Source organism: Paenibacillus sp. Paensp111, assembly GCF_059492195.1.
Window position 1 is genome coordinate 2,677,501 of sequence record NZ_CP168527.1, and the last position, 57,671, is coordinate 2,735,171.

The window sequence follows — 57,671 nt, forward strand, 5'->3', positions numbered from 1 at the left end:
CCAGCCGTGTATCATAGTCAGATATCGGGCAGAGAACAAGAAATTCACGATTCCCCAAAAGTCTCTGCATCTCGGTAAGCTCCTCGTGTATTTTACCCGGACTTCCGACAAGGCAGTTCTTTGATACAGGTAAAGGTGATGAGTTAAGTAATGATCGGGCCTCAGCGTCCGATCCGGCACATATAACAGAGACGGCAACTATGGTCTCAGCATTCTGTGAAAGCTTACCAGGCTTAAATTGTTCCCGGTAAGCTTTCAAGACACTTTCTCCGCTCTGCTCACTCATAAAATGACCAAAGACAAACCCCGTTCCAAAACCCGCGGCATACCTCCCGCTCTTCTCATTCGTTCCCAACATCCAAATCTCTGGAGGCTTCATTGGAATTGGACGTGCCAGGACAGGGTGATCTTCATACTGGTACTCATTGCTCAAGAACTGAATCAAGCTATCCATAGATTCGGGCATGTCCGCCACGTGCTGAAGAAAATTTCCGCTTAATGCCATGGAAGCATGAGCCGGGCCACCAGGGGCACGCCCAATCCCTAGATCAATTCTCCCCGGGTACAAGCATGATAACAAATGAAAGGACTCAGCAACTTTCATCGGACTGTAATGCGGCAGAAGCAATGCCCCCGAGCCAAGGCGGATCCGCTGTGTTCTTGCACCGATATGAGACATCAATATTTCGGGAGCGGGACAGGCCAGCCCTTCCAAATCATGATGTTCGGCAACCCAGTATCGAGAATAACCCCAATTTTCACTATACATCGCTAAACGGACTGCCTCCTGAAGAGCAGCTTCCGCACGGACACCCTTATACTGGGGGACAAGGTCCAGCACGCTAAGTTTGATCGATTCCATGGTTGTCTCCTCCCGCATTTTGATTCTCTACCAAACGGTATGCTACTATGAATTTGTAAATTAATTACCAAATTGACATCAAGAGGTGAGGCAAATGAAACTGACTTTCCTGGGACATTCCACCGTATATGTTGATACGGGAGACTACAAATTCATTGTTGATCCCTTCCTTACAGGGAATCCACTCGCCACTGCCAGCGCCGAGGACATTGAAGTGAATTATGTACTTCTCACACACGGTCATTCAGATCACATTGGTGACGCCGAGCTGATTGCCAGAAGAAACAATGCCACCATAATAGGTATTGTCGAGCTGGCCAGCTATTTTGAAAACTTAGGCCTGAATACGATAGGATTGAACCTTGGCGGCACACTTCGTCTGCCTTTCGGGTCGATCAAGCTCACTCCAGCACTCCACAGCTCATCTATCACTAAGGACGGTGTGAATCTGTACCTGGGTGTCGCTGCCGGCATAATTATACAACTGGATCAGATTACACTGTACCATGCCGGAGATACTGCCTTATTCAGTGACTTGAAGCTGATCGGGGATCTACATCAAGTGGATGTTGCGATGATTCCGATTGGAGATCATTTTACGATGGGTCCGGATGAAGCTCTGCTGGCAGCTCAGTGGGTTAAGGCCAAGGTTACCATTCCAGTCCACTATAATACCTTCCCTCCTATTGAGCAAAATGGAGAAGAGTTCGTAAGCCGGCTCAAACAAGCAGGCCTAGACGGACAAGCCCTAAAGCCAGGGGAAACCATGGATCTAACCCGGCTGCAATAACCCTGTGCAGCATACTTATCTTTTGGCAACAAACAGCCCCCTATTCCTAATGGAAGGGGGCCTTCGTTATTTATTCAGACTCTATATAGCTAAGACAACCATTCCGATTCCTTCAACTTCCAGCTTATTGGAACCGAGGCTTCTAATCTGTTCTTGGCCATGTAAAATGGTCCACTCGCCGAGTTCAGGAAGCTGCAGAGACACCCTATCCCGCCTAGCATTATACAGGACATATAAGTGCTCTGCCGAATCTCCTCCTGCATGATTGCGAAGAGTATAGGCCACCGACTTACTTGGACTTGCTTCAAAACGAAGATGTCTTCGGATTAATTCAGAAGATTCCAGTCTAAAAGCAGGGTGCTCTTTGCGGAGCTTGATCAGCCCTCTCATAAATTCAACATCGTCCTTATATTCCGCGCACCGCTCCCAATCTAGCCTGTTAACTTCATCCGGAAGATTGTAGCTGTTCTCAAAACCGACCTTGGAACGGCAGAACTCTTGCCCTGCATGGATGAAAGAGATCCCTTGGCTGGTTAACACAATTGAGGATCCAAGACGGTGCATGTGACGGCGAACCTCGTTCTCTTCCCCATCCACAGATACCAGAATTTTGTCCCAAAGTGTATGGTTGTCATGACATTCTGCATAGGTCACCGTCTGTGATGGCTCGGTGGCATAGCCTTTAATCCAGTCATCAAAGTCTATGCAGGCTGTCACCCCTTGCTTGATCGCATGCTCAAGCCCTTCACCACCGCTCACAAAGCCCTTCTCTCTCGCTTCAAAGACATGTCCTCTAATAGCATCCCGAATAACGTCGTTAAAGAATGCGATTCCAGGCATTTGAGCGGCTTGGTACTGATTCGCTCTCTTATAAGCAGGAAGCTCGGTCTCCATAATCCAGCCTTCTCCAATCGTGAGTAGGGAAGGATCTATTTCATCCAGCTTCCGGCGAATCTCCTGCATGGTGTCCACATCCAGCAGACCCATTAGATCGAAACGGAAACCATCCACATGGTATTCCTTCACCCAATGGAGAACAGACTCGACAATGAACTTGGTCATCATCTTCCGTTCGGAGGCGACATCATTCCCACAGCCGGATCCATTCGAGAATTCCTGCTGGCTGTTATAACGAAGATAATAACCGGGTACGAGCTTGGTGAAATTGACAACATATCCATCGTAGACATGGTTGTATACCACATCCATAATAACGCGAAGACCTTGATCGTGCAGGGTCTGAATTAACTGTTTCAGCTCGCGAATCCGGACTTCAGGCTGATAGGGATCCGACGAATAAGAGCCTTCAGGCACATTATAATTCTTAGGATCATACCCCCAATTGTATTGGGGAACATCCAGCCGGGTCTCGTCCACACTTTGAGTGGAGTAATCGTAAATAGGCAGCAGCTGAACATGAGTTACGCCGAGGCTAAGGATATGATCCAGCCCTGTCTTGATTCCTTCCGGTCCACGGGTTCCAGTCTCGGTCATGCCAAGATACTTACCTTTGTGGGAAATCCCGCTCTCTGGATGGATGGAAAAATCCCGAATGTGTGCTTCGTAAATAATCGCATCCGTTACCTTGTTGAATTCAGGCTTATCTTCGGTCCATCGCTCCGGATTCGTTCCAGTCAAATCGATAATGGCAGCCCGGTCTCCATTAACAGCAACAGCAGTTGCATAAGGGTCGGCAGCTTCGTTCCATTGATCTCCAATGCGGACAAGATAGGTGTATAAATATCCCTTCAAATCCTCATCCACCTTCAATGTCCAGGTGCCCTGAACATCTTCGGTCATCGGTAATAACCGATCCGAACGCCCGTCCCATGTACGGTAAAGAACTACGAACGCCTCACTTGCCGTAGGCGCCCACAGACGGAAAGCGGAGCTGTCTTGACTGTAGCGGACTCCCAGGTCATCTCCATCATAAAAAAAGTGATCATCAAACTCAGGTGCAAAAATGGAGATTCCACCGGTTCTGGCGGGATCTCCATACTCTATGTGAACATTTCTGTCGATCTGTACGGACAAGCTGACTCACTCCTTGGAATAAAATCATGGTAGGGTTGGCAACCGTTTGCACTGCAAACTTATTTACCATTATAAAGGAGTTTATCGGCTAATTGAAGACGAAAAATAAGCCTTTTACCATTATTTTGTGCAGCTTCAGCAGCATACAATTCAAGCAAAATTATGCTGACAGACTCCAAATTTGATTCTGCCCATTTGAGCGTCTGCCAGTTGCCCAAGCCTGCTTTTGGGGAGCCTGCTGCTGAACGGAATCACTACGCAGCTTATTAATGAGAATATCCGCCTCAGCGAGGTCGTTATTCAACATTTGAACTATAAGGCCTGCGTCTTCGTGGCGTATAGCCAGCAGGTACAATTGAAGCTTCGCCGCAGCTTGTTCCGATTCGCTGAAGAAAGTGTCTAGCCTGGTCAGCTCTTCTTGGGTCAGTTCAACCGAGACAAGAGCCGTCCTCGCCCTGTAAAGTGCGGACTTCACAGCTCCCTCCGTCATATTCAGCTTATCCGCTACCTCTCGTGATGTGTAGGACAGAACGTCCCTTAGTAGAAAAACACACCGCTGCACAGGTGACAAAAGCTCAATCGTAAGTCTCACAGCAGTGGACACCTCATCTATATCTATCTGGGCGGAACTTTCCAGCATTAATTCCAACTGGAGTTCAGCGATTTTACGGTCAAGCACCTTGTTCCGGCGCACCTGATCAATCCATTGGTTTTTTGCCGCTCTGAACAGATATGCTTTCGTATTCTCATGAGGTTTGACCCCTTGAATAACAGGTAAAGCCTTTAGACAGATATCTTGCACCAAATCCTCCGCCGCCCACTTCGATCCAGTCAGCGTCAGGCAGTAGCCGAGCAATGTGGAGCGGAGCTCAGAGAGATCTGCTGCTCGCATAGAGACAGGGGATTTCGCTATTAAGTTATCACTCATGGCAACCTTCCTTTCCACAGTCTTCGATATTAAACGAAGAACGCCCGGCTAAGGATACGCAGATTCCACCTTTTAAGCAAAATTATCTTTCGAACAAATTGCCAAGTCCGCCGAGAATGCTTCCTTCTTCCTTGCTTCCTCCAACTCGTGCTGCGGACATAACCCGGTCTGCCATGCGGCTGAACGGAAGAGATTGAACCCATACCTTGCCCGGACCGCGCAGTGTCGCGAAGAATAGTCCTTCACCGCCGAACAGCGCACTCTTGATTCCTTTTACAAATTCAATATCATAGTCCACGCCCGCCGTCATGGCTACAAGGCAGCCTGTATCCAGACGAAGGACTTCACCGGGATTCAGATTACGCTCAATTACGAGACCACCGGAATGCACAAAGGCCCAGCCATCTCCCTCGATCTTCTGCATAATAAAGCCCTCACCGCCGAAGAAGCCCGCTCCCAGCTTGCGCTGGAATTCGATTCCGATCGAGTTGCCTTTCGCAGAACAGAGGAACGCATCCTTCTGGCAGATGACCTTACCGCCCAGCATCTGAAGATCCAGCGGAATGATCTTACCAGGGTAAGGAGCAGCAAAAGTAACGTTCTGGCGATAACGGCCTTCATTAGTGAAGACGGTCATAAACAAGCTTTCCCCGGTTAGCAGCCGCTTTCCGGCTCCCATTAACTTGCCCATCATCCCATTTCCACGCGCGCCATCACCAAAAATCGTCTCCATCCGAATATCCGTATCCATCATCATAAAGCTGCCAGCTTCAGCCACAACACTCTCTGACGGATCCAGCTGAATTTCAACACACTGCATCTCTTCGCCCAGTATCCGATAATCAATTTCATGTGCACTCATAGACAATCGCCTCCCATTTAACTTTCTGTACTATTTACGCGGAAGAGTTATCATAGTTGCAGACTTAAATGGTCTGAATGGAATATTTTCTCCGGGTAACCCCTTCCAAACGTCCATACCGTATAGTCGTATGTGTAATATGATGTGTATTATCCCAAGAGAGGAGTTGATGATTGTGGCGTTGCAACCGTCAAATTGCTCAGGTCCGCGTCCCATCTATACAGACAAAAAAGTGATTTATGAAGATGTTTACAAACCGGAACTTGTCCCAGTTGTCCACGAAATTGAAGTCGTTGAGCGCATTCACCACGTCCCCGTCCCAGTTCATCATGTTGTCGTAAAGAGAAGAGTCGTGCACTGCGGCTATCATTGTTAAGCCAAATAAGAGCAGCCGTCCTGAATCGATCGGCTGCTCTGACTTCTCTGACTTCTACTTGTGTATTCCTACTAAAGGCTTCTCATAACATACACTAACCTCTGTCTGCGTATATTCACCGTACGTGTGGATACGTTCATATCCATACTTCTCATAAAGAGCAATGGCCTCTGGCTGATTGATTCCCGTCTGCAAACGGACGATCTGGTACCCGTCTTCTCGAGCCTGTTGCTCAAGCTTCTCAAGCATAGCTGAAGCGATCCCGCGTCCTCTATACTCATCCTTCACATAGAATCGCTTAAGCTCTGTTACTCCCGGCTCAAGAGGTCTAGTCGCCCCGCATCCTACAGGCTCACCATTCCATAGTGCAATCACAAAAGTTATGGATTCCACAGCAGGATCGTTGAAATCAATCCCGAAGATGGGCTCGCCCGGATACCTGAGCCGCAGCTCACAATCCAGTTCTTCGACCAAATTATGAAGGCGGAGATCCGAGCCGCTAACCAACTCAAGAGAAAGCGGACTAATGGCAGTCTCGCCTTGGGCAGGCGGTACTGCGGGGTCAACAACCTTTCCAACAATAACCAGGTCTCTGACTATACCATCCAGCACGGCAACTTCAGGAAGGTATCCCCACTGAACAAAACCGAATTTCTTAAGAAGGGACAAGCTTGGTTCGTTATGGGCAAAGACAAAACCGACCAGACGGGTGAGAGACAGCCGGGGGCATTCTTGGATTGCTTTCTCAACCAGAATTTTGCCAAAGCCTTGACCACGGTAGGACTCAGCGATGTAAATACTGATCTCGGCAGTACCGTTATAGGCGGGTCTTCCATAGAACGATTGAAAGCTCAGCCAGGCAGCGATTTCGTCACCAACCCGCAGCACCCACAGGGGTCTGCGTTCCGGAGTGTGTTCATGGAACCAAGGGATTCGGCTCTCAAGAGAGACTGGTTCTAAATCTGCGGTGACCTGTCTTCCTGCAATAGTGCTATTATATATTTCTACAATATGTTCAAGATCATCAAGATTGGCATCGGTTATAGTATACGGGATCATGTTCTCTAGGTACCTCCGGTGATGTATTTAGTAAGTCACTAACTACATTATACCTGGGTACCGGGAATGTTAAAGAGTAGAGTTAATTAGGTTGTCCGGCGAGACCGCATTGCAGGAACAATTGCAGGCTTCCCTTCCCCTGTTGCTGTGAATTCGCTGTACTCGTCTGTTTCCATACCATATAGGGCAATTCGGCCCTCTTCGTTGTAATGAATACCCCACCCAAATTTCTTGGGAAGCTGAGAGGCCCGTAAGCAAGGGTGCGGCTTCTTAAATAGATCTTGCCAGATCTCTTCAGCATGACTTGAAACATAGGAGGTATCCAAATCTTTGTGCCGGATATGAACCTCATAGATTAATTCTTGTTCGTTATAACGATAAGGGTTGCTCGACAGCAGATCAAATTCAATTTCATATGCAGGCTTCTTGGCCCTTGAGGACACAGGTACCTTGCTGGTTGTTACAGGACAGTCGGCTGACACTATGATAAAAGTGTTGGTGTAACTCATTCCCATCTTTCCTTTCCGCAAAATACTTACACCCATTATATACCATCTTGGAGCAATTCCATTCAAATTAAAAAGAGGGCAGCCTCAGGCTGACCCTCTTTTCTTCTTCCCTAATTTAGTTCATGGACATTTGACGAACCGGATTGATTCTCCAAATCTCGTTCGCGTACTGCTCAATCGTGCAATCACTGGCAAATTTGCCTGAATGCGCAATATTAACAATGGATTTCTTCAGCCAATCTTTCTGATTCCGGTACGACGCTTCAATCTCCAACTGGGTATCCAAATAGGATGCAAAATCTTTGAGCACGAAATACTCATCATTGTGATTAAGAATCGAATCATAGATCGTCTCAAATTCTCTTGCCGACGTGCAGAATGGTCCCTCCTGAATGAGCTGATCCAGAACCTGATGGATACGCGGATCACTTGTATAGATTCCTCTTGCATCGTATCCGCCATATTGATAGTAATCAAACACCTGATCGGACCTCAGACCGAAGATGAACATATTCTCATCGCCCAGCATCTCATGCATCTCGACATTGGCGCCATCCAGTGTCCCGATCGTCAAAGCGCCGTTCATCATAAACTTCATATTTCCGGTTCCGGAGGCTTCTTTGCTTGCGGTTGAGATCTGTTCACTGATATTGGCTGCTGGAATAATCTTCTCGGCCAGCGATACGGAATAGTTCTCCAGGAATACAACTTTCAACTTCCCGCTCACATCCGGATCATGATTAACGGTATCAGCCACCACATTAATTAGCTTAATAATCCGTTTGGCCAAATAATAGCTCGGAGCTGCTTTAGCACCAAAAATAAAAGTACGCGGCACCCTGTCAAGCGAAGGGTTGGCTTTAATTTGATTGTATAAGTGCATAATATGAAGAACATTCAGAAGCTGGCGCTTATATCCGTGCAGACGTTTGACCTGAACGTCAAAGATCGAGTTCGGATCTACACTGACTCCATTCTTCTCTTGAATGTATGCAGCAAGCTTCAGCTTGTTGTGCTGTTTAATGTTGTGAATACGCTCTTGGAACCCGGCATCCCCGCTAAAATTAAGTAGATCAATCAGCTTGCGGGGCTCTGTGATCCAGTCGCTTCCGATGGACTCCTTGATCAGTTCAGCAAGTTCTGGATTGGCATGCATCAACCATCGTCTATGCGTAATCCCGTTCGTCTTGTTGTTGAAGCGATCCGGATACAATTCATAGAACGGCCGCATTTCCTTTTTCTTAAGGATATCCGTATGAAGCGCAGCAACCCCGTTCACGCTGTGGCTTCCCGCGATGGCAAGATGAGCCATTCTGACCTGATCCGAGCCGATAATAGCCAGACGATCAATTCTCTCCTGATCATCCGGATTCTGCTCATGCAGCATGCTGCAGAAGCGTCTGTTGATCTCTTCAATGATCATATAGACCCGTGGAATCAGATCTCTAACCATTCCCGTCGGCCATTTTTCAAGAGCCTCACTAAGGATCGTATGGTTCGTGTAAGAGACGGTCCGGACTGTAATATCCCAGGCCTGTTCCCAGCTGTAGCCTTTGACATCCACAAGTATACGCATGAGTTCGGGGATGATCAGGGTCGGGTGCGTATCATTGATATGCAAAGATACCTTGTCAGGCAAGTGGTCATAGGACAGCCCCAGCTTCTCAAAGGTTCTCAGGATGCTTTGCAGACCTGCCGAGCAGAGGAAATACTGCTGCTTCAATCGGAGCAGCTTTCCTTCATACTGGGAGTCATCCGGGTACAAGAACTCCGAGATGGACTCCACCGAGCGATTATAATTCAGGAAATTATAATAGTCATAATGCCTGGATGCCATTCCTTTGCTGCTGCTCAGCATGGCGGATTCCGCACTCCAGAGCCGAAGCGTGTTGACATGGTGGTGTCCATAACCAATCACGGGTACATCATAGGGAACAGCCAAGACAGATTCATAATCCTTCGTCTCAAAAATCCAACGTCCATTCTCTTCACGTGCCTCGACCTTCCCCCAGAAACGAACCTCCACCTTCTTGTCTGCCCGTCTTACTTCCCACTCATTCCCCTTCTGCAGCCAGTAGTCCGGCAGTTCTACCTGATCGCCATCAATGATCTTTTGTTCAAAAAGACCATATTTATAGCGGATTCCGCAGCCATGACCAGCATATTGAAGCGAAGCGAGCGAATCCATAAAGCAGGCGGCCAGGCGGCCAAGGCCTCCATTTCCAAGTCCGGCATCGGATTCCTGTTCTTCGATGTCCTCAAGATTCCATCCCAGGTCCTGAAGTCCAGCGCGTACGATATCCAGAATACCAAGATTCAGCAGATTATTGCCGAGCAGACGACCAATCAGGAATTCCATGGAGAAATAATACACCTGCTTCTCCCCGCGCTGCTTATATTCCCGATTGGTTGCTGCCCAATCCCGGCCTGCATACTCCCGGATCAGTCCACTAAGTACTTTATATACATCCGCGCTCGTGGCTTCCTCGAGCGGCGTCCCAAGTTCCCCTACCAGACTATCACTGAAGACTTTCTTGAAGCTTTCCTTATCGGTAAACAAAATAAATCCTCCTGTCGGGCACTCTAATCGTAGTTTAAAGTGTACTGCTCTTCGCTATGACAAATGGCCTCTTCACATCCCCGACAAGCATACGATCAGGGGGAAGATTCACATCCTTATCCAGTATCACATTCTCAATAACGGCATTCTCACCGATCACACATTTCTGCATAATGATAGAGTTGGTAATTTTGGCGCCCTTCTGAACCTTTACTCCGCGGAACAGAATGCTGTTCTCCACACTCCCGCCAATGATGCAGCCATTAGCAACCAGCGAATTATTAACTGATGCGCTATCGAGATATTTTGTAGGTGCCTCATATTTTATTTTCGTATTTACAGGCCGTTCTTTGAATAGGCTGGTGTAATTTTTTGGACAAAGCAGCTCAAGACTATTCTTATAATAGCTCTCCACCGAGTTAATAACGGCATGATATCCCTTATATTCATAAGCGGCGATCTTCAGGTTGTGATGATTCTTTTGAATGGCATCCCTGAAAAAATAGCTGTCGCCATGCGCGATGCAGTGTCGTACCTGCTCGAGAAAGAACTTTTTCTCCATAATGAACATCTCCATATAGACGTTCGGATGATCCTTCTCATGGTGGATATTGCTTACAAAGCCATCCTCACCTATCTCCAGCCGCAGGCAGGGATCGTGCTCAGGCTCAAGCTGATCTACCTTGGTGTAGATCAGGGTCACATCAGCCCCGGTCTCCTTGTGATAATTGAAGGCTTCACAGAAATCCACCTTGCATAAATGCTGGCTGCCGGAATGCAGGATATATTTGGCTTTGCCACGATTGAAGAAATCCAGATTATTGCGGATATGCTGCAAATCCCCGTGGGAAGTATCGGAGGTATCATTCCAGTCAGGGGGGAGGACGAAGAGCCCCCCGCGCTTTCGATCAAGATCCCAAGGTCTTCCCTCACCAAGATGATCCATAAGAGAACGATATTTGCGCCGGACGAATACCGCTATATCTTTCATTTCGGCGTTGGCCATATTGGATAGGACAAAGTCAATCAACCGGTATCTCCCAGCAAAAGGAACAGCAGCCCCGCAGCGGAAGTAGGTTAGTTCGTTCAGAAGGTCCAGTTCATGATCCAGATTAATAACACCCATTAGTTCTGACATGGGAACACCGCCTTTATCTCAGTTATTGGTCGATACCGAAACTCCCTGTTCTTTCCGTGAAGAGAGCTCCTCATCAGTAATTAGTAGAATTTCGTCCTCATCTGAACGATTAACGCCGAGAACGGTGTTGTCCTCAATGACAAGATTCTCGCTGACAATCGCTTTATGGATTCGGACATTTTTGCCTATCTTTACCTTGGGCATGATTACAGAATCCGTGATCACACTTCCTTCACCGACCTCAATGCCATAGAAGAGCACCGAATGATCGATGGAGCCGTGAACGATACAGCCTTCATTAATCACACTGTTGATTACGGTTGCATCCGGAGCAATATATTGTGCAGGCTGATTCGGACTGCGGGTATATATCCGCCAAGACGGGTCATTCAAATCAAGTGGGGGATTATCAGACAATAGATCCATATTGCTCTGCCACAAGCTTTGTACAGTACCTACATCTCTCCAATACCCTTCAAAAGGATAAGCGTACAATACTTTTTGATTGCTCAGCATCAAAGGGATAATGTCCTTCCCGAAGTCAAAGGATGAATCCGGATTACGTTCATCCTCAATTAAATGCCGCTTGAGCACATCCCATTTGAATAAGTATATTCCCATGGAAGCAAGCGTGCTCTTCGGATGCTCCGGCTTCTCTTCAAACTCATAAATACTGAGATCTTCGTTCGTATTCAGAATACCGAAACGGCTGGCTTCCTCGAGCGTGACGTTAATGACGGAAATTGTGCAATCTGCGTTCTTTTCCTTGTGGTATTCCAGCATGGCATCATAGTCCATTTTATAAATGTGATCCCCGGAAAGAATCAGAATATGTTCTGGATCATACTGTTCAATAAACTTCATGTTTCGGTAAATGGCATCGGCTGTCCCGCGGTACCAGCTGCTGCCATCCTCTCTTTCGTGAGGAGGAAGCACGAAGACGCCTCCATCTTTACGCTCCATATCCCAGTCACTGCCTACGCCAATATATGAATGCAGTACAAGAGGTTCATATTGAGTCAGAACGCCTACAGTGTCGATCCCCGAATTCGAGCAGTTGCTAAGAGGAAAATCAATGATCCGGTATGTACCCCCGAAATATACAGCAGGTTTAGCCAGGTTCTTGGTGAGGCCTTTAAGTCTTTTTCCTTGCCCGCCGGCAAGCAGCATCGCAACCACTTCTTTTTTCTTCATCACGATATTCCTCCTTCACATAAGAACAATCTTTGAGAGGTCATGTACAAGCTCTCTGGTCTAATATAAAAAAAGATTAATCCGCCTTCTAAACTTTAGAACAGATTAACCTTGTTGGAACCTACTTATCTGGATAATCATAAGCTCCTATTCATCATATATTTAAACAGGAATGAGTCCCTATAATCCCGCGGAAAGCGCCCTTCCATATATTATTTGTATTGAATAATTCGTCCATTAATACCTTTTCGATCCGTTTCAGAGTATTTGCCATTTCCCAATTATTCTATTCATTTAACTTGCACTATTGATTTCCACACTCTTGTCTAGAAGCAATTCTTAAGTTCAACTTATACAATTGCAAAAAAAGCCTTGATATGAACTCATATCAAGACCTTAATCCCTTCTCCATGCTATGGAGACATGTAACGTGCGCCTTTAGCCTCCAGCTCGATCACAGCCTTATCCGTCTGGCTCAGAATAAATGCATTTCTGCCTTCCGCACCTGCCCATTCCATACCCACGAGGAATCCGTTGCTTGTGTGAGCTGCAAATAAGAAGGAGAACATCTCCGGTGTGACTTCACCACCGTCGTCAACCCGCCAAGTGGAACCAGGATCATAATCGGCCACGTAATCTTTGGCCGCCAGCTGTGACCCCTGCTGGAATATAATCGAAGCGGTCACCTTCTTGCCCTTCTTCTTGAACTGGGCCAGATAGATCCGGTTATCCGGTCCAATCTGTCCGATCTCCCAGATTTTCTTGATTTGCAGGGACTTTTTATTCTGAATAGCCTTCTTAACCGAATCCTCTACATTAGCACGAATATGACGGGTAACAGGAATGAATGCTTTGACATTCACCCTGCGATCATCGAGAAGATAATACGTTTCGTCAGGAGAAGCCGGGTCCCCAATAACCTCATAGATCATCCCCTCCAAATGATCAAAATTGTTGGCCCACTGTCTGCCATCATCCTGATCACTCCGGGCCTGGTTTCTGATAAATTTCACATCCAGAATGCGGCCGCCTTCCCCAATGGCTTTGCTCAGCTTCGTATCCTTGCTGCCAGAGAAAGCAATGAGATACTTGCCTGAACGATCAGCAAAGCTATAATGGTCGGATAGTGCTGCAGGGTCAAGCAGCTGTTTCTGTTCAGCTGGCTTTCCCTGCCGGGTATCTTGTGGATTAGGGACAGCCGGCGTCACCGGCTGAACTGTAGATCCTTGATTGTCTTCCTGCTTTGCATCACGGTCTGAGCACCCTGCAATGGCAAGCACAGCACTGATTATAAGTATGAGCTTCTTCACCTTCATTCCCCCTTGCTTCAATTACCTGTAAAAGTAACGTATCAGCGCAGGGAAATGTTTCAATTTTTACCAATCCGGTATTCAGTTATTAATGCTTCTATGAATGAATCTCCTGGGTTTTCTTGAGCTTCATGAGCACTTTATTGATTGAAATTGCAGCCATAGCTCCATCCCCCATGGCAACCGTCACCTGCTCAGCATGCACGCCCAAGTCACCGGCAACCCATAAATTCTCCACATTTGTCATTCTGGACCGCGGATCTGCCTCGACGTGCTTGTTATGGTACAGCTTGGCCCCAAGCTCCTCTGCGAGCTCAGAATGCACGTGATTGCCGCCAAAGGCAATAAAACCTCTCTCCGCCGGAATGACAGTTCCGTCTTCGAGGATGATCCCATGGATCATCGCGTCCTGTTCTTCCAATACCCGGCTGATGCTTGCTTCAATATACCGGATCCCTTGATTCTTCATCTTCCCTACAAGCTGCTCGTCAACAGCCCGTTTCTCATGGTTGATATATATCATCTCAGACGCCCGCTCTGCCAGCAGCAGTGCCATATTGGCACCGGGATTGCCGGAGCCCATCACCACCGTCACTCGATCATGAATTTCAAATCCGTCGCAATCCGGGCATACATACACCGACCTTCCCATCGTTGGCAGGAGGCCTGGAATATCCGGGAAGCGGTCCATTAACCCCGTAGCAAGGAGCACAGTCTTGGCTTCATAGCGTTCACCCTGTTCTCCGGTAAGCTGAAATATCTGATCTTGTCTAGCTGCATGAATCACTTTGTCCTGGACAAATTGGACTCCGGTCAAGGTTGCCTGGGCTTTCCCTCTCTTCCGGAGCTCCACACCGGAGATCCCTTCAGGCCAACCAAGGATGTTATGATAACTCCGGCAGAAAGTAGATCTTCCATGACCGGAATCAATAACCAGAATCTGATGGGTCATATATCGCCCCAGCTGAATAGCTGCCTGAAGGCCAGCTATTCCTCCCCCAACGATGATGCAATCATAGGTCACTATAATTTCTCCTCCTGTCTCTAATCTATAGCTTTGTCGCTCCATTAAGATACAAACATATATTTAAACAGCACTGCTATTTTCAAACCCATGCTTAGCCAGTATCCTCACTCTATAACTACACTTTATCCATAAAATAAACCGGTCATCCCGGGATGCTATTATCCCTTCTTCAGAAGATGATGTATAATAAGAACATTATGTCAACATGTGACAAATTTCATCGAAATATGTATGGAGTCACATTCCTTATTCTCATTATCAATTAACAGGCGGGATATTACATTGAAATTTATGAACAAAAAAGGCTTCACTCTCCGATTCAGCATTAGCTTTCTAGTCATCGTGGCTGTTCTTCTAACCATGCTGATTGGGATGATCTCAGCCATACAGACCAACCGGGATGCCTTGATTTCCAGCTATCTGCAGAGCAATAACCAATATGCCAAGAAGCTGGCTTCCAACACCGGTGACCTGTTGACTACCATGAAACAGAACATTATATCGATCTCCGCGATTGTTAGGCGAGGCACCCACATGAACACTGTTCTGCTTGATGATCTTTTTCAGGAGAACAGGCAGTATTTCAATTCCATCTTCATCGCTAACGAGAACCGGGTTATCCAGTTCATGAGCTCCAACACAACGGGCGTTCATCCAGGAGACAAGTTAACCTCGGAAGCCAGCAAGATTGCAATTACATCCAGGACTCCGTTTATCTCTGACCCCTATCGAGGCAAATCGGGAAGATATATTATCCTGATTTCTTCACCTATTTTCGATAAAAAAGGCGAGTACAAAGGATTTGTTGGCGGAACGATCTATCTGGAGGAGAAGAATGTATTAAACTCTCTTCTTGAGGAGCATTTCTTCGGGAACGGATCGTACGTCTTCGTCGTGGAGAAGACCGGTCATCTCATCTTTCATCCGGATAAGAAGCGGATTGGAGAATCCGTCAGCGGGAATGCCGTTGTCCACCAGGTAATTGCCGGAGCCAATGGGTCTCAGAGAGTAACCAACACGCAGCACCATGAGTTTTTCGCAGGGTACGCCTTTGACCCTATTAGCTCCTGGGGAATCATTGCGCAGACGCCCACCTCAGTCATTGAAGGTCCGTCTCAACGTTTGATCAACAAGATGTTTCTTCAATCTCTGCCCTTTCTCATCCTAATTCTTCTGATGGGTTGGTGGGTTGCGAACCAGATTGCCAGACCGCTTCATACTCTGGCCAAGTTCTCAGATGAAGCTACACTGAATCTGGGGAAAGGAAAAATTCTGCCTGATGTCCGGTCCAATTACTACGAAGTCCGCCTGCTCTATCAGAGCGTCAAGATTGCTTTTGAGAATATCGACCAGGATATCAGTCAGCTTCGCGATGAGGTGAAGATGGACGGGTTGACTGGACTTGGGAACCGAAGATCCTTTGACGCTGTCATGGACAAGCTAACCTCAAGACATAAGCCATTCTCGATGATCTTGTTGGACATTGACCATTTCAAGAAAGTGAATGATACCTACGGTCATCTAACCGGGGATGAAGTTCTGAAATTCCTAGCGGGCATGATGGAGGATCTGGCGGGGGATCGCAGCCTGACCTTCAGATATGGCGGAGAAGAATTCGTAATTCTGACGAAGCATGAGGATACGAATTATGCCCTGCAAATCGCTGAGCGAATAAGAAAGATCCTTTCAGTTACGAAGAGTCCCACAGGAGAACCCATCACGATCTCACTCGGAATCGCCTCCTTCCCGGTTCACGGAACAGAGACACAAGAAATTATTATGAAAGCCGATCAAGCCCTGTACCAATCCAAATTGAACGGCAGGAACCGCACCACCGTTACCGATGCGGAATAACACAAAAAGCCTGAGAAATCAGGCTTTTTGTGTTCGCTGCTATTCTTTTGAATCATAAAAAATATGTCTCGCTTCAATTCCATCCTCATTAAGCTCAAGCAGGCCAATCGAATAGCGGGACTCCCTGCGTTTGTCGGTGGCTGAGCCGGGATTGAACAGAAGAACGCCATTCTCCTGCTTCAGCAAAGGCTGATGCGAGTGTCCGAACAAGATCGCGTCCACTTCGTCTTCCCGGAAGGACAGCTGTGCCTTCTCTTCCGTACTTCGCCCGGCAAATGGCGTATGGCCATGCACAAGGCCGATCCGGTAAGTCCCAAGCGTCAGGATCTTCCTGTGCCCGAACCGGTCAATAATCTCACCAGGATCGTTATTCCCGGCTATACCTTCAACAGGAGCAAGCGCTGCAAGCTGCTCATAGACATCCAAGGTGACCCAGTCTCCAAGATGAAGAATGAGATCTACTCCGCCGAACGCTTCGATCACGGCAGCAGGAAGCCGCTTGGCGGATCTTGGCATATGCGTGTCCGAGATTACTCCAATGATCATAGATAATTCCTCCTATCGCAGTGGGGAAGCGGCCATACGAATATAAGTATGCCTGCGGCCACGGATCGCTATGGATAATGCCTGGATATTCTCGGGAACCGCAATTCCTCCAAATCCGGCGTCCCCAATATGGAAGACATCCGCGCCCGCTCTCTTGGCACTCAGGGCAATCTCACGAATAGTGGAGACATCCGCCCCTTCCTGACTGGTGCCGATGGCAGCCATTGCGAGGGCGCCCTTCTCCTTAACCGCTGTAATGATCGCCGCCAGTTCTCTTTCTCTTAGACCCGGAACCGTCCCCGGAGCAGGTAAAAGAATCACATCGGCACCCGCCTCGGCGAACCGGACAGATGCATCGATATCCGTCACTTTGCCTCTGGTGCCGGCTCCGTGCATTTTGCCTGCCAGGATGAGACCGCCAAAGTGTTCCTTGGCAAGATGAATGGTCTGCAGGATCTGTTCATTCGTTACTCCGGTCTTCGGATTGCCCGTTAAGCAGATGAAATCGAAGCCGAGTGCCTTCGCTTCGGCAAGCGAGGCAGCCGTGGCTCTTCTTCCTTCAGGCAGTGTATGCAGCCCTTCCACGGCATCCGCCTCTTCATCAACTGGCTCGAGATTCACCCCAACCGGAAGTCCGGTCAGCGCTTTGAGCCTGCGGATTACTTCTCTATTTGAACCCACCTCGGACCCCGCGTCCGGCTGGAAGCTACTACCCTCAACAACTCCGCAGACGGAGGGCTTAAATACATCCAAAAGATTCAAGAGGATCATATCCGCACCGAATGCTTTGGACAGTTCCGCATTGGAAACCTCAGGCAGAAGGGACTTCGTGACCACATTTTCCGAAATAATTGTTCTTCCTTCGGCAGCAAGAATGGATTGCTTCAATTCCTCACGGTCCATCTGTCTGAAATCAGAAGCTCTGCAGTCGAGTATTCTCTTCATCCTACGCACCTCGATCTCCTATTTCTTATCGTACTCTAATGTTATTATACCTTGATTAACTTAATAAGTAGACTCTCGCTTCATAAGGCCTCAGCTGAAGCTTCTGAATATCCTCTTCCGCAGCAGGCTTGTAATTCGAGATCAACAGCTTAGCCCCGTCCGGATTCAGATCGGCTGGCCATTCAAATAACGGCTGCTGGTCGAAGAAATTAAGGATAACCAGGAGCTTGTCCTCCTCTAAAGTGCGCGTATAGGCATAAATCTCGGTATCCAGCGGGAGCAGGAGCTTATATTCCCCGTACACCAGAACCTTGTGCTGCTTCCTTAAGGAGATTAGAGTCTTGTAGTAATTGTAGATGGAGTCGGGGTCCTTCTGAGCTGCAGCAACATTAATCTCCATATAGTTGGAGTTCACATTGATCCAGGGCTGCCCTTTGGAGGTGAATCCGGCATGCTCGGTATTATCCCACTGCATAGGGGTCCTTGCATTGTCCCGGCTTTTCTTCCGAATAGCCTTCATAACCTCATCATCCGGGACTCCTCTCTCTCTCATCTCATGATAAAAGTTCAGCGTCTCCACATCTCTGTAATCCTCAATGGAATCGAATGAAGGATTCGTCATTCCAATCTCTTCCCCTTGAAAAATGTAAGGCGTCCCCTCCAGAGTGAGGAGGAACGTAGCCAGCATTTTGGCTGAAGGCACGCGAAAATTCAGATCATTTCCGAACCGGGATACCGGGCGCGGCTGATCATGATTCCCAAGGTAGTTCGCATTCCATCCTTGATTATGAAGCACCACCTGCCACTCGCTCATTACTTTTTTGAGCTCAATGAGGTTCCAGGGCTTGATATCCCACTTTCCGCTCCCCGGTGAAGCGGCATCCAGATACATATGCTCAAATTGGAACACCATATTCAGCTCGCGGCGGGTATCCCCTACATAATCAAGCGCTTGATGGGGCCCGAGCCCTGAGGTCTCACCGACAGTCATAATATCGTAGAAGTAAAGGACCTTATCATGAAGATTCTGAAGCAGGGTATGAACTTTATCCAGATTTGAGAACAGCTGATAGGCACGCACGGTCGGAAGATGATTAGGATTCTCTGCGTCAGGCAGTCCCTGGGCTTTGACAATATGGGCAATGGCGTCGAACCGGAATCCGTCTACCCCTTTCTTAAGCCACCACTGAATCATATTATGAAGCTCGTCCACCACCGCGGGGTTGTCCCAGTTCAGATCGGGCTGCTGCTTGGCATAAAGATGGAGGTAATAGCTGTCGGTAGCAGAATCATGCTCCCATACAGAGCCGCTAAAGTAGGACTCCCAGTTATTTGGAGGGCCGCCATTCTTGCCTTTGCGCCAAATATAGTAGTCACGCTTGGGGTTGTCTTCCGAGGCTCTGGACTCAACGAACCACGGATGCTCATCGGAAGTATGATTAAGCACTAAATCCATCATCAGCTTCATGCCGCGGGCATGGACCTCACGAAGAAGCCGGTCGAAATCCTCCAGTGTCCCGAACTGCTGCTGAATGTCACAATAATCACTAATATCGTACCCATTATCATGGTTCGGAGACTTGTAGATGGGGCACAGCCAGATCATATCGACACCCAGATCCTTCAGATAATCAAGCTTGGAGGTGATTCCTCTTAAATCTCCTATTCCGTCTCCGTTCGAGTCTTTAAAGCTGATTGGGTAGATCTGATAAACTACGCTTTCTTTCCACCACTTGGGGTTCATGCCGCAAGACCTCCTTTTTTCTATGTAAAAATCCTATTTGTATTCTTTTAAACAAGGTCAGCCAATTAGAACAACCTTTAAGCAAATTGGAAGCTGGTTCACTTCGGCGGCAGGCTTCTATTTATCCTTTACATTTAACAGCTAATGTATAATAATCAGGTCTGTTCAATGAGCTCACAGGATGCAATTTATTTCGAATAAGAAAGGAAGTGATGGGAAGAAATGAACAGAATCGAACAAGACAACCTACCCACACTGACATTAACCCGCACACGGCGGTTAGGGATGGCCGTTATATTAGGCTCTTTATCCGCTTTCGGACCCTTATCGATCGATATGTACCTGCCCTCGCTGCCTAAGCTCACGGCAGACCTGCATACTACAGCTTCCCTTACACAGCTTACTTTAACCACATTTCTGCTGGGACTTGCTCTCGGCCAGCTGGTGGTCGGACCTCTAAGCGATGTAAAAGGACGACGGTCTCCTCTTATGATCTCTCTGGCGGTATATGCGTTGTGCTCGCTGTTATGCGTATTCTCTCCTTCCATTGGGGTATTAATCGCGCTCAGATTCATCCAGGGGGTATCCGGCGCCGCAGGGATAGTTCTGTCCAGGGCCATTGTCAGAGACTTATACTCCGGAACAGAACTGACCAAGTTCTTCTCCTTATTAATGCTGATTAACGGGGCTGCGCCGATACTGGCACCCATAATCGGCGGACAGCTCCTACGGATATTTCCCTGGAGAGGTGTGTTTGTTGTTCTGGCGCTAATTGCCCTGGTTATGCTGGCGGCCGTCTTCTTCAGCCTGCCCGAGACCCTTCCCAAGCAGAGAAGAGCTGAAGGAGGGATTCGGCAGACCTTCTCCACCTTCGTCAGGCTGCTGAAGGACCGTGTATTCATGGGTTATACCTTCGCCGGGGGTCTTGTGACCGCTGCTATGTTCGGGTATATATCCGGATCGCCGTTCGTCATGCAGGAGATCTTCGGCGTATCTCCGCAGATGTATAGTCTGATCTTCGCAATCAACGGCATCGGTATTATTGCTGCGAGTCAAGTCACCGGACGATTGGCAGGCCGGTATAGTGAAGAGAAGCTGCTTACAGCGGGTCTTGCCATTGCAGCCTGGGGAGCTGTTGCCTTGCTGCTGAGCATCATCTTCATCCCGCGGCTGGTCACGGTCCTTGTGCCGCTCTTCTTCGTCGTGGCTTCTGTAGGCATTGTAGGAACGACCAGCTTCCCGCTGGCCATGAAGGAACAGGCCCATTCGGCAGGAAGTGCCTCTGCTCTTCTTGGACTACTACCTTACATATTGGGAGCCGTATGCGCACCGCTGGTTGGGATGGGTGGAAGCCATACGGCTGCGCCGATGGGTGTGGTGATCACAGCTGCAGATCTCTTGGCAATCAGCTGTTATTACCTGCTGGTCCGCCAAGCAGCGAACCGGGCGCGAAAGTAAGATGGATTATTTACAAGCAGGGTATCCCATTCACAGGTATGTCCACGGTACAGCCTGCTTCGACATCATCGGATTAAAGTGGGATCCGGGGCATATAGGATAACAAAAAAGAAACCGCCAAGGCGGTTTCTTTTTGTATAGGGTCGCTATAGGGTTGTAACTCCCTTATGAACCAATCTGGTTCTGGGAGTCGGCAAATAAAGGCTTGAAATAAAGCGCAAACGCTTTGGACGCTATGGCTTCAGGCGTATAGCCATGATTACGCCGCAGATAAATATAGGAATCCGGAGCGAACAAGAATAAAAACGCATTGATGACGAAACAGGCATCACCGGGCTTAGTCTCATTGTTCTCAGCCGCTTCTTTCAAGAGTTCACTAAGAGTTCCATAGATAAATACATAAGGAGGAGACTGGGAAAATTCAAAACCCATCTTCTGCATCTTGCAGTTATCCTCCAACGCACCAATCCAGTTCATCATATCCTCGACGAACATCGCCCATTTATGGACAACTTCTTCTATCTTATCTCTGACAGGTCGCATGTCCAGACTGATCCCGCTGCGAATATCCTGCATCACGGCAGCCAGTTTCTCCTCGATCAGATTGAGGCAAATGTCTCCTACGCTTGTGTATCTTCTATATAAGGTTCCCTGCCCGATCCCTGCTGCCTTGGCTATCTGGTGCATGCTGACTTTATCGGCACCCTTCTCCTCGATCAGTAATCTGGCATTCTTTAATATCAAATCATTAATCTCCAGATGGCTTCTACTCTCTTCATGAAGCGGCATAGACCAAGTTCTCCTTCTAAGCAAGTAATGGATAAATACATCAATTCATTGTAACCTTTACTCTCTTATAGGATCAATACCCGCTAAACTTGGCTTTGGGCCGGCTGCTCAAGAGGACTGGTACTCCGTCGCATGAACAAGGACAGGATCAGAGCGCCAACCGTCAAAATGGCCGCAGCCCAGAATGCATGATGCACACCGGAAGTCATGGCTTCTGCAAGCTGCTTCGGATTATGCGGATCTTGGACACCACTTAGATAGCGGCTCTGCTCGGAGGACATGATGCTGATGAATAAAGCTGTCCCCACTGCGCCAGCCACCTGCTGAATGGTATTCATGATGGCAGTACCATGGGGATACAGCTGACGCGGCAGCTGATTGAGTCCTGTCGTCTGTGCAGGCATGATGACCATCGACAGTCCGATCATCAGAACGGAATGAAGGATAATAATCACGAACACTTCGGATGTGGTCGTTACCCGGGTGAACATCCACAGGGTGATTGCCATGAGGACAATACCGGGAATCACCAGAGCTCTAGGCCCGAACCGGTCAAATAAACGGCCGGTGACCGGTGACATAAATCCGTTAATAATTCCGCCAGGGAGCAGGATAAGGCCGGCGGTGAATGCTTTTAGCCCAAGTCCACTAATCATGAACATCGGCAGGAGGGTCAGTGTCGAGAACAAAGTCATCATCAGAATGACCATCAGAATGACGGCCAGCGAGAACATCGGGTACTTGAAGGTCCGCATATCCAGTACGGGTTCGCGTAGCTTGATCTGACGAATAACGAACAAGAACAAGCCGATAGAACCGGCAATCAGACAAGCAATGACCAGCGGACTTGACCAACCGACTTGGGGATCACCTGCACTGCTGAATCCATAGACAATCCCGCCAAAGCCTATGGTAGAGAGCAGGATAGATAAGATATCTACCTTGGGACGTGTTACTTCGGACACATTGCGCAAATAAATGGAAGCAAAAATGATGGAGAATAAGGCCAGCGGCAGAACAGAGAAGAACAGCCAGCGCCAGTTCAAGGAATCCAAAATCAATCCGGCCAGTGTAGGGCCAATGGCTGGAGCGAACATAATGACCAGGCCAATTGTACCCATGGCTGCCCCGCGCTTCTCCGGCGGATAGATCGTCAGGATGGTATTCATCATTACAGGCAGCAGCAGACCTGTTCCAAGTGCCTGCACCAGCCGCGCGATCAATAAGACCCCAAAGCTCGGAGACAATCCGGCAATCAGGGTGCCGGCGAAGAACAGTACCATCGCACTGATGAAGATCTGCCGGGTTGTAAACCACTGAATCAGTAAAGCTGTCACCGGAACCAGAATTCCGATCAACAGCATATAACCTGTAGTCAACCACTGAATCGTGGAGTAGGGTACCTTCAAATCCTGCATCAGGTCAGTGAGAGCCACACCAAGCAAAGTCTCATTAAGCAGAGCGAGAAATGCCCCTATCATGAGAGAAATCACTATGGGAAGCCGTTTAATCTCGCCTATGGGGGCATTGGCTCCCGAAGTTGTACTTGCTGTATTCATAATTAATCCTCCTTATATGTATCTACATCTAACGGCAATCTACAGTATGGAATGGATGGAATGTCTCCGCTCTCCTTTCAAACGATCATGCTATCAATGCGGACAATTGTCCGCACGTTGTATACTATCAGACAATTGTCCGCAGAGTCAATGTAAACAACAAGTATATTTATTTGTTCATAATAACTAGCCATAACAAAAAAACCGCATTCCTATGCGGTTTCTCTTGAATATATATCGTTAAGCGGCTCATTCGCATGAAGGCGAAATGCATTCCCGCCTGTTCGTCTCTGTTCTTACTGGGCCGTTAAAATTAGCGGTCCGTCTGCTGTGATCGCGATCGTATGCTCATACTGCGCCGACAGCTTGCCATCGGCCGTTCTCGCCGTCCACTGATCATCATCAATCGTAATATGGTAAGTCCCCTCGTTGATCATGGGTTCTATCGTAAAGACCATGCCTTCCTTCAAGCGAATGCCTTTGCCGGCTGTTCCGATATGCTCGTAGCTGGGCTCCTCGTGCAGACTACGCCCGATCCCGTGTGCAAGCAGGTCCCGTACAACCGAGAAGCCGTTCGCTTCCGCATGCTGCTGAATTGCTGACGTAATATCGCCTAGTCGCCCTCCCGGGATCGCCTGGGCGATCCCCAGTTCCAAGCATTCCTTGGTCACCCGCATTAACTTGTGAACCTCAGGCCGGACATTCCCCACGGTATAGCTCCAGCACGAATCGCCGAACCATCCGCCGTATTCTGCAACAATATCAAGCTTCAACAGGTCCCCGTCTCTAAGTACCAGATTCGAAGGAATGCCGTGGGCCACCACCTCGTTGACCGAAGTGCAGGTTTCAGCAGGGAAACCGTTATACCCCTTGGTGAACTGCCGGCCTCCCAGCTTGGTAATATGTCTTGCAACAAAGTCATTGATCTCCTGGGTGGTGATTCCAGGTTCAATCAATTTGGTCACCTCACGTAAGCAGTCCGCAACGATTTGACTTGCCGGCATCATCTCTTCGATTTCCTTGGGTGATTTCAGAATGATCATCGTGATCTATTCGCTCCTTCTCGATTATAACTTTAGCAGCCGGGCGATATCCCCGGCCTCTTCGTGCAGCTTTCCGCGGCGGAGCGAGATTGAAGCACAGCCGACCAAGGCGGCCAGCAGCATTTCCGCCCGCTGCAGCTGATCATGCGGCTGCGCCGCATTCCCGCTGGAAGGGCCAGCCACGTCTGCCTCGTGCCCGGACTCAAGCAGCGCGGCCAGCGGCGCTAGCACCTCACGGCTAAAGGCCGCTGAGAGCGGGCCTGAAAGCGCCTCAGGCAGCGGGGCAAAGCCTTCAACGGCCAGCTTATGCAGCAGATATAGGGCGTGGTCCTCCGCCCACAGCTGCAGCAGCCGAATGCAGGCGGCGGCAGCGGGACCAAGCTCTTCTGCTGCCATCGCAGCACAGCTTAGACTAGATGCGGCGGCAGGAGCTGCGCGCCGTTCGCTTAGACTGGCCGCGGCGTGCAAGCTGCCGGTATTCACCGCAGCAGCCCTGACATGTTCCCCGCCTGCCGGCGGCGTCTTCCCAGGAGCCGCAGCAGGCGGGGTGTCCAGCCCTATCCCGGCCCGGTCCAAAGCGTCCCATAGCAGATCATGGAGCAAATCGCCCTTATTGCTGAAATAATGGTAGACCGTGCCATAGCCAAGCCCCGCCTGTCCAGCTACATCGCGGATTTCAAGTAATGGCCCTTTATTCAAAAACACATCGGCAGCGGCCCTCCGGATCTGCGCTAGACGCCGAAGCCGGATCTCTTCGTTTTGTTCCTTCGTGCGCGGAGTCAACTCGTCTGTTCACCTCTTTTTTTGACCTGCTGTAATGTCAATATAAAACATCCCCTTGCTAATTACAAGACATTAGCGTGGGGATGTCCGTCTCAACAAGGAAGTTAGTGCTTGACCAGTGTACTACGTTTAGCTCTGAACCCAGGCGGCAGCACCTCTTGCTTCTAGTTCCTTCAACAGATCTTCGCACAGTTCATGTGTTCTCAGCGCATCTCGGGGTAAAGGGGAAGGTGCTCTCTGCTCTCTAACCGAGGTTAAGAATTCATCAATGACCTGATCAAACCCCCTTCTATACAGATTCGGATCCCAATCACTGAAATGAGAATGCTGTTCTTCCCCGCCGGTATAATGAATTGTTGAATTTAGATTTTTAACCATCCATTTGTTCCCTGGACTCATCACTTCAAGTATTTCTTCATTTACACCGTTGTCCCGGTTCATGATTCCCACACAGCTGAATCCCTCACCATCCAGCTGCAGCATAACTTGATACAGCTTACCCTCTTCTATTCGGGCAGAGATATGGGATCCGGTAATGTCCCCAGGGGCCAGAAACTGAAGTGTATCTACAACGTGAATGAAATCATCCATGACGAACCGGCGGGCAATATCCGGATGATGCAGACGATTCTTCTGCAAAATAACCAGACGGCGCTCTTCCACATCTTTAAGCTTGGCGTACATGGGAGCAAATCTTCGATTGAATCCGACCATCAGATTCCGGCCTGTCTGTTCAGCAAGCTCCACGATCCGGCGCGATTCCGCCAGTGTGTACGCAATGGGCTTGTCCACATAGACATGAATTCCGGCTCGCAGCAGCTGCTCCACGATAGCAGGATGGGATTCGGTAGAGGTATGGACGAACGCTCCCTCTACTCCCATTGCAATCAGCTCTTCCACCGTCTGAACATGCTTATGAATCCGATATTTGGCGCTTAATTGATTTAGTGTCTGTAGATTGCGGGTACACAATACCAACTCAATATCCTCACGGGCCGTAATTACCGGCAGATAAGCCTTTTGGGCAATGCCTCCAAGTCCAATAATACCAATTCTCATAGGTCAGCTCCTCCATTAATGTGCGTAGGCTCTATTAATATAGAATTCACTAGAAATAGATACTTCTACTCTTCGTAAATCATTTTGCGGGTCATTCCACCATCAATAACCAAATTAGCACCTGTAATAAATGTATTGTCCGGATGGGTCAAATAGAGACAAGCTCTGGCAATATCGTCAGGTCTCCCTACTCTTCCCGCCGGATGCTGCTGGTGATCCTCCGGACGCAGCGCCTCGTAGTCTTTAGTCTCAATCCATCCCGGACTAATACTGTTGACTCTAATCCCATCCTTGCCAAGAGAGATCGCCATGGCATGGGTCAATGCATTTATGGCCCCTTTGGAAGCCGCGTAGGCTTCTGAATTCGGCTCTGACATGACAGCCCGTGTTGAGGAGATGTTGACGACAGCTCCTTGAATCGCGAGCTCTGTCATATGCCGGGCAGCTTCCCGGGTTGCCAGGAAGCAGCTGCGGACATTGGTGTTCATCACATCATCCCATTCTTCCAGCTTAAGCTCATAAGGAGATTTCCACCTGGAGATACCCGCATTGTTAATCAGGATATCGATACGCCCATACTCGCTTGCTGTCTCCTGCATCAATCGTATAATGTCTTCTTCTTTCCTCACGTCACAAGAAGCGAACATCGCATGTCTTCCTTCTTGGCGTAATTCTGCCGCAGCAGCAGCTCCCTTGGCTTCCTGGGTATCTGCAATAATGACCGAGGCTCCTAGCGCAGCATAAGCTTCCGCTACAGAGCGCCCGATTCCATCCGCCGCACCGGTAACGATGACAACCTTTCCTTCATAACACAAAGCAATCCCTCCTGTTCAAATTAACCTTATGCTTTTCCGTTCGCAATATCTCTTACAAGCTCAGGGAACCAATCTGATAGTGCAGCAAAGGAATACCCGGCTTGAACCGCTTTATTCGTGTCCATGACCCAGTCTGCCGGCACACCAAATGGCGACCTGTGCTCCGGGTGAGTATCCGCCTGGATAACTGCAGTCTGTCCGGTGACCTCTTCAATGATACTAAGAATCTGACGGACGGAAAGCGTTCCGCTAGAAGCGGCGTTAACAGGCCCTTCAAGCTTGCCCTGACCCAGCCAAGCCAGGAATTTCGCTGTCTCATCCGAGGAGATGAAGCTAAGTCTAGCAGCCGGATTTGGAACCCCGATCGGCAGCTTCTCCTTGATATGATTCACATGGAAATGAAGCCGCTTGGTGTAATCATCCAGACCCAGCACAATAGGAATCCGCATGGCGGCAACAGGGAAGCTCGCTTGTTGGAAGAAGACGGACTCTGCTTGACGCTTGCCTTCCTGATAGGTGAAATCTGCAGCTGAACCTTCACGGATAGGATTTAGATAAGGATCATAGTCCTTCTCAGTCAGAAGATGATCAACTGGATCATATACAGATAGAGTTGAAGTTAGGATATAACGACCGGCATGACCATCGAAGGCCTGAACCGCACTGCTGGCGTCATCCGGGGAATAGCAGATGTTGTCATACACCACGTCCCAGTCTCCTCTAGATGCTGTTCGCAGCAGATCTGCTCTGCTCGTCCTGTCGAGTGTTAAGTGCTTGACCCTCCTGCTAAAGATAACCGGTGTGTTGCCTCGGGTCGCCAAAGTGACATCATGTTCTTCCCGAAGAAGAAGCTCAACCAGTTTTTTGCCAACATAACGAGTTCCCCCGAAAATTAATACTTTTGCCATGGTTCTTTACCTCCAATGATGTGTATTCATTTAGTAGGCGAATATCGCATTTCACTAGGTTACGTCAGACAGTTCAGTCTAAAGGATTCTCTTAAATTGTAAACATTTAAAAGATTCTAAACAACAAGGCAGGTGATCCGCCTCTTTTCCAAATGAAATTGACTTGTGATGCTTAAGTACCTGAACAGGGCAACTCTACCTAATTTACAGGTTTGTAAAAGGGTCCCATTTCCCGACTTTATGAGTCTTCTGTCTTCCATAATTTATGAATATAGTGGGATACCCAAATGAAAACACTTCCATAATAATGGAGAAATAGAAGTTTCCTACTTATCAACCATAACTTTAATACAAATATCCGGGAGGAGTGTCGAAGTTTGTTCCATACTATGATTCGCAAGTCCGCTTATCTGATTACTAGTCTTACAGTTGCTACAGGGGTGTTCGCCAGCACGGGATATGCCGCTCTGGACACCCAGAAACCGGTGATTGAATGGTCACATGAATATGGGAAAGATCAGCTGTCTTCCAATGGACGCGGTGTAACCCCTACCCCCGATGGTGGCTACATCGTTGCAGGGGACATTACCGGAACAGACCCTTCGAGCTATGGAATTACAGGGGCCTACATTCTTAAAGTTAACGCCTCCGGCCAGAAAGAATGGGAACAAAAGGTAGAGCATGGTGACTCGGAATATACTTACGCTTATAAAGCAGTTCCTACCAAGGATGGTGGATATATTGTCAGCGGGTCGACCAAGAATTATGACGGCAGGCCGCACAGTGTCGTCTATTTAATCAGATTGTCTGCCCAGGGCAGTGTTGTATGGGAGAAAGAGTATGGTAGCGGATCCGCCAATCAGTATGGTGAATCTGTTGTAGAAAGTGAAGATGGCGGTTACGTAGTGACCGGCTACAGCGCAACCTCGTGGGGAGAGGCACCGGCGTATGTACTCAAGACGGATGCCCAGGGTAACCAGCTGTGGTATAAGAAGTTCACATTCGATAGCAATCAATATTTCAATGATATCATACCAACCTCTGACGGCGGAACGATTTCAGTGGGTACCATTAACTCGATGTACGGCCCCGGCGAGAATGATGCCGCTATAGCGACCAAGCTGAATGCGAAAGGCGAAGAAGTCTGGACCAAGAAATTTACTCAAGGGGGCTCCAAACGCTCGGCATTCTCGATAACGCCTGCGACCGATGGAGGTTATGTGATTGGAAGCAGAACCAGTGCGGATATTAACATCCTGACCAAGATCGACGCAAATGGCGAGGTCATCTGGGAGAAGACTTATGACCCGACTCCGGATCGTGAGCTTTTCACACAGGTTGTTCGTACTCAAGACGGTTATGCGCTTCTAGGAGAGAATGAGAAAGGTCAATACCCTGACGAACAAAATCAATTTGAGGTGCTCAAGGTAGATAAGAACGGTGAGGTTCTGGACAACGTGCTCTTCGGCGAACCGAATCTGTATGCTGTTGGCAGAGGCGCGGTCTCTCCGGATGGCGGATTCGTGCTTACGGGCCAGGCCAATCAGGGTGAAGAATATGTTCTTCAACTGACCAAGCTTGCCGGCAGCCAGGCGGAAGAACCCAAGGTTACAAGTATTGAGTTCCCCGACGCAACCAAGACTCTGGAAGTAGGCAAGAATGTGGCCGTGCATCCTCAAGCTGTACATTCAGATGGAACCAAGGCTGAGATTACTGATCCTGTTACCTACACGTCAAATGATGAGAATGTGGTGACCGTAGATGGATCAGGACTCATTACCGGTAAGAAACCAGGCAGCACCACAATCACTGCAGAGTACAAAGGTCTGTATGCCCAGCTTCGGGTAAATGTCTCGGCAAATGGAGATCCGGGAACAGCTGACGGTGCCTTCTATCTGGATTCAGATGAATACTCGTTGTCTGCAGGTACTTCGATCGATACAATTGCCATCTTTAAGGACAAGGACGGACAAGTTCATAATGTTACCAAACAGGCTGTATTCAAAAGTGAGAACCCCAAAGTCGCTGAATATGATAAGGACGGCAACATTATCGGCGTTCACGCCGGCATTACCCATGTTATAGCGGAATATAACGGTCAAACCTATAAAGCTTTGGTTCAGGTTGTTCGTGCCTACGTGCCGAGATAATCATGAGAGCCATCCCTCTGGATGGCTCTTTATTTAAAGATTACACCGAATCCTCTTACTCCTCCTGTTAGATTTCCACCAAGCTTTTAACTTACCAAAGTGTATAACTCATCAATAGCTCACTATCACGTACATACCTGCACACAACTGATTAATAAATTTTTGCGAGGAGTGTCGAAGTTTGATCCAATCCATTATCCGTAATACCCGTTATGCTCTGGCTTGCCTCACCCTAGCCTCAGGGATTCTAGCAGGTCACAGTTATGCTTCTGCCGCGACCGGACAACCCGTTATGGAATGGTCCCATCAGTTCGGTAAGGAGTACCTGTCCACAAATGGCAGCAGTGTAACCCCTACCTCGGACGGAGGATATATTGCCGCAGGTGACACCAGAGAGAGTAGTGACGGAGATACCGAGGCTTATGTTCTGAAGCTGAATTCTTCTGGAAACACACAGTGGCAGCAGAAGATTCAGCATGGAGAATATACTTATGCCAAAAAGGCTATTGAGACCAAGGACGGCGGATTTATTGTCAGTGGAACTTTCAGCAGTGATGACGGAAGACCTCATAGTGCTATTTTCCTAACCAAACTTACTGCACAAGGTGCCGTGGAATGGGATCAAGTATTTGATAGAGGTGCTAATACGAATGGAGATTCGGTCGCCGAGACCGAAGATGGCGGATTTGTTGTAACCGGCTATACCCTTTCGGCCTCTGGCGAAGATTCAGCCTATGTGCTCAAGACAGACGCCCGGGGACAGCAGGTGTGGTTCAATTGGTACCGGTTCGGCAGCAATCAACACTACAATGATATTATTGCTGCTCCAGATGGCGGTTCCATCGCCGTGGGCACTCTTGATACCATAATCGGTGATAACGGAAATGACGGCGCCCTCGTCACTAGACTGAACGCCGAAGGCGAGGAACTGTGGACCAAGAAATTCGTCCAGCCAAATTCCGGCCGTAATGCATATTCTATCACGGCATCTGGTGACGGAGCCTATGTGATTGCCAGCTCCGGGGAGAAGGATGGCCATGATATCACTTATCTATCCAAAGTAAATGCAGCCGGGGAAGTAATGTGGGAGAAAAGCTATGATCCCAGCGCAGATCGGGATCTCTTCACCACTGTCGCAAGAACCGGACAGGGATACGCCCTGATCGGGAATGTTCAGAAAGGCTCCTATCCTGATTACGAGAGTTTATTCGAAGTGTTAATGGTAGATGAGAATGGAGAGATCCTGAACTATACGCTTCTTCCTGACTCGAAATTATACGGTCAGGGCCGGGGGACTGCAGGGCCAGACGGCGGAATTGTATTAATGGGAACCATCCCCGTTAGCGATCAGTACATTTTGCAGCTGACCAAGCTGGCTGGTGAAGAACAGTCCCCGTTAGAAGGCAGCTTCTATCTGGACTCGGACGAATATTCCTTAACCGCTGGAACTTCTCTGGATACTGCCGCTTTCTTCAAAGATAAAGATGGGAGCATCCATAATGTGACGAATCAGTGCATTTTCAAAAGCGATAATTCAAAAGTCGTAGAATACGACCCAGATGGTAACATTAACGGCGTACATGCGGGGATCACCTACATCACGGCCGAATATCAGGGTAAATCTTACCGGGCCCAAGTACAGGTCGTTCGGGCCTATGTTCCGAGATAAAGGCAGCAACCCGTTTCATCAATTTAATAAAAATGCAAACAAGAAGCCCTGTCCAACTTGGACAGGGCTTCTTGTTATGCATCTTATTTAAGAATCTTATTTAAGAATCAATTCTACGAATTGCTACTTAGAATACTACCTGTCAGATAACCCTAGAGAACTCGGTTACAGTACAGGCTGTTCTACCGTGTCTTCCGCTTTCTGTTCCTGATCTACATCTGCAGTGACCAGCAAATATACTCTGGATTCATACGGCTTGAGCGCCAGCGTCTGGATGCTCTCCGAAGCATCGGCTTCATAGTTATGAATGAGCAGCTCCGCAGAATCATATACCCATTCGATCGGGCAGTCGAACAGCGCTTCGTTCGCTGAGAGATTCGAGATCACTAGCAGTTTCTCATTGCCAAGTGTCCGGCTGTATGCATAGAGATTCGGATCCTGCTGCGGCACAAGATCATAAGTACCATACACGATAACCGGATTTGCCGCACGAAGTGCGATTAATCTCTTGTAATGGTGGTAGATCGAGTTCGGGTCCTGAATCTGCTGCTCCACGTTGATGTCAGGATAATTCGGGTTAATCTTCAGCCACGGCGTACCTGTTGTAAAGCCTGCGTTGGCCTTGCCGTTCCAGTGCATAGGTGTCCGGGAATTATCCCGGCCGTTCTTCCAGATAATCTGCATGATCTCTTCATGACTCTTCCCTGCTTCGCGCTCCAGCTGGTAGAGGTTCTTAATGGCCACATCATTGTAATCCTCAATCGAATCGAACTGTACATTCGTCATCCCGATCTCCTGCCCTTGATAGATAAAAGGCGTTCCCTGCATAAGGAAGTACATGGCAGCCAAAGATTTGGCCGATGCCTGCCAGTGCTCCTGGTCGTTCCCCCAAGTGGACGTTGAGCGAGGCTGGTCATGGTTCTCAATAAAGAGTGCGTTCCAGCCTCTTCCCTCAAGACCTTTCTGCCAGCGGCTAAGCGTCTCTTGAAGAGCTTTAATATCCAGCCCCCCGGTCACACTCTTGTTCCATAAGGCCAAATGCTCGAATTGGAAAATCATATTAAATTTGCCGTTCTCTTCTCCTACCCACTGATCCGCCTGTTCGGTCGATACGCCGCTGGCTTCGCCAACGGTCATAATGTCGTACTTGTCGAATGTCTCCTGCTTCAATTCCAACAGGAATTCGTGAATGCCTTCACGGTTCATATGACCGTCAAAGGAAGGAACGTATTTAAGCCCCTCCGGGTTCGGCATATTCGGGAATCCGGCTATTTTCTTAATATGTGAGATAGCGTCTACCCGGAAACCGTCAATTCCCTTGTCCAGCCACCAATTCACCATCTCATACAACTCCCGGCGCACGTTCGGGTTCTCCCAGTTCAAATCGGGCTGTCTTGTTGAGAAGACATGCATGAAATACTGCTCAGTATCCGCATCATACTCCCATGCCGAACCCCCGAAGATACTTTCCCAGTTATTCGGCTCAGCAGAATCCTGTCCGTCACTCCATATATAATAATCACGCTTAGGATGATCCTTGGAGGAACGGGATTCAATGAACCATGGGTGCTCGTCTGAAGTATGGTTAATCACCAGGTCCAGAATCAGCTTCATGCCGCGTGCATGCACCTCGTGCAGCAGCTGATCGAAATCCTCCATACTGCCGAACTCTTCCATAATGTCCTGATAGTCGGAGATATCGTATCCGTTATCGTCATTGGGAGACTTAAAGATCGGGCAGATCCAAATGACATTGATTCCGAGGTCGTGCAAATAATCAAGCTTGGAAATGATCCCTTGAAGATCACCTATACCGTCACCGTTGCTGTCCATAAAACTCCGGGGATAAATCTGATACGCCGTTGCTTCTTTCCACCAAATTCTTTTCATAACCGCTCCTTTAAATCTATAAGTTGTCCTGATTATATGATTCGTCGTGTGCAAATTTCGCGTGCCTTAACTTTGTGCATACGATTGCACTAATATTTCTGTGACTATTTTAACGTTTTTCCCTCTGTTTGTCGCTAGATTTCTCAAAAAAATAATTTGGGAATTCTCATTCCTCATTTCATTACAAAAAGAACCACAGCATGGCCCATGAGCCTAGCGGTGGTTCTTATAATTACCTTAATCGTCTATCTTCTCAGTTCAAACAAACTCTTGATGAGCGACAGTCCGCTGATCACACCTAAGTAAAAATGACCGTTACGACCGGTAATATCATCATAATAAGGGATAGCAGGCAGCTTTGTATAACTGGACAGAAGCACATAGATCAGCAGAATAAAGCTTGGAAGGAACACGGCGATGAACATCGGCTTGTTGAAATTGGACCTGCCAGGCAGACCCAATAGAGCACTCAAATAGACTCCCAGAACAAAGGCGTAGGCTGCACTCACCCACACTACTCTTTTAATATTGAAGTCTACTTCCGATTGGCGTGCCACATCAGTCAAATAATGATTACCATAGTAGAGCAATAGAAGCGCGCCAATGATCCAGATAATATAATACATATAACCTTTTCTCTTCATGAACAACTCTCCCGCAAAACAGATTCAGTTAGGCACATCGACTTCAGGCTGCAGGGCAGGCCTTGGATCACTGCGGTCACGCTGGCCTTTAACATGCTTCAACTGGGCGACAATGATCAGGCTGATGACCACGAGCAGGAACCAGGAACTGATTTTGCCAAGATGAACCATCTGCCATGCATGTTCCTGATCCGGATAGCGCCAAGCACCAAGCAGAGTAGATATGTTCTCGGCCACCCAGATGAAGAATCCAACCAGCAGAAAAGAGACAACTAGCGGCAACCTTAAGCTTAGCTCCTCAATCTTGAAATAGATCTGTGTCTTATAGAATATGAGACATAACAGTACAATCAGAACCCATCTATAGTCACCAATATAGTGGTGAGTGAAGAAGTTCAAATAGATCGCCCCGCTGATCAGCCACGGGAGAACAGGACCCGGCCAGCCGGTAATCCGCAAGTCCATTCGCCTCCAGGCCTGACAGATATAACTCGCCACACTCGCATACATGAAGCCGCTGTAGAGGGGCACGCCATATATTTTGCTCCATCCCGGCTCGGGATAAGACCAAGACCCCATATGTACTTTGTACAGCTCGAGAGCCAGTCCAATAATATGGAACAGACAGATCACCTTAAGCTCATCGATCGTCTCCAGACTGAATAACACCATGGCCACCTGGGCCACGATACAGATCATCAGGATCAAATCGTACCTGGGCACGTAAGGGACATGAATGAACTTGGTTATGGCCAGAGAGGCAAATATAATCACCGGAAAAATACAGCAGAGTGCCTCTTTCCAGCCAAACACCCACAATTTACGCCAAAATATCATGATTCACCACCAAATTACAGATTTACAGCTTGATCACCATATGAATATCTTCGGGTTCCAGCCGGTACAGCTCTTCATCCACCTCAGCAGTCAGCCGGCTCCCGCAATGGGTATAGAACTGCACTGCGGACTGAGTTTCGGTAGAGGATACATAGAGGTAGGCAGCCCCGCGGCGGATCGCTTCCCGCTTCAATTCGTCCATCACGGTCCTCCCAATCCCCTGTCTCCGGTAAGCTCTCGATACGTACATCAGATCCACCTGAAGCTGGTTCTGGTCTTGTCCCCGAAGCTTAAATGCCAGAACCCCAAAGCCGGCCAGTCTATCTTCGTCAAATGCGCCATAAGCATACCCGCCGCCGCGCAGTTGATCCCGGTACCGTGCCTTCAGCTCTTCCAAGTGGGGCTGGTCCCATGTCGGACATTCATGCCCGGCCTGGACTTCCTCAATCCGGCCTCCCTCAGCCCTATAAACCTTCTCAATATACTCCGACCGGTCAATATGTGCAATGCATTCCGCATCTTCTATAGTCATTGTTCGATATCTAATCACGTTGTCTTCTTATCCTTTCATTCCGTGTAAGTCCATTTCTAACATAATCATATCTCTGCAAAGGATTCCATTCTCTACTATGGGCTGATCGTAATTCTTGACAAAATAATCCCGCAAGACGTCCACTATACGAAAACCATTCTTCTGGTAAAAGGCCAGCTGGTTCAAGCTGGAGTTCCCAGTTCCCACCTTCAGACGAACATAACCTGCCCGTCGGGCAGCATCTAGGGTGTGCCGAAGCAGCCGTGTTCCAAAGCCTCTGCCCTGAGCTTCTTCAGCTACAGCGATGTTAACGATCTCGGCATTGTCATCCGAACGAGGCACCAGCACGCAGATGCCCATTACCTGCTCTCCTTCCAGCAACTTGAAGACGGAACCACTATGTATATACGTTCGAATCCTATGTTCATCGGGATCGGCCAGGAGCAGCAGGTTCATCGGTAACGGTTCGGTATTCAAATGCTCTCGAATAGATATCGTTGAAATTCAGGTTCCCTCCTTACGATCATTGTGCGGATCAACTTAGATTAATAGAATTTATCCCATTATACCATTTCGTAAGAATTCGCACTTAGGTAGGAAGTAATTCTGAAGAATTAAAGATATAGTACCTGTTATTTATTGGGCTATAATACCATAATTGTAAATATATCAATACATGAAAGGAGTTATATTCATGACTAAATCGACTTCACACGGACTCACATACAAATCTTTTATCTTAGCTGCCGGATTCCTGTTGACCCTGTCTGCATCCGGGGTGAGTTATGCCGCTGAGGAGAACGTCATCAAGTTGGAAAATGAAGTGACCATCAAAACGAGTGTCGTAGTTACCTTTCCTACCCAACCGAACACATCCGGCGGATACACGACGGACCACGGTGAAGGCGGGATGATCAGTCTCCCTAATCCTCCTGGATCAGGAGATACCATTATAGTTGGCGGGTTTAAAGATAATCCGCCTCCTTACACAACTATTCTTGTGTCTACACCTGGAAGCTTCTATTTAGATTCAAATGAGTACTCGATCACTGTCGGAGACACACTTGATACAGTGGCCTTGTTCAAGAACTCTCCGAATTCTGTCCAAACCATTAATTCACAGGTTCAATATTCCAGTAAGAATCCTGATATTGCCCAGATTGATTCACAAGGAAACCTCACAGGAATCCACCCGGGCCTGACCCAAATAACCGCTTGGTATCAAGGACAGCAATTTACAGCATCCGTCCTGGTGGTTAACCCTTATCTCTCACATTAGTTCATATGTAATTGGGTGAACTAGCCGGCTTTCTCTTAGCAACAAGGCTGCACTAAGTGCAACCTTGTTTTTTTGTTGCGTCACAATGCCCCTTCTTCCTGAAATATCTAATTCATGCTCGACCCCAGGCATGGTATAATGGTCAGCGCCGACAGTCCTGCCAGCAAGATCCCAAGGAAAGAAGATGAATTCATACCCATGATCGCAGACATTCTTGTTCAAGTCGTGCTGCCCATATTTATACTAATCAGTATTGGTTCCGTGATGCAGTATATTTTCCAGCTTGATCTCTATACACTAACCAAAATCAACTTTTATTACATAACCCCCGCGGCGGTCTTTATCAGCATGTACAAATCAGAAATGTCGCCTGCGCTCTTCGGCAATGTGGCCCTGTTCTATACCTTATATGTATTGATTCTGTACGGAGTCGCTACGCTCGTATCAAGGCAGCGTAAATTCACCAAAGGCATGAAGGCGGCTTTCTCGAACAGTCTGATTATAGACAATGCCGGGAATTACGGACTGCCGATCAACACTTTGGCCTTCAAGGGGGATCCTCTTGCCGGTTCGATACAGGCCCTCATTATGTCGATGAACAGTCTGGTTACATTCACTTATGGGGTCATCTCCATTCAAGGAGCGAAGACGGAAGGTTTATACCGCCATGCGATCAAAGGGTTCTTGAAAATGCCCGTTCCCTATGCCTTGGTGCTGGGACTCGTGATGCATATTTTCAGTGTTCCGCTTCCGATGTTCATCTACCAGCCTCTACAATATGGATACCAGTCCATGGTAGCCATCGCCCTGCTGACGCTCGGGGCACAGATTATCAAATATCCGCTAAGGCTGGACCGAATCGAGGTCTACTTAAGTGTGGGACTGAGGCTGCTGCTCGCACCTGCTGTTGGCTTCATTCTCATCCTGCTGCTCGGTCTCAAGGGGATTCCAGCCCAAGCGCTGCTCATTGCCTCCGGCATGCCGGTTGGCGTCAACACCTCGATTCTGGCTGAAGAATATCAGAATGAACCGGATTTTGCCGCACAGACGATCCTGATCTCTACTCTTCTTAATGTAATTACCATAACCGGGCTAATCTCCTTGACTAAATTCGTAGCCTGAGATTGTCCTGGGGAGATCTGCATAAGCATGTAGCAAAAAGAGAGAACAGCCCGTTCAGGCCGTTCTCTCTTTATTAGTCTAACCTTCCGTTCTTAATCAGCCGCTTCATTCTCCAATGCCTGTAGATAAAGAACACATACACTCCCAGGTATGTCGGCAGCGTAAGAATTCCATTCCTGACCTCAAGCGTATCCCTAAACAGGACCGCCTGTGAATCCGGATCAGGCCTAACTTCCATAGTGTGCTGCCAGAACTTAAGGAGCAGACCGTGTTCATCCGTTGATATTCGCTTCGCGGAATAATCTATTTTTTTGAATAGGATGGTGTGATGACCCAGCGGTATCCATCCGAGCAGATACATTTGTAAAGGATACGAGCTGCCTTCTACCCACCTATTGGGATAACCCCCGCTATCCCTGCTGTGAAAAGCCATTAACGGAGCACTGACCTTTTGGAAAGTGGCTGGAGACTGCAAATGTTCCCATAATCTGTCCGGCGAAATTCCTTTTATTGTGGACTGCATGATGAACCGCATATTTAGGTCCACTCCGAGGCCAGAATACCATAGACCACATGATCGATATACCGGTCCCCATTCAGCTCCGCCTGCCGGATGACCCCTTCCTCGGTGAAGCCAAGTCTTACCGGGATAGATCTGCTCTTCTGATTGCCTACTCCAGCCCTGATCTCGATCCGGTTGAGTCCAAGCTCCCCAAACGAATGATCAATCAAGGCTTTGCAAGCCCCAGTCATAAGTCCTCTGCCTTGATAAGCGGAACCAAGCCAATAACCAATGGCAGCTTTGCGGTTAGCCTGGCTGATATCCATCAGAGAAATGCAGCCCACCACCTCGCCTTGATACACAATCCCGCAGCTTAGGCTGCTCCCGCGGGCAAACTCCTCAAGCTGGGACTTAATATAATTCTCCGAATCACTCACCGTATGCGTGTGCATAACCCAAGGCAGCCATTCGGCCAGCATCTCCCTGTCCTGCATGGTAAGTTCAAATAACCGGGCAGCGTCCCGGATATCCAGCAGCCTCAACGATAAGCCTTCATCAATGACATACTTGAACATATGCACCCTCCCCAGCCCGGAATTGCGGCCGACTCATTGTGTCTATATAAAGGTAAGCTATGATTTGCACATCTAGCGACTTACACCGCTTCTTGAAGCTCTTTATCTTTAGGCAGGAATACTGTAAGCAGCCCAATCAAAGGCAGGAAGGCACATACCTTCATAACATTGGTGATGCTGGTTGCATCCGCATAATGCCCCAGCACAGCTGAGCCAATCCCTCCGAGTCCGAAGGCAAGGCCGAAGAATAGGCCTGAGACCAGACCCACCTTACCTGGCATAAGCTCTTGGGCATATACAACAATAATCGAGAACGCCGAGGAAAGGATAAAACCTGCACATACAACCAGAACGCCGGACCAGAACAGATTGGCGTAAGGCAGAAGCAGAGAGAACGGCGCGGTGCCAAGAATGGACAACCATATGATGCTTCTTCTCCCGTAACGGTCTGCGAGCGGTCCGCCGAAGAACGTTCCAACAGCTGAAGAGGCCAGGAAAGCGAACAAGAACCACTGCGCGGTCTGTTTGGTAATCCCGAACCCATCAATCAGAAAGAACGAATAGAAGTTTGTAATGCTGACCATGTACACGTTCTTGGAGAAGACAAGGAGCACCAGAATCGTCATCGCCGCAATCACCTTCGCTTTGGACAACGATCTTCTGACAGGAGACTGCCCTGGGGAGACCTTGGTCCTTGGCTTCAGTTCCTGGGCACTGTACCATTTGGCAACCCGGTACTGAATCCCGATTGCAATGAGCGCCGCGATACTGAACCAGATCACACTGAACTGTCCAAGCGGGACGAAGATCAGTGCGGTCATCAGCGGCCCTAGGGAGCTTCCGAAGTTCCCGCCGACCTGAAAGATGGACTGGGCCAACCCCCGCCGGGGACCCGCCGCCAGATAAGCAACACGGGATGATTCCGGATGGAATACAGACGAGCCTATACCGATCAGCGTGACTGCGAGCAGGATGAATAAGTAACTTGGAGCGAAAGCCACAAGGACCACACCCAGCAGCGTGAAGCAGACACCGAAAGGAAGTATGTAGGGTCTCGGCCTAAGATCTGAATAGATGCCAACAACCGGCTGCAGTACAGAGGCTGTAATATTCATGGCAAAGGTGATCCAGCCGATCTGTCCATAGGTCAGAGACAGCGAATCCTTAAGAACCGGAAATAGTGCCGGAATGGCCGACTGCATGGCATCATTCAGCAAATGAACGATACTGACAGCAAATAATATTGGAAATACGGTGGCGCTGTTTACAGCGGATTTCATCACAGCAGCAGCTTTGCTCACCTGTCTCCCTCCCTTTCTTTTCGTATATAGTTTAAATGGAATCATGCCACATTTTGGGAGCTTTGAAAAGAGAAAATGTAAATTTCACGAAAAACTATACATAACTTTCCTGTCTTGCTGTTTGTCTTATTAAAGAGATAACTAAAACTAGAGGTGGAGCCCGGAAATGAAGCCTTATCTAATCTTTGATTTTGACGGAACTCTGGTCGATTCCAAAACATTAACGATTCAGATCTTTAATCAGCTGGGTGCGAAATACGGAGGCAGAAGGATTCTTGACACAGAAATTCCGGCGCTGTCCAATATGTCTATCCCGGAGAGATTGAAAGTGCTGAAGGTCCCTATGTATAAACTCCCGGCCTTATTGCTTGAAGGTAAAAGAGAATACAAGCGGGAAATCAGCAAGTTGGAGCCTGTTTGCGGGGTTAGTGAGATGTTGAAGGAATTGAAAGATCAGGGCTATTCCCTTGGTATCCTATCTTCCAATACGGAGGAGAATATTCATAAGTTTATACAGCTTCACCATATGGATTACTTTGATTGTATTCATTCTGCCACCAACTTATTTGGCAAACACAAAGCGATCACAAGCATGAGAAAAAAACTGGGGTTGTCAACAAATGAACTCCTGTACGTGGGCGATGAACTGCGCGATATTGAGGCCTGCAAGAAAATCAACGTCAAAGTTATTGCGGTGACTTGGGGATTTGATTCGCATGAATTGCTTGCTCAGTCCTCTCCCGACTTTATATGTCATACTCCTGGAGAATTATTACGATTCATTACACAAGAGATAACCAGACCTACCTAAATCAGCAGGAGGCAAAAGTCTCCACGTAGCAGAAAAAGGCTGGAGCAGCGGCTCCAGCCTTTTGTGGATTTGTACTAGATGGTGTAACTTAACTTAAAATATATTTCCGAATAGCCCCGTCTAGAAATTGAAATTGTCCGGATCAGGACCCGTACGCTCATTCAAATTCAATGAATCAATGGCAGCCATATCCTCCGGGCTTAATTCAAAGTCGAAGATATCCGCATTGCCGGTGATCCGCTCTTCATGAACCGATTTCGGGATGGTAATGATGTGGTTCTGAAGGTCCCAGCGAAGGACAACCTGAGCCGCCGTTTTCCCGTACTTGTTACCAATCGCCTGAATGGTCTCATCCTTCACCACCTTGCCTTGAGCAAGTGGAGACCAGGCTTCCACGGCAATTCCTTTCTTCGCACAGAAATCACGAATTTCCTTCTGGCTTAAGTAAGGATGAAGCTCGATCTGATTCAATGCTGGAATGACCTTGGCATCCTCCATCAAATCCTCTAAATGATGCACATGGAAATTGCACACCCCGATGGCCTTGGCTTTGCCATCTTGGTAGATCTTCTCGAGTGCCTTCCAGGTTTCTTTATATTTGCCTTTAACAGGCCAATGAATCAAATATAGATCCACGTAGTCAAGCCCAAGCTTGCTTAAGCTGGCATCGATTGCCGACAAAGTCGATTCGTATCCCTGATCCGCATTCCATACCTTGGTCGTAATGAACAGCTCCTCACGCTTAAGTCCATTCTCCTCAAGTGCCTCGCGGATAGCTTGTCCTACGCCTTCTTCGTTCTTATATGCTGCGGCGGTATCGATACTGCGGTAACCGTGACGAACTGCGGTCTTCACAGAGCTCAAGACTTCATCGCCGTCTTTGACCTGCCATACGCCAAGACCAAACCAAGGCATTTCTACTCCGTTGTTCAACTTCACCGTATCTTGTAAATGGTTAGGCATGGATGTGAATCCTCCTTAGAATGTAATTGCTGAGTTAATTCATGAACATTATAGGAAATCCCACCCGAAAAGAAAAGAAGGCACATATTTGATACTTACCCAAGCGCGGCTTAATATTCCCTTTGAAAGGTAATTTTCATGAATTATACTAAAGAGTGAACTCGATACGGAGTGACGGAAGTTCAGATAGATATAAAATTGTAAATACATAGGAGATTGTAGACCATGGAGAATTCGGAATCTATGCCAGCAGGTAGTGGGAAAAACGAACGGAAGAAGCGCTTTTTTGGACGCGGAGGTGTGAAATATGCTCTACTTGAGCTGCTCACCCAGGGTCCGAAGCATGGCTATCAGATGATCAAGGCGCTTGAGGAAGAGACCGGCGGAATCTATGCACCCAGCCCCGGATCCATCTACCCGACTCTGAATATGCTGGAGACCAGAAAATTAATCTCGTCTGAGGCCATCGAAGGAAAGAAAGTATATAGTCTGACCGAATCGGGGCGGCAGTTCCTTAACGACATGCCGATTCAAGAGCTGTATGGGGCTTCTGCTTACCGTAAGGAGCTGTACCGGATTGAACGAGAAGGACACGGCAAGGAATTTAAGGACGAGCTGTCCGAGCTGCTGCTGCTCATCGGCAAAGCCGAGAAAGCGACGGTAGGTCACCCTTTTCACTGGGAACGATTCCGCAGTGCTCTCGATGAACTCAAGGTGCAGATGAACACGATTTTAGATGACCTGAACCGCTCAGGACCCGTCTCACCCAGAAAGAAAGACACACCCTAGGCCTGCCATAGCGGAGAGATTTGATTTAGCTACTAATATAGCCGGTTGATCGTTATGGCTTCTTGCAGAATATGGATCTCTTCCTTGCTCATCTCATAACCCGCAAGCTCACCAGCCGCTTCCTCTGGAATCACGCCGGCAAGCACCAGACACCACAGCATACGCAAAATATATTTATCCATGGGCGCTACAAATGCAGCTTCAGCAAAACCGTCAATCCTGGCGGACAGGTCCATGAATTGATCATAGTGCCCTTCTCTGAACGCCTGGATCAGATCGGCCTGGATGTTAGGAAAGGCAGCTCCAAGACCGACCAGCGCACTTCTCGCACCGCGCATGAGGGAGTAGCCGAACATCCGGTCCTCACCTGTGAACAGCAGCTGTTCCGGAAAATGAGTCTGGAGCTGGGCGGAAATATCCTGCATCGTCATGACACTATCGAGTGTAGCGACCTTGATTCCGATCACTTGAGGGAGCTCAAGCAATCGCTTAAGTACTTCGGGCGTGTATTTAACGCCGCCTGCCTCTTCATACAGGTAGAACAGGATCAGCGGATAACCCTGATCCGCCAAGCTTTGATGATAGGCAATAATGGCTTCGTCCCGCTCAGCATCAGGAAGGTCACGGAAGATGACCGGTGGGAAGACCAGCAGAGCATCTGCTCCCCAGTTCATGGCATCGGCAGCCATCTCATGGCTGGCCGCGTACCAGCGCATGGTCCTCTCCTCTGCCCCCCAAGCCGGATCGATAAGAGAGCCGGCACCGGCTACGATTGTCCGCTCCGGTCCAAGATGGGCTCTCCAGCTGCGAAGAATATACTCCCTCTCAGGACGGGTTAGCTGCAGGCCTCTCCCGGTATGCACCCATAAGGCCACCCCTAGAATCCTCTGCTCCGCCATATATTTCGCATAATTCTCATGAGCCTCTGTGTGTAAGGTGCCATCTGACGAACGAGGAACAGGAACAGCCGGGATTATGCCTCCAGTCAGCTGTTCCCTGATTTGCTTATAATTCCGCATGTATGTTGTCCTCCTATACCATGTACAGAAAGTATTCCTTGCCCCCGTTCCGATACCAGGAGGCTAGATCCCTGAACCGGATAATGCCATCTTGACTGCTAATCTCCTGATGTTCCTTCAGATGCAGCATCCAGGTGATCAGTCCTTCAGCGGGGTGAAAATACAGCTCATGCAGCGCCCGCTCGGTCTTACTGCCCGTGCGCATGCCAAAGGCCGAGTTCGGCCGCTGGAACATCGTATGCATCTGCACACTTTCCGCCCCCCGAAGGGCGTACTCCACGGCCATTTTGCCGGAATGCACATCTCCCGTCCCGGATAAAGGCGGCACTGGTCTCTTCAGCTTACCCTGAACTTCCAGCTTGCGGAGCCTGGATAGAATCCGGAGATTACGGTTGCTTAAGTCGGGGCCTCCGTAGGCTGCGCCTTCCTTGCCCAGAAATTTGAGCCGCGAATCATACAGCCGGTTCGCATACACCACATAATCCGGCCTGGCCTGGCCTTCTTCCAGAAGACATCGGAAGGATTCAAGCTGGAAGCGGTCATCGAACATCGTGTTCATCAGCTTGATTCCAAGCTGAATGTCGCTTTCGGGAACCGAGGTTTTGATCAGATAAGGGACTTGTCTCAGCCACTCCAGCACCGTGTACTTTTGACCGGCTAGACCGGAACCAGCTACTGTAGGACTGAAATCCTTCTCCATCTGGAGCGGCCCAGATTGTCCGGATTCCTTCCATACTTTATATAACATCTGGGTTGTGTACCGATATTCATCAAGCTGATAACCGGGATCGCTTTGGCTTGGCAGGTGATATTTGCAGGAGGGAACAATGACGGTTCCGCGGGTTCTTCCTTCTGCCAGGGCGGACCTGAAGAAATCTAGATAGGCTTTCAGGCTGCCATACCATCCTCTTCCCCTCCAGGTCACATTCCATCCGAGCTCTCCCGTCTCCTTGCCGGTGATCTGATTCACCACCATTCGTGTCTCCTTCACCGCCCACTCCTTCATCGACCGGCTCCCATACTGATTCTCGGCAATGACGGTCTTCAAGACAACAAATCCAAGTCCGGCTTTCGTATCCGCTCTGACCTGCTCCATATTGACGGATAGCTGTCCAGATGCTTTGCCAAAGGGATTTCTTATGGACGCAGCACCGTACCGTGATGAGACATCTACTCCATAACGTTCCAAAATATAATGTTCAACTTGATCAGGCATGCCTTCCCGAAAACGTTCATAATCAGCCTCTATCCGGGATACCACCTCTTTGCCGATAAGCGGCCTCGCCGGTAAGATAGGCCCATTCATCATCTTCAACCCCCTGTATGTGATCAAGGTCCTTGAAGACTCTATTCCACACTTTGCATGCTGTCTCCTGTCCCCCAGGAGGAATTTTACGTAGAGTTATCAAATGGAATTTTTCACCTGGAATTTTGCGTTAGAATGTAATTCATCCATGATCCTGAGTGTAAAATCTGCCAGAAACGCTGCGCCATGTGTAAGAGCCTTCTCATCAATCGTCATTCGGGGATGATGAAGCGGAAATTCACCTCGCCCGCTGCCTCCGGCACCCACGAGCAGAAAGGCCCCCGGTACTTTGTCCATATAATAAGCCATGTCTTCACTTGTCATTTGCGAATGTTCCAGATGAACCATCGATACCTCTTGAGGAGCTTTCCTCAGTGTCTCTTCTGCCAACTGGATCAGCTGCAGATCGTTCACCGTTGGCGGATAGCCATAGATGTAGCTGACCTCAGCCCGGCCGTTCATTCCCGCTGCTACGCTGCCGGCAAGCTCCTGAATTCGCTTGGCCATGCGCTTGCGCGTATCCTCGCGGACCGCACGGACCGTGCCTTTCATCACTACGCGGTCGGCAATGATGTTCGGCAGGCTTCCGCCTTCTATGGATCCCATGCTGAGCACAACAGGCTCGGCCGGATCACTCTCCCGGCTGATCAGCGACTGCAGCGCGGTCATCACCTGCGCGGCGACCAGAATCGCGTCAACTCCCTGATGCGGAGCCGCGCCATGCCCGGCTGTCCCATGGACCGTGATATTCACGTGGTCCATGCTGGCCATAATCGTGCCGGGCCGCAGACCGAACTGGCCGGTTGCAAGATCCGGCCACAGGTGCAGGCCGACAATCGCATCTACCCGGGGCGATTCCAGCGCCCCCGCTTTAATCATATGCCGGGCACCGCCCAGCATTTCCTCTGCCGGCTGAAAAATAAACTTCACCGCCCCCGCCAGCTCTTCGCGCAGGCCGGTCAAGATACGCGCTGCGCCAAGCAGCATCGCCATATGTCCATCGTGGCCGCAGGCATGCATCCGCCCTTCATGCAGGGAGGCGAAGAGCAGTCCCGTCTGCTCCTGAAGCGGGAGTGCGTCCATGTCGGCGCGAAGCCCGACAACCGGTCCGGGGCGGCTTCCTTCGAGCAGCGCCACGACCCCTGTACCGGCAAGCCCGGTCTGTACAGACAGACCCAGCCTGCCGAGCTCCTCGGCTACATATGCCGAGGTCAGTACTTCTTCAAAGCCGAGCTCCGGGTACTTATGCAGATGTCGGCGAATGGCCGTGAGATCTTCACTTAGTGACAGGGCTTTTGTCCAAATGCTCTCTCTATTCATGGCCGGCTCCTTCTAAAGTAATGTGATAGATTTGACGGGGTCTGCCGCGTCCTGCCGGCTGCTCCTCCCCTACAATTCGGGCAATCTCGAACTTCTCAAGCACGGCCATGATCCGCCGTGCACTTCGCAGGGTTATGCCGAACCCTTCAGCCAGCTGGGAAGCTGTGAACGTCGTCGTCCCCAGTCTGTTACAGAACGACTGCAGCTTGTTGATCGTGCCGACACTGAGACCAACCTTCTTGGCAATGGACAGGAGCTGCGGATCCTCGCTGCGTACCGAATATTCCAGAATCAGCTCCGAGCCCATAGGTCCATACACAAGACCATCCTGCATGATCAGGAAGCAGTTCCCGCCTCCGCTCAGCTTCGCTTTAAGCAGGGCCTCTCTTGCCTTGCCTTCGGCTTCATTGGCGGTCCGGCCAATCCCAATCCCGATGCTGGCTTTCCACTGAAGCTTCTCCATAATCTCGAGCAGGAGCGGAGCCTCCTGGAATTTCCTCGTCGTCTGTTCAATGATTCCTCTAGTGGTGATGAAGGAGACCTCGTCCCCATTGGTCCATTTAATCAACGCCTGTGTCTCTTCTCCGTAATCCAGCAGGATTTGCTGCAGCACAAGTTTTTTGCGCTGAAGCTCGTATTCGGAGGCAACTTCCTTGGAAACCTTCATAAAATTATCAATGTTCATAATCCCTACTGCAATCTGGGTGCTGCTGAACTTGAGGCTCTTGGCTTCGAGCAGAGCCCGGTTCAGCGTATCCCTGATGGAGGAAAGCGTGGGAACCACTCTGTACACAGGAACACCCAGCTGCTTAAGCCGTTCATATACCGAGGTAACCGAGGTAACGGTGACCTTAACCTTGCCTTCTCTCCAGAGCTGATGGTGAAAAGAGACCAGTTCCTCGGTCTCGATGCCAACGGTATAGGTTTTTACATAGAGCTCGTAATCAGTTATGCCGATTTCCGTTAACCGCTCTTCGATCTCCTCCCGGTCGAGGACATCCACACTGATCTTAAGCCCGTTATCTCCAAGGTGAAGAACCTCGTCTCGAATGAAGTCGAAGAGAACTTTATACAGCGCAGTTCCGGAGTATTGTACGTGGACCATCGGCTTATCTTTGATTAATCCCAGGGCAATCTGATAGGGAATGGGACCCGTAAACAGGAGAATATCCGCCGAGGTGCCCACCTCTGCAGCGAGCTGAAGGGTATCCTTCTCATGCTGATACGCTGCCGGAATCATCGTAAGACCCTCATATTTGGACCCAAGCTCCATGACCGCCCGTACCAAATCCTGTGGACCGATTACGGCGACTTTTAAATTCAGGGTCATGCTGATCACCTCCATGCCTATTTACGAAAGAACATGGTGCAGGTAAGTCTGAATTTCTGCGAGAGAACGACGGGCCAGACTAAGGCATGAATCTCCAAAATACTCAAACGAAATGTATCCATCATATTCAGACGCAAGCAGGTGAGCAATCAGGGTTCTGTGGTCACAATCTCCCTGAAGAACCGGAACAGGCTCACTGAGACTCCAGTTCTGGTGGTTCCAGAGGTAATTCTTGAAGTGCACGTGCGAGATCCAAGGATATAGCTCTGTAAGCACAGGCATGGGATCCTGCCGGTCGACATAAAGGTTAAAGGGGTCATAGATCAGCTCCATGCTCGCGGACCCGGCTTCCTCCGTGAGTGCCCTGATCCGTTCCAGGCAGTCTGCATACGTATTGTTATGAATTTCGACTGCCAGCCGGATTCCTGCTTCGGCACAGCGGGCGGATGCCTCCCTTAAGGCGTTCATGGTCTGGTTCCATTCCTCTGCGCTTGCGTGGGCCGAGGGTACATGCCCGGCAAAAGTACGGATTCGCGGGCTTCCTACTTCCTGTGCGAGCCCGGCCACCCGGCTGATCTCTGCCATATCTTCCCCGATATCTTCTGCACACTTCGAGAAATACGTATATGATGCTATGGCGGGAACCTCTAGCTCCCGTTCCTTAAGAAGCGCCCGAACCTCCTCCAAAGTTCCGCCTTGGGTAACGAAATCTTCGATATGCTGCGACCACAGCTCTACCCCATCCAGAGATAGACTCTTCGCCGCATCAAGCACCTCTAGCAAAGACTTGGATTTCAGGCCGGTTGAACAAAGGCTGTACTTCCAACACGGGAATTTAGCATTAGCGTGTCTCAAGGAACTGCTCCCCTCCTTGCGCATCCGAGGCGTATATGGCTTCGATGGCCGCAATTACAGTTCTGGCGTAAGCGCCGGAGCTTTCCGGCTCCTCTCCCGATCTAATCCCCTCAAGCAGGTCCTTGAACTGCAGAACAAAGGGATCCTCCTGAACCTCAAGCTCGCACGGCTCATACTGTCCATTCCGCGAGATCCACAGTCCTTTTCCAGAACTAAGCCTGGCCATTCCCCGGGTGAAGATCAGGTCTGTCGAATCTGCGGATACACCTTTATAACCAGACTGAACGATAGTGGCGGACAGGCCGCCCGCGGTCTGCAGGAAGACCATGCCGCTGCCTTCCACATCGCCTTTGGGGCCGTAATAACTAAGTGCCGCACGGATACGGGCAACCCGGTCCCCGGTAATGAACTGGATTTTGTCGATCGAGTGGGCGCCCAGATTCATCATAATTCCCCCGCCCGACTTGGCCTTCTCAAAGAACCAGTCGGGGCGGTCGTCCTTGTAATAATGAAGATGGCGGGTATCCTGGATAGCGATAAGCTCTCCAAGCTCTCCGCTCTCAATCAGCTTCTTCGCCTGAATATTCGCAGGAAGATAGTGCTGAGTGTGGCCGACAAGGACGGAAGCGCCGGCGCGGCCTGCCGCCTCCATAATGTCATCGCACTCTTTCACAGTCAGAGCCATAGGCTTCTCGAGAAGAAGGTGACACCCCATGGAGCAGCACCAGACCGCAATCTCCCGGTGCAGATAATGCGGGACCGCGATGACAACGATATCCGGCTTCTCCACCCGGACCATCTCGCGGTAATCCGCATAAGGGGTTATACCATACTCCTGAGCGAGTGCAGTTCCCTTCGACAGATCGGGATCCGCCACGGCGACGACCGTCATCTCAGGCAACTGGCGGATGGCATTCAAATGGTTCCTTGAAATAATCCCCCCGCCGATTAGAGCTGCCTTGTAGCTCATGCGGTATTCCTCCCTTCAGTTCTCACTTAATCCCTGCTGAATTGCTGCCCTGGACAAAATATTTCTCCGCGAACAAGAACACCAGCAGGATCGGCGCGAGACTCAGCAGTGCAGCGGCTACCACGTACTGCTCGCTCCCGTTATATTGACCACCCAGAGACAGAATCCCGATTGGGAGAGTAAAGTTCTCTTTGGAGGTCAGGAAGATCGCCGGCGACAGAATCTCATTCCATTTCGTCATGAAGGTGAATACCGCAAGTGTGGCGAAGGTCGGCTTGCACATGGGCATGAAGATTCTCAAGTAAATCTGGAATGGATTGCAGCCGTCCAGCTTAGCGGATTCCTCATAGTCCTTCGGAATCGCAAGGAAGGCCTGCCGCATCAGGAAGATACCAAAGGGCTGTGCCAGCCATTCCAGCAGCCATAGCGGTGTCAGCGTATCAAGCATCGACAGATTCTTGAAGATTACGAACTGGGGAATAATCAGAACGACAGGCGGAATCATCATTGTTCCCAGCACCACCATGAACAGCGAATTCCGGAACGGGAACTCTATTCTCGCAAAAGCATAGGCCACCATGGAGCAGGAGATCAGCGCTCCGATAACAGACAATACGGTGACAATCGCGCTGTTCATCGTATACTGACCGAACGGGCCCAGCTTCCATACCTCGCTGTAGTTGCTCCACTGTACCGGATTCGGGATCCATTTCGGAGGAACAGCCGTGTACTGGGCATAGTTCTTGAGTGAGTTGAAGACTGTCGACAGGAAAGGCACGAACATGATCAGCGAGCTGATCGTAATGATGATATAGCTAACGGATTTGCGGAGTTTATATCGATTCATCTGGGGCAACCTCCTTGCAATTGTTCTCGGCGCTTATTCATAGTGCACCCACTTCTTTTGCAGGGTGACCTGTACGATCGTAAGAATAAACAGCAGCACGAACAGCACCCAGGCGATCGCGGAAGCATAGCCCATCCGCAGGAAAGAGAAGCCTTCGCGGTACAGATAGATCATGAGTACAAGGCTTGAATTGTTAGGACCGCCCGCAGCCGTGGCATCCTGTGCTCCACCCGTCATGACATAGATCTGCTCAAATGCCTGGAAAGTGGAGATGGTACTAAGCACAACAACCAGAAAAGTGGTTCCCGAGATCAGAGGAACTGTAATATTCAGAAATTTCTTGAACGTGCCGGCTCCATCTATCTCTGCGGCCTCGTATACATCTGAGGGCACATTTTGCAGCCCTGCCAGGAAAATCACCATAATGTAGCCGATCCCTTTCCACACCGCAATGAGCACCAGAAGCGGGATCACAAGATGTGGATCCTGGAGCCATGTCTGCGGCTCGAGGCCCATCCGGGTCAGGAACTCATTCGCCAGACCAAACCGCGTATTGAAGAACGCATCCGCTACATACAGAATAACGGTCCAGGAAGAAATAACCGGAAGGAAATGGGCCAGCCTGAACAGCTTAAGTGCCCTAAGCTTCTGATTCAGCGCCGTGGCCAGAATCAGGGCAAAGATGGTCTGAAGCGGAACGAACAGAACAGCGAAGTACAAGGTATTCCCTAGTGCCTTCCAGAAGATCGACTCATTGAACAGTCTCGTATAATTGTCGAGCCCCGTCCATTTCGGCGGGTTAAGAATATCGTATTCCGAGAAGCTGAAGTACAGAGACGCGATCAGCGAGCCGAGAACAAATACAACAAAGTGAACAAGATAAGGGGCAACCATCAATAGGCCCCATTTTCCGTCGGAGTTCAGTCTTTTTCTACGCTTGCGGGCCACATTCTTGACTTCCGAACGGGCGAGTTCTGTATTTCCCATCACGATCCCTCACTTTCTCCAGAGCTCCGGCTTTGCTTACCATACCGGAAATCCGGCGGGGTTATATGGACAGATCCTATAGTGTCTAAATGGGTACGGGCAGCCCTGTCACTAGAAGTGGACAGGACCGCCATATACCCGCTCATGAAGTGCTGTTATTTCTTCTTGTAAAATTCGTCAAGTACCTGCTGCACATCTTTGTCAGCGGTGCTGAGTGCCTGATCTACCGGAATTTCACCTTGGAAGGCACGGTTAATGCTGTCATTGAATTTGCCTACCCACTCACTCCATACCGCATTGACATCCAGAGTACCTGCGAAATCAAAGCTATCGAGGAAAGCTTTCTTGTTGGCTGGCTTACCGTTCAGGAACTGATCGGAGTTAGCCACGGATTTCTTGACCGGCACAGCCTCCCCGAGTGAAGCCCATTCTTTCTGAGCATCGTCCGTAGTAGCCCAGAATTTCACCCATTCCCAAGCGGCATCGCCGATTTTGTTCTCCGCTTTCTTGTTGATCACCCAGCTGTTCGCGATAACCGGGGAGAACCGTTTGCCGTCAGGTCCTTTTGGCAGAAGGGTAACATCATAGTTCAGACCGGCATTGTTGGCATCCATCGTCCGTGCGTAAATACCGATCCGCATAGCGGCTGCCTTGCTCGGGAATGGAGCCATATTGCTCTGAAAGCTCTTCAGATCAGCAGGAGTTGGAAGCAGGTGCCGATTCATTCCATCCACAATCCAGTCCAGCGCCTTCTTGTTCTCTGGAGAGTTAATAATCGATTTGGTCAGGGTAGGGTCAAGCACTCCGCCGCCAAAAGATTTCAGGACAGGCATCCAGCCTTCCGTGATGCTGAAGAAAGTTAAGCCATACTGCTTCACTTTCTTGCCGTCGAATGCAGGATCTGTGGCATATTTGCCATTAGTATCAAGCGTAAGCTTCTCGGCAGCGGCCTTCAGATCATCCCAAGTCCAGTCTGTAGTTGGATAAGCCACCTTGGCTGCATCGAACAAGTCTTTGTTATAATAGAGAACTCCAATCTGAATTCCCTGAGGTACGCCCCAATACTTGCCGTTCACATCTTTATTGAAATCCAGTCCATAGTAGTCGTCATGCTTCAAGTCTTTGCCGATGAGGTCGGTGAGATCTTTGAGTGCTCCGCGTTCAGCATATTTAGGGACGAGAACCCCATCTGACAGCCATACATCCGGTGCGTTACCCGCCGCAATCTGTGTATCCAGCTTTTGGAAGAATTGTCCGTAAGGTGCGGACTCGGTTTTCACCTTGATGTTCGGGTGGGAATCCTGGAACTTCTTGACCAGTTCCTGCATCTTGGCGTCGGTCTGAGCAGAGGAGTAATAGCCGAGTCTTAATTCCACTGGGTCTTGTTTGTCTCCATTTGGTGCACCTTCATTCTTCTTATCACTTCCTGAGCATGCGGACAGAATGATGGAAGATAACATAAGCACAGCAAGTATCAATGCTCCCCGTTTGAATGCCAGATGTTTCATGATAAGCCCCCTTAATCAATTTTATAAACAAAAGTAATCACATGTGATGTCAGCAATTACTTTCTTTTATATTCATAAAGCTAATCCGTTCATTCTTATTGGTCAACGTCCTTAATAAGACCGAAATTGCCGTATAATAATATCTATTTATTCACTCTATTAGATGAAGCGCTTCCAATTATGGGTTAAGAAGTGCGGGAGAAGCTGCAAGCTTCTGTCCGCAAGCGAATGCTAGATTAGATTTTCAAAATCAAACTTTCTACTGTCATACCTGTCTTCTGGCGTGCGGCCAAGACTTCACCTGTCAGGTGGACACCCGCGAACTGGTATCCCTTCGGACCCTGATGGGAGACGAGAAGGGTATCCACCGCATCATCCCGCACAATTTCGACCACAGTCGCCAAATTGGGGTCCACCCGCCGGCCATAGCTGTCTTCGCAGCTTCCGAGTCTCACCTCAAGCTGGGTCTGTTCATCAGGCCTCTCGGGATAGAGCAGCGTGACGAACCTAGTTATCGCCTGACCGGATTGTTGAAGTACGGCTTTCACTGCCGGCGTCTTCTCGTTATAATTCCTCGACACCCACGAGGATTCGAACCTGATCTGTACCGGCGTAACGGGGATGATCCTTAGAGAAGGGCCTGCACAGGAACCATGCTGCTCGGCTGAAGCGATAATCTCGCGCGGCTCCTGGAGCTCGGTCAAGGTCATTCCTTCGGCAAAATGCAGGGGAAGCTCATAATCATGCTCGCCATGAGAACGAAGAGTATCCACTACAACCCAGTAATCCGGCTTCAAGAATATAATCTGCCGCCTGATTTGAACTGGCTGCGCAAGTCTCCAATAGCCATCATGACCTGCTTCCGCATAATCAAATGCGGAGCTGCTCCGCCATAGGCTGCCGAGCGGACTTGCTTCCTCCTTCCACCTCCATGAATCCACATATTCCGAGATCGTCCTGCCATCTACAGAGATGGTGTTGTGCTGCAGGGACTCTTTGAAATACCGCCGATCCTCGTTCTCCATATACGTGCAGCGTCCAGGATCAACCAGAAATTCCTGGCCGTAGGCGGATAAGCTGAAATGAAGCAGATCGTCATGGCCGTGTGCCCGGATGACGTCCATATGCCCCGCATCGAACAGCAGGTACTTGGCATCCGGCGACCAGTCGCTGCGCATGAACACATAACCGCTATCCTCCAACTGAGTGGAGCAGAATTCGGGCTCCGTGGCTTTCAGCTCTTCATAACGGCGGTAACCCTCGCTGCCGAAATACCAGATACCTTCATAATCCAGGTGCTCATAGGCCTGGCTCTTCAATTCTCCGCGCCCATAGAGACAGGCTCCCCGGCTAAGCACATCCCTTACATCCGTTCCATCACTATCCCCAAGCATAGGCTGATGTCCATCAGGCTGAACAAAGGAGAGCGTGGCTGTATACATTCGGTCCAAGGTCTGCCGAAGCGGGTCTGGAGGCTGAATCCCGTTAACCTCACTGAGCCTTACGGATTCGAAGATGCAGTGAAGGACCTCATGATGATACATGGTGCACTGCTCATTATGCATCCCGTCAGCAAATACCTGAATGGGAGCCATTTCAGACAGCCGCGAGACTGCGGTCCCCATCCACTCCGCGGACTCTTCAAACTCGGGGAACAGCAGAGACAATTGGAACAGTCCGTTAGTCTCAAGATATCCCCAGTTGCTTTGTCTGTCATGCGTAGTATATGCGCGGTTCAGGTAAATGCCATGCAGGTGTACCGCTTCCTTGAACAGATTCTCTTCCTCCTCTGTCCACAGCGCAGAGGTACGGACACAGAAGTATCCTTTTAACCAGTGTGTAATCCTTATCCCGCTGTCCAGCTTCCTCCAGGTATCCTTCACGTTGTAAGCACTGGCTGCACTTGCGTCCAGCTCCTGCAAAGTCAGCGGATTCTGACTGATCCAATCCTTCATCAGCCGGATATACGCGGACACATACCGATCCTCATTCGTCAGCCAGTAAGCCTGCCCGAGCTCGCTCATGTATCTGGCCCGGTTCAGCATGACAAGCCACTCCAGATCATCGTGATGACGATAATTCCAGTTGATCTCATCCTGGAAGCTCACGGGTTCCGTACATCGTTCCATGTCCCAGCGATGAGTGAAGATGAACGTATTCTCGCAGGCCAAATTGGACCGGTGCAGCACCTCCTTGACCTCCTCGGGCCAGTGCCTGTGGCAGGCGGAGACGATAAATTCCTTATCTTCCTCTGTCCAGTAGAATCGCGGGGGCTGTGCCAATTTCTGAGTATTCACTTGGTTCAATCACTCCTCTCTGCATGCTGAGGTGGCGGATCACCGAATAATTGATCCTTGATCTTCCTCCCGGTGGGTGTGTCTGCAAGGCCGCCCATCGCGGTCTCTTTCAGGGTATTCGGCATCGCCTGCCCGATCCGGTACATGGCTGTGATCACCTCATCAGCAGGAATGATACTCCGGACCCCGGCCATCGCGAGGTCTGCAGCCACCAGCGCGTTCGCTGCTCCCATCGCATTGCGCATTACACAAGGAACCTCGACCAGACCCGCGACGGGATCACATACAAGTCCTAGCGTGTTCTTCAAGGCGATGGCCACAGCCTGGGCCGACTGTTCCGGCGTGCCTCCAGCAAGCTCAACGACAGCCCCGGCTGCCATCGCAGAAGCAGATCCAACCTCGGCCTGGCATCCGCCTGCCGCACCCGAGATAAAGGACTGGTTCGCTATGACCATTCCAATGGCTCCCGAGGTGAACAGGAAGCGGACCATCGCCTCCCGGCTGACCCCAAGCTCAGGCGCTAACCCGAATAAACATCCGGGTATCACACCGCAAGCTCCGGCCGTAGGAGTTGCTACAATTGTGCCCATGGCGGCGTTCACTTCATTGGTTGCAATAGCCCGGCTGACAGCGTTCAGCATTTTCGTGCCGGAAATTGTATTCCCGCTTGCGGCATAAGCGTGAAGCCGCTTGCCTTCACCGCCGGTCAGACCGCTGTGCGATCTGATATCCTCGGTGAGCCCGCGCTCTACGGCCTGCTCCATGGTCTCCAGATGCTCCTGCATTCGGCTGATCACATATTCACGGGTGTGGTCGGTTGCCGCCATCTCTTCCCGGATCATGACTTCGGATATCGGGATCGCAGCCTGCTCCGCAAGCTGAACCAGCTGTTCAATCGTCTTGAATTCCACGGCAGCTGCACTCCTTTCATAATCTATAGAGGAGCGATAATGCGGACCCCATGTACATGGGCAAAAGCTTCGATCTTGCTTCCCATAGCGTCATCCATAGGCTGATCAGTCTCAATCAGCAGCAGGGCCTCCTGGCCCTTGCCTTTGCGGGACATGTGCATACTGCCAATATTAACCTGGTGGTCAGCAAGAACCTGGGCAACCGAGGCAATCATTCCGAAGTGATCCTCGTGGAAGACCAGCATCGTCCAATAATCTCCCGTCAGATTCACGGCGAATCCTCCCGCTTCCTTGACTTCAATCTTCCCTCCGCCAATGGAAATGCCTTTGATCTCCAAGCTTCCCTGATCGTCCGACAGAATAACCCTAACCGTATTCGGATGTTCCTCCGGATCGTCAGCCTTTGAGATCAGGATATCAATATCCAGATCCTTCGCCATGAGCAGAGCATCCTTGATTCTTGGATCAAAAGTATCAAATTGCAGAATGCCGCCAACCAGGGCTACATCTGTTCCATGGCCTTTATACGTCTCGGCAAAAGAGCCATAGAGCACAAACTCGGCTCTCTTGGGCGGCCTGCCAAGCAGCATCCGGGCCATCCTTCCGATTCGCGCCGCTCCGGCGGTATGGGAGCTGGATGGGCCGATCATAGCCGGGCCGATAATGTCGAATACGGACCTGAATTTCATACTCTTAGCCATTCTTCTAGATGGGCCTTCACAAAGGCGTCATCATTCAAATGAGGATATTGCCGGTATACCCGGTCGATCTCTTCCATCTGTCCTTCGGATAATTCCTCTTCCGGATTCAGACACCATCTTCCTTCCAGAAGCCCCTGCCTGCGCAGAACCTCGTGGATGCCCGGAATACATCCGTGGAATCCGTGAGAAGGATCGAAGAAGGCTGCATTGGCATCGGTAATCTGCGCCCCCCGCTGAAGCAGTTCAGCCGGGATAGCGGCTCCTTGTTCCCGAAGCTCCAGAATTTCATCGAACAGTTCTACTGCCTTTCGTGTCCACACGGCCCAGTGACCGAGAAGACCTCCAGCAATTCCTTTCTCCAAGACTCTTCCCTCTTCTTCGAACCGGTAGGTAGTAAGCAGATC

General features: G+C 49.4%; 52 protein-coding genes and 1 pseudogene (2 of these 53 only partly in view). 9 read left to right on the top strand and 44 right to left on the bottom strand.

Translation table 11 applies throughout. The features are described from left to right. Window positions 1-862 carry the 5' portion of an MsnO8 family LLM class oxidoreductase gene (locus ACEN86_RS12470; RefSeq protein WP_495630955.1) on the bottom strand. The gene continues 35 nt to the left of window position 1, outside the view, so 862 of the gene's 897 nt are visible here — the first part of the coding sequence; its start codon is at window positions 860-862; the stop codon falls past the left edge of the window. A 94-nt stretch (window positions 863-956) separates the two neighbouring features. On the opposite strand from ACEN86_RS12470, the gene ACEN86_RS12475 reads away from it, so the two are divergent. Continuing rightward, window positions 957-1,652, top strand: coding sequence for a metal-dependent hydrolase (locus tag ACEN86_RS12475; protein ID WP_495630956.1), 696 nt, complete (start codon window positions 957-959; stop codon window positions 1,650-1,652). Window positions 1,653-1,733: 81 nt separating this feature from the next. Here ACEN86_RS12475 and pulA read toward each other — a convergent pair whose 3' ends face one another. From pulA to ACEN86_RS12530, 11 genes and pseudogenes are all read right to left on the bottom strand, one after another. Beyond that, entirely contained in the window at window positions 1,734-3,686 is a 1,953-nt protein-coding gene (pulA, locus tag ACEN86_RS12480; protein WP_495630957.1) for a type I pullulanase, read from the bottom strand. Window positions 3,687-3,846: 160 nt separating this feature from the next. Then, window positions 3,847-4,614, bottom strand: coding sequence for an RNA polymerase sigma factor (locus ACEN86_RS12485; RefSeq protein WP_495630958.1), 768 nt, complete (start codon window positions 4,612-4,614; stop codon window positions 3,847-3,849). A gap of 82 nt (window positions 4,615-4,696) precedes the next feature. After that, the gene (locus ACEN86_RS12490; RefSeq protein WP_127199855.1) at window positions 4,697-5,476 is read right to left on the bottom strand and encodes a TIGR00266 family protein; all 780 of its coding nucleotides are present in this window, start codon (window positions 5,474-5,476) and stop codon (window positions 4,697-4,699) included. A 430-nt stretch (window positions 5,477-5,906) separates the two neighbouring features. Further along, the gene (locus ACEN86_RS12495; RefSeq protein ID WP_495634294.1) at window positions 5,907-6,245 is read right to left on the bottom strand and encodes a GNAT family N-acetyltransferase; all 339 of its coding nucleotides are present in this window, start codon (window positions 6,243-6,245) and stop codon (window positions 5,907-5,909) included. Window positions 6,246-6,416: 171 nt separating this feature from the next. Then, window positions 6,417-6,911, bottom strand: a pseudogene (locus ACEN86_RS12500) (GNAT family N-acetyltransferase); the annotation flags it as partial. Between the two features lie 86 nt (window positions 6,912-6,997). Beyond that, complete coding sequence (locus ACEN86_RS12505; protein ID WP_495630959.1) at window positions 6,998-7,420, bottom strand: DUF6157 family protein; 423 nt, start codon at window positions 7,418-7,420, stop codon at window positions 6,998-7,000. A gap of 115 nt (window positions 7,421-7,535) precedes the next feature. After that, window positions 7,536-9,980 (bottom strand): glycogen/starch/alpha-glucan phosphorylase, encoded by a 2,445-nt coding sequence (locus ACEN86_RS12510; protein ID WP_495630960.1) that lies wholly within the window; start codon window positions 9,978-9,980, stop codon window positions 7,536-7,538. A gap of 34 nt (window positions 9,981-10,014) precedes the next feature. After that, window positions 10,015-11,118 carry a glucose-1-phosphate adenylyltransferase subunit GlgD gene (gene glgD / locus ACEN86_RS12515; RefSeq protein ID WP_495630961.1) on the bottom strand — a complete coding sequence of 368 codons (1,104 nt, stop codon included), beginning with the start codon at window positions 11,116-11,118 and terminating at the stop codon, window positions 10,015-10,017. Between the two features lie 18 nt (window positions 11,119-11,136). Then, entirely contained in the window at window positions 11,137-12,312 is a 1,176-nt protein-coding gene (locus ACEN86_RS12520) for a glucose-1-phosphate adenylyltransferase (protein WP_495634295.1), read from the bottom strand. A gap of 413 nt (window positions 12,313-12,725) precedes the next feature. After that, window positions 12,726-13,622: a membrane lipoprotein lipid attachment site-containing protein gene (locus ACEN86_RS12525; RefSeq protein ID WP_495630962.1), complete on the bottom strand. Its 897-nt coding sequence runs from the start codon at window positions 13,620-13,622 to the stop codon at window positions 12,726-12,728. Between the two features lie 97 nt (window positions 13,623-13,719). Beyond that, window positions 13,720-14,646 carry an NAD(P)/FAD-dependent oxidoreductase gene (locus ACEN86_RS12530; protein WP_495630963.1) on the bottom strand — a complete coding sequence of 309 codons (927 nt, stop codon included), beginning with the start codon at window positions 14,644-14,646 and terminating at the stop codon, window positions 13,720-13,722. A gap of 294 nt (window positions 14,647-14,940) precedes the next feature. Between ACEN86_RS12530 and ACEN86_RS12535 the strand changes: the two genes are divergently transcribed. Next, window positions 14,941-16,503, top strand: a complete 1,563-nt coding sequence (locus ACEN86_RS12535) for a sensor domain-containing diguanylate cyclase (protein WP_495634296.1) — start codon at window positions 14,941-14,943, stop codon at window positions 16,501-16,503. A 39-nt stretch (window positions 16,504-16,542) separates the two neighbouring features. Here the strand turns inward: ACEN86_RS12535 and ACEN86_RS12540 are convergent, their stop codons facing one another. The 3 genes from ACEN86_RS12540 to ACEN86_RS12550 are packed head-to-tail and all read right to left on the bottom strand — an operon-like array spanning window position 16,543 to window position 19,738. Then, window positions 16,543-17,049 carry a metallophosphoesterase family protein gene (locus ACEN86_RS12540; RefSeq protein ID WP_495630964.1) on the bottom strand — a complete coding sequence of 169 codons (507 nt, stop codon included), beginning with the start codon at window positions 17,047-17,049 and terminating at the stop codon, window positions 16,543-16,545. A 12-nt stretch (window positions 17,050-17,061) separates the two neighbouring features. Beyond that, on the bottom strand, window positions 17,062-17,994 hold the full coding sequence (locus tag ACEN86_RS12545) for a DUF7916 family protein (RefSeq protein ID WP_495630965.1): 933 nt from the start codon (window positions 17,992-17,994) through the stop codon (window positions 17,062-17,064). A 55-nt stretch (window positions 17,995-18,049) separates the two neighbouring features. Further along, entirely contained in the window at window positions 18,050-19,738 is a 1,689-nt protein-coding gene (locus tag ACEN86_RS12550; protein WP_495630966.1) for a glycoside hydrolase family 13 protein, read from the bottom strand. 222 nt (window positions 19,739-19,960) lie between these two features. Between ACEN86_RS12550 and ACEN86_RS12555 the strand changes: the two genes are divergently transcribed. Then, window positions 19,961-21,196, top strand: coding sequence for a multidrug effflux MFS transporter (locus ACEN86_RS12555; protein WP_495630967.1), 1,236 nt, complete (start codon window positions 19,961-19,963; stop codon window positions 21,194-21,196). Window positions 21,197-21,361: 165 nt separating this feature from the next. Here ACEN86_RS12555 and ACEN86_RS12560 read toward each other — a convergent pair whose 3' ends face one another. The 7 genes from ACEN86_RS12560 to ACEN86_RS12590 form a co-directional block, all read right to left on the bottom strand. Continuing rightward, complete coding sequence (locus ACEN86_RS12560) at window positions 21,362-21,985, bottom strand: TetR/AcrR family transcriptional regulator (protein WP_495630968.1); 624 nt, start codon at window positions 21,983-21,985, stop codon at window positions 21,362-21,364. 83 nt (window positions 21,986-22,068) lie between these two features. Then, on the bottom strand, window positions 22,069-23,544 hold the full coding sequence (locus ACEN86_RS12565; RefSeq protein ID WP_495630969.1) for an MDR family MFS transporter: 1,476 nt from the start codon (window positions 23,542-23,544) through the stop codon (window positions 22,069-22,071). A gap of 296 nt (window positions 23,545-23,840) precedes the next feature. Beyond that, window positions 23,841-24,587 carry a type I methionyl aminopeptidase gene (gene map, locus ACEN86_RS12570; RefSeq protein WP_495630970.1) on the bottom strand — a complete coding sequence of 249 codons (747 nt, stop codon included), beginning with the start codon at window positions 24,585-24,587 and terminating at the stop codon, window positions 23,841-23,843. Between the two features lie 24 nt (window positions 24,588-24,611). Then, window positions 24,612-25,370, bottom strand: coding sequence for a TetR/AcrR family transcriptional regulator (locus tag ACEN86_RS12575; protein ID WP_495630971.1), 759 nt, complete (start codon window positions 25,368-25,370; stop codon window positions 24,612-24,614). 129 nt (window positions 25,371-25,499) lie between these two features. After that, window positions 25,500-26,429 (bottom strand): Gfo/Idh/MocA family protein, encoded by a 930-nt coding sequence (locus tag ACEN86_RS12580; RefSeq protein WP_495630972.1) that lies wholly within the window; start codon window positions 26,427-26,429, stop codon window positions 25,500-25,502. A gap of 65 nt (window positions 26,430-26,494) precedes the next feature. Further along, complete coding sequence (locus ACEN86_RS12585; protein WP_495630973.1) at window positions 26,495-27,244, bottom strand: SDR family NAD(P)-dependent oxidoreductase; 750 nt, start codon at window positions 27,242-27,244, stop codon at window positions 26,495-26,497. A 26-nt stretch (window positions 27,245-27,270) separates the two neighbouring features. Continuing rightward, window positions 27,271-28,152: an NAD-dependent epimerase/dehydratase family protein gene (locus ACEN86_RS12590; RefSeq protein WP_495630974.1), complete on the bottom strand. Its 882-nt coding sequence runs from the start codon at window positions 28,150-28,152 to the stop codon at window positions 27,271-27,273. Between the two features lie 377 nt (window positions 28,153-28,529). On the opposite strand from ACEN86_RS12590, the gene ACEN86_RS12595 reads away from it, so the two are divergent. Then, window positions 28,530-30,302, top strand: a complete 1,773-nt coding sequence (locus ACEN86_RS12595; protein WP_495630975.1) for an Ig-like domain-containing protein — start codon at window positions 28,530-28,532, stop codon at window positions 30,300-30,302. Between the two features lie 181 nt (window positions 30,303-30,483). Continuing rightward, a complete protein-coding gene (locus ACEN86_RS12600; RefSeq protein WP_495630976.1) occupies window positions 30,484-31,971 on the top strand; it encodes a hypothetical protein in 1,488 nt (495 codons plus the stop codon). Between the two features lie 165 nt (window positions 31,972-32,136). Here the strand turns inward: ACEN86_RS12600 and ACEN86_RS12605 are convergent, their stop codons facing one another. The 5 genes from ACEN86_RS12605 to ACEN86_RS12625 form a co-directional block, all read right to left on the bottom strand. Further along, the gene (locus ACEN86_RS12605) at window positions 32,137-33,861 is read right to left on the bottom strand and encodes a glycoside hydrolase family 13 protein (RefSeq protein WP_495630977.1); all 1,725 of its coding nucleotides are present in this window, start codon (window positions 33,859-33,861) and stop codon (window positions 32,137-32,139) included. A 245-nt stretch (window positions 33,862-34,106) separates the two neighbouring features. After that, window positions 34,107-34,505, bottom strand: coding sequence for a hypothetical protein (locus ACEN86_RS12610; RefSeq protein WP_495630978.1), 399 nt, complete (start codon window positions 34,503-34,505; stop codon window positions 34,107-34,109). 24 nt (window positions 34,506-34,529) lie between these two features. Further along, on the bottom strand, window positions 34,530-35,342 hold the full coding sequence (locus ACEN86_RS12615; RefSeq protein ID WP_495630979.1) for a DUF817 domain-containing protein: 813 nt from the start codon (window positions 35,340-35,342) through the stop codon (window positions 34,530-34,532). Window positions 35,343-35,364: 22 nt separating this feature from the next. Next, a complete protein-coding gene (locus ACEN86_RS12620) occupies window positions 35,365-35,892 on the bottom strand; it encodes a GNAT family N-acetyltransferase (RefSeq protein ID WP_495630980.1) in 528 nt (175 codons plus the stop codon). 9 nt (window positions 35,893-35,901) lie between these two features. Beyond that, on the bottom strand, window positions 35,902-36,330 hold the full coding sequence (locus ACEN86_RS12625; protein ID WP_495634297.1) for a GNAT family N-acetyltransferase: 429 nt from the start codon (window positions 36,328-36,330) through the stop codon (window positions 35,902-35,904). Between the two features lie 238 nt (window positions 36,331-36,568). Between ACEN86_RS12625 and ACEN86_RS12630 the strand changes: the two genes are divergently transcribed. Together ACEN86_RS12630 and ACEN86_RS12635 are read left to right on the top strand one after the other, a co-directional pair. Beyond that, entirely contained in the window at window positions 36,569-37,153 is a 585-nt protein-coding gene (locus ACEN86_RS12630; RefSeq protein WP_495630981.1) for an Ig-like domain-containing protein, read from the top strand. A 198-nt stretch (window positions 37,154-37,351) separates the two neighbouring features. Beyond that, complete coding sequence (locus ACEN86_RS12635; protein ID WP_495630982.1) at window positions 37,352-38,275, top strand: AEC family transporter; 924 nt, start codon at window positions 37,352-37,354, stop codon at window positions 38,273-38,275. 73 nt (window positions 38,276-38,348) lie between these two features. Here the strand turns inward: ACEN86_RS12635 and ACEN86_RS12640 are convergent, their stop codons facing one another. From ACEN86_RS12640 to ACEN86_RS12650, 3 genes are all read right to left on the bottom strand, one after another. Continuing rightward, window positions 38,349-38,810, bottom strand: coding sequence for an Rv1443c family protein (locus tag ACEN86_RS12640; protein WP_495630983.1), 462 nt, complete (start codon window positions 38,808-38,810; stop codon window positions 38,349-38,351). A 2-nt stretch (window positions 38,811-38,812) separates the two neighbouring features. Continuing rightward, a complete protein-coding gene (locus tag ACEN86_RS12645; RefSeq protein WP_495630984.1) occupies window positions 38,813-39,352 on the bottom strand; it encodes a GNAT family N-acetyltransferase in 540 nt (179 codons plus the stop codon). Window positions 39,353-39,432: 80 nt separating this feature from the next. Continuing rightward, window positions 39,433-40,695: an MFS transporter gene (locus ACEN86_RS12650; protein WP_495634298.1), complete on the bottom strand. Its 1,263-nt coding sequence runs from the start codon at window positions 40,693-40,695 to the stop codon at window positions 39,433-39,435. A 124-nt stretch (window positions 40,696-40,819) separates the two neighbouring features. Between ACEN86_RS12650 and ACEN86_RS12655 the strand changes: the two genes are divergently transcribed. Then, entirely contained in the window at window positions 40,820-41,464 is a 645-nt protein-coding gene (locus ACEN86_RS12655) for an HAD-IA family hydrolase (protein WP_495630985.1), read from the top strand. A 120-nt stretch (window positions 41,465-41,584) separates the two neighbouring features. On the opposite strand, the gene ACEN86_RS12660 is transcribed toward ACEN86_RS12655, so the two are convergent. Further along, window positions 41,585-42,427, bottom strand: a complete 843-nt coding sequence (locus ACEN86_RS12660; RefSeq protein ID WP_495630986.1) for an aldo/keto reductase — start codon at window positions 42,425-42,427, stop codon at window positions 41,585-41,587. Between the two features lie 225 nt (window positions 42,428-42,652). On the opposite strand from ACEN86_RS12660, the gene ACEN86_RS12665 reads away from it, so the two are divergent. Next, window positions 42,653-43,216, top strand: a complete 564-nt coding sequence (locus ACEN86_RS12665) for a PadR family transcriptional regulator (RefSeq protein WP_495630987.1) — start codon at window positions 42,653-42,655, stop codon at window positions 43,214-43,216. Window positions 43,217-43,248: 32 nt separating this feature from the next. On the opposite strand, the gene ACEN86_RS12670 is transcribed toward ACEN86_RS12665, so the two are convergent. From ACEN86_RS12670 to ACEN86_RS12730, 13 genes are all read right to left on the bottom strand, one after another. Next, window positions 43,249-44,235 carry a dihydrodipicolinate synthase family protein gene (locus ACEN86_RS12670; RefSeq protein ID WP_495630988.1) on the bottom strand — a complete coding sequence of 329 codons (987 nt, stop codon included), beginning with the start codon at window positions 44,233-44,235 and terminating at the stop codon, window positions 43,249-43,251. 13 nt (window positions 44,236-44,248) lie between these two features. After that, window positions 44,249-45,544 (bottom strand): beta/alpha barrel domain-containing protein, encoded by a 1,296-nt coding sequence (locus ACEN86_RS12675; RefSeq protein WP_495630989.1) that lies wholly within the window; start codon window positions 45,542-45,544, stop codon window positions 44,249-44,251. Between the two features lie 96 nt (window positions 45,545-45,640). Further along, the gene (locus ACEN86_RS12680) at window positions 45,641-46,861 is read right to left on the bottom strand and encodes a M20 metallopeptidase family protein (RefSeq protein ID WP_495630990.1); all 1,221 of its coding nucleotides are present in this window, start codon (window positions 46,859-46,861) and stop codon (window positions 45,641-45,643) included. Continuing rightward, entirely contained in the window at window positions 46,854-48,191 is a 1,338-nt protein-coding gene (locus ACEN86_RS12685; RefSeq protein WP_495630991.1) for a transcriptional regulator, read from the bottom strand. Before ACEN86_RS12685 ends, ACEN86_RS12680 begins: the two co-directional genes overlap by 8 nt. A 21-nt stretch (window positions 48,192-48,212) precedes the next feature. After that, window positions 48,213-49,046, bottom strand: a complete 834-nt coding sequence (locus ACEN86_RS12690) for a sugar phosphate isomerase/epimerase family protein (RefSeq protein ID WP_495630992.1) — start codon at window positions 49,044-49,046, stop codon at window positions 48,213-48,215. After that, on the bottom strand, window positions 49,033-50,016 hold the full coding sequence (locus ACEN86_RS12695) for a Gfo/Idh/MocA family protein (RefSeq protein WP_495630993.1): 984 nt from the start codon (window positions 50,014-50,016) through the stop codon (window positions 49,033-49,035). The genes ACEN86_RS12690 and ACEN86_RS12695 overlap by 14 nt, the downstream gene beginning before the upstream one ends. A 22-nt stretch (window positions 50,017-50,038) precedes the next feature. Continuing rightward, window positions 50,039-50,863, bottom strand: coding sequence for a carbohydrate ABC transporter permease (locus tag ACEN86_RS12700; protein ID WP_495630994.1), 825 nt, complete (start codon window positions 50,861-50,863; stop codon window positions 50,039-50,041). A gap of 33 nt (window positions 50,864-50,896) precedes the next feature. Continuing rightward, the gene (locus tag ACEN86_RS12705) at window positions 50,897-51,850 is read right to left on the bottom strand and encodes a carbohydrate ABC transporter permease (protein WP_495630995.1); all 954 of its coding nucleotides are present in this window, start codon (window positions 51,848-51,850) and stop codon (window positions 50,897-50,899) included. A 155-nt stretch (window positions 51,851-52,005) separates the two neighbouring features. After that, window positions 52,006-53,358, bottom strand: coding sequence for an ABC transporter substrate-binding protein (locus ACEN86_RS12710; protein WP_495630996.1), 1,353 nt, complete (start codon window positions 53,356-53,358; stop codon window positions 52,006-52,008). Between the two features lie 236 nt (window positions 53,359-53,594). Beyond that, window positions 53,595-55,655, bottom strand: a complete 2,061-nt coding sequence (locus ACEN86_RS12715; RefSeq protein WP_495630997.1) for an alginate lyase family protein — start codon at window positions 55,653-55,655, stop codon at window positions 53,595-53,597. A 5-nt stretch (window positions 55,656-55,660) separates the two neighbouring features. Beyond that, window positions 55,661-56,566, bottom strand: coding sequence for an L-serine ammonia-lyase, iron-sulfur-dependent, subunit alpha (gene sdaAA, locus ACEN86_RS12720; protein ID WP_495630998.1), 906 nt, complete (start codon window positions 56,564-56,566; stop codon window positions 55,661-55,663). Between the two features lie 23 nt (window positions 56,567-56,589). Continuing rightward, entirely contained in the window at window positions 56,590-57,255 is a 666-nt protein-coding gene (sdaAB, locus tag ACEN86_RS12725; protein WP_495630999.1) for an L-serine ammonia-lyase, iron-sulfur-dependent subunit beta, read from the bottom strand. Continuing rightward, window positions 57,252-57,671, bottom strand: partial view of a dihydrodipicolinate synthase family protein gene (locus ACEN86_RS12730; RefSeq protein WP_495631000.1) — the end only. Its footprint extends 654 nt past the window's final position; the window shows 420 of its 1,074 coding nt (coding positions 655-1,074); its start codon lies off the right edge, out of view; the stop codon is at window positions 57,252-57,254. Before ACEN86_RS12730 ends, sdaAB begins: the two co-directional genes overlap by 4 nt.

Bases quoted from the DNA above. Each gene is read 5' to 3' on its own strand.
- ACEN86_RS12700 (WP_495630994.1), bottom strand. From the start codon at position 50,863: ATGAATCGATATAAACTCCGCAAATCCGTTAGCTATATCATCATTACG.
- ACEN86_RS12490 (WP_127199855.1), bottom strand. From the start codon at position 5,476: ATGAGTGCACATGAAATTGATTATCGGATACTGGGCGAAGAGATGCAG.
- ACEN86_RS12545 (WP_495630965.1), bottom strand. From the start codon at position 17,994: ATGAAGAGAATACTCGACTGCAGAGCTTCTGATTTCAGACAGATGGAC.
- ACEN86_RS12610 (WP_495630978.1), bottom strand. From the start codon at position 34,505: ATGAAGAGAAAAGGTTATATGTATTATATTATCTGGATCATTGGCGCG.
- ACEN86_RS12550 (WP_495630966.1), bottom strand. From the start codon at position 19,738: ATGAACCCCAAGTGGTGGAAAGAAAGCGTAGTTTATCAGATCTACCCA.
- ACEN86_RS12485 (WP_495630958.1), bottom strand. From the start codon at position 4,614: ATGAGTGATAACTTAATAGCGAAATCCCCTGTCTCTATGCGAGCAGCA.
- ACEN86_RS12625 (WP_495634297.1), bottom strand. From the start codon at position 36,330: ATGAACCTGCTGCTCCTGGCCGATCCCGATGAACATAGGATTCGAACG.
- ACEN86_RS12615 (WP_495630979.1), bottom strand. From the start codon at position 35,342: ATGATATTTTGGCGTAAATTGTGGGTGTTTGGCTGGAAAGAGGCACTC.
- map (WP_495630970.1), bottom strand. From the start codon at position 24,587: ATGATCATTCTGAAATCACCCAAGGAAATCGAAGAGATGATGCCGGCA.
- ACEN86_RS12540 (WP_495630964.1), bottom strand. From the start codon at position 17,049: ATGATCATTGGAGTAATCTCGGACACGCATATGCCAAGATCCGCCAAG.
- ACEN86_RS12560 (WP_495630968.1), bottom strand. From the start codon at position 21,985: ATGCCGCTTCATGAAGAGAGTAGAAGCCATCTGGAGATTAATGATTTG.
- ACEN86_RS12535 (WP_495634296.1), top strand. From the start codon at position 14,941: ATGAACAAAAAAGGCTTCACTCTCCGATTCAGCATTAGCTTTCTAGTC.
- ACEN86_RS12590 (WP_495630974.1), bottom strand. From the start codon at position 28,152: ATGGCAAAAGTATTAATTTTCGGGGGAACTCGTTATGTTGGCAAAAAA.
- ACEN86_RS12705 (WP_495630995.1), bottom strand. From the start codon at position 51,850: ATGGGAAATACAGAACTCGCCCGTTCGGAAGTCAAGAATGTGGCCCGC.
- ACEN86_RS12555 (WP_495630967.1), top strand. From the start codon at position 19,961: ATGAACAGAATCGAACAAGACAACCTACCCACACTGACATTAACCCGC.
- ACEN86_RS12635 (WP_495630982.1), top strand. From the start codon at position 37,352: ATGATCGCAGACATTCTTGTTCAAGTCGTGCTGCCCATATTTATACTA.
- ACEN86_RS12670 (WP_495630988.1), bottom strand. From the start codon at position 44,235: ATGCGGAATTATAAGCAAATCAGGGAACAGCTGACTGGAGGCATAATC.
- ACEN86_RS12640 (WP_495630983.1), bottom strand. From the start codon at position 38,810: ATGCGGTTCATCATGCAGTCCACAATAAAAGGAATTTCGCCGGACAGA.
- ACEN86_RS12605 (WP_495630977.1), bottom strand. From the start codon at position 33,861: ATGAAAAGAATTTGGTGGAAAGAAGCAACGGCGTATCAGATTTATCCC.
- ACEN86_RS12520 (WP_495634295.1), bottom strand. From the start codon at position 12,312: ATGAAGAAAAAAGAAGTGGTTGCGATGCTGCTTGCCGGCGGGCAAGGA.
- ACEN86_RS12475 (WP_495630956.1), top strand. From the start codon at position 957: ATGAAACTGACTTTCCTGGGACATTCCACCGTATATGTTGATACGGGA.
- ACEN86_RS12655 (WP_495630985.1), top strand. From the start codon at position 40,820: ATGAAGCCTTATCTAATCTTTGATTTTGACGGAACTCTGGTCGATTCC.
- ACEN86_RS12710 (WP_495630996.1), bottom strand. From the start codon at position 53,358: ATGAAACATCTGGCATTCAAACGGGGAGCATTGATACTTGCTGTGCTT.
- ACEN86_RS12505 (WP_495630959.1), bottom strand. From the start codon at position 7,420: ATGAGTTACACCAACACTTTTATCATAGTGTCAGCCGACTGTCCTGTA.
- ACEN86_RS12695 (WP_495630993.1), bottom strand. From the start codon at position 50,016: ATGAGCTACAAGGCAGCTCTAATCGGCGGGGGGATTATTTCAAGGAAC.
- ACEN86_RS12665 (WP_495630987.1), top strand. From the start codon at position 42,653: ATGGAGAATTCGGAATCTATGCCAGCAGGTAGTGGGAAAAACGAACGG.
- ACEN86_RS12565 (WP_495630969.1), bottom strand. From the start codon at position 23,544: ATGAATACAGCAAGTACAACTTCGGGAGCCAATGCCCCCATAGGCGAG.
- ACEN86_RS12685 (WP_495630991.1), bottom strand. From the start codon at position 48,191: ATGACCCTGAATTTAAAAGTCGCCGTAATCGGTCCACAGGATTTGGTA.
- ACEN86_RS12675 (WP_495630989.1), bottom strand. From the start codon at position 45,544: ATGATGAATGGGCCTATCTTACCGGCGAGGCCGCTTATCGGCAAAGAG.
- ACEN86_RS12660 (WP_495630986.1), bottom strand. From the start codon at position 42,427: ATGCCTAACCATTTACAAGATACGGTGAAGTTGAACAACGGAGTAGAA.
- ACEN86_RS12645 (WP_495630984.1), bottom strand. From the start codon at position 39,352: ATGTTCAAGTATGTCATTGATGAAGGCTTATCGTTGAGGCTGCTGGAT.
- ACEN86_RS12580 (WP_495630972.1), bottom strand. From the start codon at position 26,429: ATGAGAATTGGTATTATTGGACTTGGAGGCATTGCCCAAAAGGCTTAT.
- sdaAB (WP_495630999.1), bottom strand. From the start codon at position 57,255: ATGAAATTCAGGTCCGTATTCGACATTATCGGCCCGGCTATGATCGGC.
- glgD (WP_495630961.1), bottom strand. From the start codon at position 11,118: ATGTCAGAACTAATGGGTGTTATTAATCTGGATCATGAACTGGACCTT.
- ACEN86_RS12630 (WP_495630981.1), top strand. From the start codon at position 36,569: ATGACTAAATCGACTTCACACGGACTCACATACAAATCTTTTATCTTA.
- ACEN86_RS12680 (WP_495630990.1), bottom strand. From the start codon at position 46,861: ATGAATAGAGAGAGCATTTGGACAAAAGCCCTGTCACTAAGTGAAGAT.